A 55932-nucleotide genomic window follows, 5' to 3' on the forward strand; every position below is an offset into this window, starting at 1 on the left:
GATTTCGGCGCCAAGTTCGCTTCGGGCGGGGCGTCAGGTAGTCAAAGAGGAGAAAACATGTCTTAACTGCTCCACCCAGTCTCTCGCCGCGGTTTCCTCGCTGGCGCCGCAGCCACAGGGGCGCTGATCGTGCTTCATCCCTTCTCCGTCCGGGCACAGGCCAACCAGGCGCATCTTCGGATCATGGAGACCACCGACATCCATGTGAACGTGCTGCCTTATGATTACTACGCCGACAAAGCCAACGACACGATGGGCCTGTCGCGCACCGCGTCGCTGATCGACGCGGTGCGCAAGGAAGCCGTCAATTCGATGCTGATCGACAATGGCGACCTTTTGCAGGGCAATCCGATGGGCGACTACATCGCCTACGAGAAGGGCCTGAAGGACGGCGATCTGCATCCGATCATGAAAGGCATGAACCTGCTCGGCTACGAGTGCTCGACGCTCGGCAACCACGAGTTCAATTACGGCCTGTCCTTCCTGGACAAGGTGCTGGCCGGTGCCAATTTCCCGTTCGTTTGCGCCAATCTGATCCGCGGCACCGCGCTCGCCGCCAACCCGCGCGACGACAAGCTCTATCTCAAGCCCTACGTGATCCTCGACAGGAAGATCAAGGACGGTTCGGGCGCCGAGCAGCCGATCCGGATCGGCATCATCGGCTTCGTGCCGCCGCAGATCATGGTGTGGGACCTCAAGAATCTCGAAGGCAACGTCAAGACGCGCGACATCGTCGAGGCGGCCAAAGCCTGGGTGCCGCAGATGAAGGAAGAGGGCGCCGACATCGTCATCGCGCTCTCCCATTCCGGCATCGATGTGAAGCAGGGCGACATGATGGAGAACGCCTCGTTCTTCGTCGCCGGCGTCGATGGCATCGATGCCGTGTTCACCGGCCACCAGCATCTGGTGTTCCCCGGCAAGAAGGATTTCCAGTCCCTCGACGGCGTCGACACGCAAAAAGGCACGCTGCAAGGCAAGCCCGCCGTGATGGGCGGTTTCTGGGGCTCGCATATGGGGCTGATCGACCTGATGCTGGAGCGTGACGGATCGAAATGGAAGGTCGTTTCCGCGACCTCCGAGGCGCGGCCGATCTTCGAGCGTGTCGACAACAAGAACAAACCGACTGTCCCCGACGACAAGCGTATCATCGCCGCCCTCGAGCAGGACCATCAGGCGACCCTGGCCTATGTGCGCCGTCCCGTCGGCAAGACCTCCGCGCCGCTCTATTCCTATTTCTCGCTGGTCGCCGACGATCCGTCGGTGCAAGTCGTCAGCCAGGCGCAGACCTGGTATTTGAAGGACATCCTCAAGAGCACGCAGTGGAAGGATGTGCCGCTGCTGTCGGCCGCCGCTCCCTTCAAGGCCGGCGGGCGCAACGGCGCCGATTACTATACCGACGTGCCCGCCGGCGACATCGCCATCAAGAACGTCGCCGACCTCTATCTCTATCCCAACACCGTGCGCGCCGTCGAAATCACCGGAGCGCAGGTGAAGGAATGGCTGGAGATGTCGGCCGGCATCTTCAACAGGATCGAGGCGGGGAAGGCCGACCAGGCGCTCATCAACACCGATTTCCCGTCCTACAATTTCGACGTCATCGACGGCGTCTCCTACAAGATCGATCTGTCGCAGCCGCCGAAATACGATGCTAAGGGTGGTGTTGCGAACGCCGGGTCAAGCCGTATCGTCGACCTGACGTTCGACGGCAAACCGATTGATCCCAATCAGAAATTCGTCGTCGCGACCAACAACTACCGGGCCGGCGGCGGCGGCAATTTCCCCGACATCAATGCCTCGAAGATCATCTACGAGGCGCCGGACACCAACCGCGACGTCATCGTTCGCTACATTGTGAGCCAGGGCACGATCAACCCGTCGGCCGACGGCAACTGGTCGTTCGCACCGCTGCCGGGAACCAGCGTCGTGTTCGAGACGGGCGTCAAGGCAAAGGATTTCATCGCCGACGTGAAGTCGCTGAAGATCGAACCGGCGGGCGAGGGCGAAGCCGGTTTTGCGAAGTATCGCATCACTCTTTGAAGATTGGTGCGCGATCCGCGGGAGGCGAGCTCACGCCAGTCAGGCGTGAGTTCATCCTTGCGTTACGCAGCTTCAATTGGTTGCAGGCACCGGCGTCAGCGGCAAGGCTGTCGCAGGCGCTTGCGGGCTGACTGGTTGTGTCGGCTCAAGCGACGTGCCAGTCGGGTCGCTGGGTACGGTCAACGGCGACATCCCGGCCGGGGCATGGACTTCGTGGATGGTCGAGGTTGGTGTGTTGTCGATGAGATCGCTCGCACCAGGCGTCAAGGTTGGGCTGATGCTGAGACCCAGCGGATCGTTCATGACGGCGGGTGGAACGACGCGCCGTGCGTCGGCCGCGGATATGGCGGCAAGCAGGATGGCAATGGTGGCAACAGTTCGCTTCATGGAAGCCTCCTATGGTCAGAGGCGCTCGGCGTAAGGGTATTGGGCGCGGGCGTCGGATGCGGCAGAACGCTCGCCAGGCGATCGCGGTTTCATCACGTCGCATCAAGACGTCGCGATCCGCGCTGGCGTAACCCCGCAATCTCAACGCTGCGGGGACATGCTCACCAAAAGGCGGCCACTGGCGATGATATCGATGAGTGCGCCGGCTTACGCCTTGTAGACCACCTGGCGCACATCGATGTAGCTGGCGCGGAAGCCGGCTTCGCAATAATGCAGGTAGAACTCCCAGAGCTTCTTGAAGCGATCGTCGAAGCCGAGCGGCACGATCTTCTCCCACGACGCCCAGAAGCGAAGCCGCCATTCGGCAAGCGTGCGCGCATAGTCGTCGGGAAACACCCGCTCACGCAGATGCGCAAGGCCGTGGTCCTTGCCGAGCGTCTTCAGGATCGACGGTGTCGGCAGCATGCCGCCCGGAAAGACGTAGCGCTGGATGAAATCCGGCCTGGCGCGGTAGGTGTCGTAGGCGGCCTCGTTGATGGTGATGATCTGCAGGCCCGCGGTGCCGCCGGGTTTCAGGCAGGCCTTCATCTTCGAGAAGAACACCGGCCAGTATTTCTCGCCGACCGCCTCGAACATCTCGATCGAGGCGATGCGATCGTAAGTCCCTGTTTCGTCGCGGTAGTCCTGCAGCTTGATGTCGACCTTGTCGGCAAGCCCAGCCTTGGCGATGCGTGCCTTGGCGAAATCGTGCTGTTCGCGGCTGATCGTCAGTCCGGTAACGCGGCAGCCGATTTCGCGCGCCGCGAATTCGGCAAAGCCACCCCAGCCGCAGCCGATCTCCAGCACATGATCCTTTTTGCCGATACCCGTATCCCTGGCCAGCGCCCGGTATTTGGCGGCCTGGGCGCTCTCCAGGTCATTGGCACCATTGGCGTAAAGCGCCGAGGAATAGGTCATGCTCGGGTCGAGCCACTCCTTGTAGAAGGCGTTGCCGAGATCGTAATGCGCCGAGATATTGCGCCTCGAACCGGTGCGTGTGTTCTCGTTGAACCAGTGGCGGATGCGTTGGACGGTGTTGATGAGCCAGCTGGCGCCGCCGGCGACGCGTTCGCCGATCGCCGAATTGACCACGAACAATTCCAGGAAACTGGTGACATCAGGGCTTTCCCAATCGCCATCCATATAGGATTCGGCAACACCGATCGTGCCGCCGGAAAAGGCGCGGCCGGGCAGGCGCCAGTTCTTGAGCACCAGTTCGGCGTCCGGGCCAGGTCCCTTGCCGCCAACGAGAACGGCGCGACCATCCGGCATCCTGACCTTGAGCGAGCCGCGCGGCAGGTTCATTGCCGCCGACAGTACCATGCGCGCCTTGGCTGGCAGGCCCTTGACGATCTCGGCGAAATTGAACTCATCGAGCCTGACCGCTTCGCCCGGCGCTACGTTATGATGTTCCCCGTGTGCCATTTCGTGCCCCTGGATTTCCGTGGTGCCGGCGCAAATTGCCGGGCCACGGTTCTCTTGGATCATTCGCCGGGTTCGAACGCCTCGCCTGGTCCCGGTAGCTCACGGGTTCGGCGACAGGCGGACTCGAACGAAGGCGCGCGCCCCGTTAGCCGGAGCTTCCGCACTTCCCAGCGAATGCCTGCCACAATCTTCCACGTCATGGGGGGGAACTTCAAGTGGCAGGTCTCCAGCTGGGCTGTGCCACCTGCGTTTGGCATCTGGCCTCGCCGCATCGAGTTGCTGCTGCGCAAATCAAAAACGTCTATGGCCGCCGCAGCGCTTGTGCGATAGCTTTAGCCATGCGTTATGTAATCGTCATTGCGGCAATCGCGTTCTTCCTGATCTGGGACGGTCTCTACAATCAGGGCCGGTATCTCGACATCTCGGTCAGGGAACTCTCCCATGTCGTGCGTTACGTCACCGGCAAGGCCTGAATTTCCCTTCCTAAAAGAGCAGCCCGGCGCGCCATTCGAGGTGTTTTATCGCCGCGAGATGAGGTCCGGCACCGTGCGGGGCGCGTCGCAAGGACGCGTGACGCCATGAACGGTTGACGCGAGGCGACCGCCGTTACTAAAGACCCCGTCATTCAGATCGAGGAGGCGGGATTGATCCGGCATATCGTTTTCTTCAGCGCGCGGCGCAAGGAGGATGTCGAGTCCGTGCGCACCGGGCTTTTGGCGCTCGGCAACATTCCTCATTCCAGTCTCTTCGAGGTCACCTTGAACACCAAGGTCGACCCGCTGTCGGACGAAGTCGATGTCGTCGTCTACGCCGAGTTCGCCGACGACGCGGCGCTGGCCGCCTACAAGGCACATCCGCTCTATGCGCAGACCACGGCCAAGGTCAAACCATTGCGCGAACTGCGCTATTCCGCCGACGTCGTGGCCGGCAGCTGATCCCGGGCGCGGTTCTGGATCTCGACAAGTCCCGGCGGTCGCCGATCGGAAACGGCCTTGAACCGCGCTCCGGAATGATGCAAACCGCGCCCGATGACCGACAGACCAACCACCGGCACGCATCCGCTTGACCATCTCGTTCTGCCGACCGGGAGCCTCGAGGTCGCGCGAGCCCGGCTCACTTCGCTGGGCTTCGTCGTTGCGCCGACCGGTATCCATCCCTTTGGTACGGAAAACTGCTGCGTGTTCCTCGCCGACGGCACCTATCTGGAGCCGCTCGCGATTGGCCGCGAGCAGGCGGCGATCGAGGCCGCCGCCGCAGGCAACGTCTTTGTTGCGCGCGACCGTGCCTATCGCGAAAGCCGCGGCGATGAGGGGTTTTCCGCGGTGGTTCTGGGGACCGGCAACGCCGATGCCGACCATGCACGCTATGTCGAAACCGGCCTGTCGGCGGGAAACACGCTGAGCTTTTCACGCGCTTTCACCGATACATCGGGCAAAAGCGACGTGGCATCATTCAAACAGGCCTTTGCCGCGGCCAGTGGCGCAACCGACGCGTTCCTGTTTGCCTGCCAGCGGATCAATGCACCAAAGGTGGACCGTGCGGCCCTGCAGGCCCACGCCAACGGCGCCAGCGGGATCCTTGAGGTGGTGGCGGTCAGCGACCAGCCTGCCGAACAGACCAGCCTCATCTCCGTTGCGGTGAACGATCCTGCCGCCGACGGCGAGGGCGGTGCGTTTCTCCTGCCGAACGCAACCTTGAGCGTGCTCGACCCCAAATCTTTCACCGCTCGCTTTGGCATTCCGGCAGGTTCATCCACAAAGCTCCGCTTTGCCGCGATCGTCTTTGCCGTCCGAAGCACTGATGTTACGTCGCGGCTGCTTGCAGCCAATTCCATCCAGCACGATATAGCCGGCAGTGATATTGTCGTGCAGCCGGCAACCGGACAGGGCGCGGCTTTCATCTTCCGGGAGATCCAATGAGCAAGCCCCAAGCGTCCAATTCGATGACGCCCAATTCGTCGGTGACCGTCGGCAACGTCGTCTTCGACAACAACGCGCCTTTGGCACTGATCGCCGGCCCGTGCCAGTTCGAATCGCGCCAGCATGCCTTCGACATGGCCGGCGCGCTGAAGGAACTGACAGCTAAGCTCGGCATCGGCCTCGTCTACAAGACGAGCTACGACAAGGCCAACCGCACGTCGCTGTCGGCAACGCGCGGCGCCGGCATGGACGCCGCACTTCCGGTCTTCGACGAACTGCGCAAGCAATTTTCGCTTCCCGTGCTGACCGATGTCCACACCGAGGAACAGTGCGCGATCGTCGCGCCGCATGTCGATGTCCTGCAGATTCCAGCCTTCCTGTCGCGCCAGACCGACATGCTGGTTGCCGCCGCGAAAACGGGCAAGGTGATCAACGTGAAGAAGGGGCAGTTCCTCGCGCCTTGGGATATGAAGAACGTGGTCGCCAAGATCACCGGTTCCGGCAACGCCAACGTCTTGACCACCGAGCGCGGCGCGTCCTTCGGCTACAACACGCTGGTGTCGGATATGCGCGCACTGCCTGTCATGGCCGAGATCGGCGCTCCAGTGATCTTCGACGCCACGCATTCGGTCCAGCAGCCCGGCGGGCAGGGCGGCTCGTCTGGCGGCGAGCGCCGCTTTGTCGAAACGCTGGCTCGCGCGGCCGTCGCCGTCGGCGTCGCCGGCGTCTTCATCGAGACCCACCAGGATCCCGACAATTCGACCTCCTCCGACGGCCCGAACATGCTGCCGCTGAAGGACATGCCGGCGCTTCTCGAAAGGCTGATGGCCTTCGACCGGATAGCGAAGGGCCGCTGAGCCGACGCTTCCTGCCGGTGCTTGTGGTCAGGAGGGGCCGGTTGTACGCTTGGCCGGCAAATGAGCGTCCTGGCAGGAGGAAAGCCATGTCCGTCGCCCGCGTCACCGAAATCACCTCATCGTCGAAGAAGAGTTTTCAAGACGCCATCGAGAAGGGAATCGCCCGCGCATCGAAAACCCTGAAGAACGTCGAAGGCGCCTGGATCCAGGATCAGAAGATCGTCGTCGAGGACGGCAAGATCGCTGCCTATCGCGTCAACATGAAGGTGACTTTCATCCTCGCGGAGTGATCGGCCGCCGCCGAAAAAGTCGGGAACTTTCGCCCGCGCCCCTCATTGTCAAAGCAGAGTTCAACGACAACGAGGAGCAGATCATGACAACCCAGACAGGTCACACCGAAGCCATTGCCGCTTCGCGCGTCATCGGCACGTCGGTCTACAACACCGAAGGCAAGAGCATCGGCAGCATCGAGGACATCATGCTCGACAAGACGTCGAATGGCATCATGTTCGCGGTGATCGGCTTTGGCGGCTTTCTCGGCATTGGCGAGAAGTACCACGCCGTTCCCTGGGCCAGCCTCGACTATGATGAGGACAAGGGCGGCTATGTCGTGCCCTTCTCCAAGGATCAGTTGAAGGCGGCGCCCGCCTATTCGATCAACGAACTGGCCGGCGCGGATGGCGAGACGGCGCGCGACGCGTCCTATGAGTATTACAAGGTCACGCCCTACTGGCATTGACGCAACCGCAATCAAAAAGGGCCTCGTTGCGACGGGGCCCTTTTTGATTCAACGCCAACGCTTACTCGCTGATGCTCAACGCCGGCAAAGGCGCGAAAGCCTTCGGTGGCGATTGCTTGGTGTCGCACGACGTCAGAAATGCCGCCGCGATCAGGAACAAACTCACGATACCGCTCCACTCGGACATGGCGAAACTCCTCCTGTTTCGCCCCGCGCGACAACAGCCATAACCCGGAATTGATGTCCGGGCGCATGACTTATGATGACAGAAATTTGCGCTTCGTGAATCCGGCGGGCGGCACTATTCGGCCATGGCCGGATTGCCTTTTGCGTCGCTTTGGCTAAGACGGGCGCGACCTTTCGTCAGATCAATCGGGGACATCGCAATGACCGCCATCATCGACATTGTCGGACGTGAAATCCTGGACAGCCGTGGAAACCCGACCGTCGAGGTCGATGTCGTACTCGAAGACGGCTCGATGGGCCGCGCCGCGGTGCCCTCGGGCGCCTCGACCGGCGCCCACGAAGCCGTCGAGCTTCGCGATGGCGGCGCCCGCTATCTCGGCAAGGGTGTGCTGAAGGCCGTCGAGGCGGTCAATGGCGAGCTGTTCGAGGCGATCGGCGGCATGGAAGCCGAAAATCAGATCCATATCGACCAGACCATGATCGAGCTCGACGCCACGCCCAACAAGAGCCGGCTCGGCGCCAATGCCATTCTCGGCGTTTCGCTGGCGGTGGCCAAGGCCGCTGCCGACGCTGCCGGCCTGCCGCTCTATCGCTATGTCGGCGGCACCAAGGCGCACATCCTGCCGGTGCCGATGATGAACATCATCAATGGCGGCGCCCATGCCGACAATCCGATCGACTTCCAGGAATTCATGATCCTGCCGGTCGGCGCGCCGACGCTGCGCGAAGCCGTGCGCTGGGGTTCGGAAATCTTCCACACGCTGCGCAAGAAGCTGAAGGATGCCGGCCACAACACCAATGTCGGCGACGAAGGCGGCTTCGCCCCGAACTTGAAGAGCGCGCCGGTGGCGCTCGATTTCATCATGGAATCGATCGAGAAGGCCGGCTTCAAGCCGGGCGAGGAGATCGCGCTCGGCCTCGATTGCGCCGCGACCGAGTTCTTCAAGGACGGCAATTACGTTTATGAGGGCGAGAAGAAGACGCGCGATCCCAAGGCCCAGGCCAAGTATCTCGCCAAGCTCGCCGCCGATTATCCGATCATCTCGATCGAGGACGGCCTGGCCGAGGACGACTGGGAAGGCTGGAAGTACCTGACCGACCTGATCGGCAAGAAGACGCAGCTGGTCGGCGACGATCTGTTCGTCACCAACACGGCGCGCCTGCGCGACGGCATCCGCATGGGCGTTGCCAATTCGATCCTGGTCAAGGTCAACCAGATCGGCTCGCTGACGGAAACGCTCGACGCCGTCGAGACCGCGCACAAGGCCGGCTACACCGCCGTCATGTCGCACCGCTCGGGCGAAACCGAGGATTCGACCATCGCCGATCTCGCGGTCGCCACCAATTGCGGACAGATCAAGACCGGTTCGCTGTCGCGCTCCGACCGCATGGCCAAGTACAATCAGCTGATCCGCATCGAGGAAGAGCTCGGCAAGCAGGCGCGTTACGCCGGCAAGTCGGTGATCAAGGGCTGATGGGGAAACACTGAACTTGGATACCGTGAAGGGCGGGATCATTCCCGCCCTTTTTCATTTCGCTGATCGCCGGGCCGATCTCCGTAACCGTCCGTTAAGCACAATCAGGCGAAAAAGGTTCCGGGTCGTTTGAGTTTGCGGCCATGGGGAATCGGTTATGTGGACGCGTCAGCACAAGCAGAGAAACACCGGCCGGCTGATCATCCCTTCGCTTTGCGTGGTGTTTCTGGCCTATTTCGGCTTCCACGCCTATCACGGCGAGTTCGGCATCAATTCGAAATATCAGCTGGAAGCTCAGACGGTTGCGCTGCAAGGTCAGCTCGATGCGATCAAGGCGCGCCGGATGGAGCTCGAACGCCGCGTTCGGCTCATGCATGACGGCACGCTGGAGAAGGACATGCTCGACGAGCAGGCGCGCCGTGCGCTCAATCTGTCCCAGGCTGACGAAATCACCATCATGTTGCCGGCTTCGTCGAAATAACTGAATTCCAGTTAATCGACAATATTTTCAATGATTTTAATCGCTTAGGCGCATGCCAGCTATGCAAATTCGTCATGGCGCAACGCCCTGACGCGTGTTAGCCTTGCATAAATCGGTGGGGAGAGCTGATCTTCCCAGGGTAGGTTTCATCCTGCCTAATGTCCGCAAAGAGACGCCAACAGGGAGTGATGCATGGCCACCGCAGCCAGAAAAGCGCCTGCCAAATCGAAATCCGACGGCAAATCAGGGCTTTCCGCGCCCAAGCCTGCTGAATTCACCAAGGACGAAGAGCTTGCCGCCTACCGGCACATGCTGCTCATCCGCCGCTTCGAGGAAAAGGCCGGCCAGCTCTACGGCATGGGTTTCATCGGCGGCTTCTGCCATCTCTATATCGGCCAGGAAGCTGTCGTCACCGGCATGAAGATGGCGCTGATCGACGGCGACCAGATGATCACAGCCTATCGCGACCACGGTCACATGCTGGCGATGGAGCTTTCGCCGCGTGGCGTCATGGCCGAGTTGACCGGGCGCCGCGGCGGCCTGTCCCGGGGCAAGGGCGGCTCCATGCATATGTTCTCCAAGGAGAAACATTTTTACGGCGGCCACGGCATTGTCGGCGCGCAGGTGTCGCTCGGCACGGGTTTGGCCTTCGCCAACCGCTATCGCGACAACAACAACGTCTCGCTGACCTATTTCGGCGATGGCGCCGCCAACCAGGGCCAGGTCTATGAAAGCTTCAACATGGCCTCGCTGTGGAAGCTGCCGGTGATCTACATCATCGAGAACAACCGCTACGCCATGGGCACCTCGGTCTCGCGCTCTTCCGCCGAGACCGACTTCTCGCACCGCGGCGCTTCCTTCAAGATTCCCGGCATCCAGGTCGATGGCATGGACGTGCGCGCCGTCAAGGCGGCAGGCGATCTCGCCACCGAATGGTGCCGCGCCGGCAATGGCCCGCTGATCCTCGAAATGCAGACCTATCGCTACCGCGGCCACTCGATGTCCGACCCGGCGAAATACCGCTCGAAGGAGGAAGTGCAGAAGATGCGCTCGGAACATGATCCGATCGAGCAGGTCAAGGCGCGGCTGATCGAGAAGAAGTGGGCGACCGAGGACGAGCTGAAGACCGTCGACAAGGAGGTTCGCGACATCGTCGCCGACGCCGCCGAATTTGCCCAGAACGATGCAGAGCCGGATCCGTCCGAGCTCTGGACCGATATCGTATTGTAAGGGGAGGGCCAGGACATGCCGATCGAAATTCTCATGCCCGCTCTCTCGCCGACCATGGAAGAGGGCAATCTTTCCAAGTGGTTGAAGAACGAGGGCGACAAGGTCGTCGCCGGCGACGTCATCGCCGAGATCGAAACCGACAAGGCGACGATGGAAGTCGAGGCCGTCGACGAAGGCACGCTTGCCAAGATCGTGGTTCCCGCCGGCACCGAAGGCGTCAAGGTCAACGCGGTGATCGCCGTGCTTGCGGTTGAAGGCGAAGACACCGACAAGGCCGGCGAAGGCATCGGCGAAGAGCCTGCCAAGGCTGATGCGGCTGCACCGGCACCGGTTGCGGCCAAGAGCGAGGCCGCGGCACCGGTCGCGGCGGCACCGAAGACCGAGATCGCCGCCGATCCGGATATCCCTGCCGGCACCGAGATGGTCTCGACCACGGTGCGCGAAGCGCTGCGCGATGCCATGGCCGAGGAAATGCGCCGCGACGGCGATGTCTTCGTCATGGGTGAGGAGGTCGCCGAATACCAGGGCGCCTACAAGATCACCCAAGGCCTGTTGCAGGAATTCGGACCGCGTCGCGTCGTCGACACCCCGATCACCGAGCATGGCTTTGCCGGCGTCGGCGTCGGTGCGGCCATGGCCGGACTGAAGCCGATCGTCGAATTCATGACCTTCAACTTCGCCATGCAGGCTATCGACCAGATCATCAACTCGGCCGCCAAGACGCTTTATATGTCCGGCGGCCAGATGGGCGCGCCGATCGTGTTCCGCGGGCCGAACGGTGCCGCGGCCCGTGTCGCCGCCCAGCATTCGCAATGCTACGCCGCCTGGTACAGCCACATTCCTGGCCTGAAGGTGGTGATGCCGTATACGGCCGCCGACGCCAAGGGCTTGCTGAAGGCCGCCATCCGTGATCCGAACCCGATCATCTTCCTCGAGAACGAAATCCTCTACGGCCAGTCCTTCGACGTGCCGAAGCTGGATGATTTCGTGCTGCCGATCGGCAAGGCGCGCATCCACAAGCAAGGCAAGGACGTCACCATCGTCTCGTTCGGCATCGGCATGACCTATGCGGTCAAGGCGGAAGCGGAACTGCGCGGCCTGGGCATCGATGCCGAGATCATCGATTTGCGCACCATCCGCCCGCTCGATCTCGACACCATCATTGCCTCGGTCAAGAAGACCAACCGGCTGGTCGTGGTCGAAGAAGGCTTCCCGCAGAGTTCGGTCGGCGACCATATCGCCAACCAGGTCTCGCAGCGCGCTTTCGATTTCCTCGACGCGCCGGTCATCACCATTGCCGGCAAGGACGTGCCGATGCCTTATGCGGCAAACCTCGAAAAGCTGGCATTGCCGAATGTCGGCGAGGTCATCGAGGCGGTTAAGGCAGTCACATATCGCTAACAGGCTTTTTGTGGGGGAGCAGAAATGGCCACGATGGCAGATGTCAGAGGAATCGCTTGGTCGCTGTATTGGCGGAGCTTTCTGTCCAGCATCGCGTGTGGGTTTTTGGCTGGGGCGGTTTTTGGGTTCGCCGTTGGATTGACTGGCGCGATTTTCGGAGTTCGCCTCGAAGTGATTCGATCAATGAGCACCGTTGGTGGAGCGTGCCTCGGTCTCGCGGCCTCATTCCTCTGTCTGAATTTTTTCTTGGCAAGGTCGATTGGCAAGGAATTCGGAGGCAAACGTCTGGAACTTGCCGTGGTTAGGCCGGCTGGCCTGTAGGGAGAGTAACTATGCCAATCAACATCACCATGCCGGCGCTCTCGCCCACGATGGAAGAGGGCAATCTTTCCAAGTGGCTCGTGAAAGAGGGCGACAAGGTTTCGCCGGGCGATGTCATTGCCGAGATCGAGACCGACAAGGCGACGATGGAAGTCGAAGCCGTCGATGAGGGAACGGTCGCAAAGCTCGTCGTCCCGGCCGGCACCGAAGGCGTCAAGGTCAATGCGCTGATTGCCGTGCTTGCCGCTGAAGGCGAGGACGCAGGCGCCGCCGCGAAAAGCGGTGGTGCTGCTGCACCAGCGAAAGCCGAGGCGCCAAAGGCGGATGCCAAGGCGGAAGCACCAAAGGCCGAGGCGCCAAAGGCCGAACCTGCCGCCCCCGCGCCCAAGGCTGACGCGGCTCCGGTCGCCAATGGTCATGCGGCTGGCGAGCGCACCTTCGCCTCGCCGCTCGCGCGCCGCATCGCCAAGGAGGCCGGCGTCGATGTGTCGGCCGTGACCGGCACCGGCCCGCATGGCCGTGTGGTGAAAGCCGATGTCGATGCGGCGATTGCCGGTGGCGGTGCCAAGGCGGCGCCCGCGGCCAAGGCTCCAGCCGGCGCTCCGGCTGCTGCTTCTGCCGCTCCGGCAGTGAAAGCGATGTCGGATGATCAGGTGCTGAAGCTGTTCGAGCAGGGCTCATACGAGCTCGTCCCGCACGACAATATGCGCAAGACCATTGCGCGGCGCCTGGTCGAAGCAAAATCCACCATCCCGCATTTCTACCTGACGCTCGACTGCGAGCTCGACGCCCTGCTGGCGCTGCGCACGCAGATCAATGCGGCCGCGCCGATGAAGAAGACCGATAAGGGCGAGGCTCCCGCCTACAAGTTGTCGGTCAACGACATGGTGATCAAGGCGATGGCGATGGCGCTGAAGGCGGTGCCGGATGCCAATGCCTCATGGACCGAAAGCGCCATGGTCAAGCACAAGCATGCCGATGTCGGCGTTGCCGTGTCGATCCCGGGTGGCCTGATCACGCCGATTATCCGTAAGGCGGATGAAAAGACGCTGTCGACCATCTCCAACGAGATGAAGGATCTGGCGAGCCGTGCCCGCAGTCGCAAGCTGAAGCCGGAAGAGTATCAGGGCGGCACCACGGCCGTCTCCAATCTCGGCATGTTCGGCATCAAGGATTTTGCCGCTGTCATCAACCCGCCGCATGCGACGATCCTGGCGGTCGGCGCGGGTGAAGAGCGGGCGGTGGTCAAGAATGGCGAGATCAAGATCGCCACCGTGATGTCGGTGACGCTGTCGACCGACCATCGCGCTGTCGACGGCGCGCTCGGCGCCGAGCTGCTGGTCGCCTTCAAGCGGCTGATCGAAAACCCGATGGGCATGCTGGTCTAGGAAAGGAAAAGGCGGTGCGGAAATTCTTCACCAGCCTTTTTGCCTTCATCCTTTCCGGTTTTGTCGGCGGCCTGGTCGCGCAGCAACTGGCCGTCGCTACCGGTGCCGAGGAAGAATACATCATCGTCTTCATGTTCTCGGTGCTGGTGACGTGTGTCGTCACCTTCGTCTTCTTCGTGGCGCAGTTGATGAATGATCCGGTCGCGGCCGTGGCCAGGACGGGCAAGTGGACGCTGATTGTGTTTGTGGTGTTGCTCGTCCTGTTGATCGCGCTGATCCTCTACAGCGATAGCAGCGCCGCGGTGGTGAAGAACGACATTCCAATGGTAACCGGCCTTGGTCTGCCGGGCCTGGTGACCATCATTTTGCAATGGTTGTTCGTGCGCTGGCGCGTGAGACGCGGTTTGATCAAGGCACAAATGGGTGTGGGTGCATGAAGACAGTTCTTTGCTACGGCGACTCGCTGACCTGGGGCCACAACCCGGAGACTTTGGGTCGACATGACTATGAAGACCAGTGGCCAACCGCGCTGGCGACAGCGCTCGGACCGGGCTTCCGCGTCATTGCCGAGGGACTGGGTGGTCGCACCACGGCCTATGACGACTTCCTGTCGGCCGCGGACCGAAACGGCGCGCGGGTATTGCCGACGATCCTGAGCACGCATTCGCCGATCGATCTGATCGTCATCATGCTTGGCTCGAACGACATGAAGCCGTCGATTCACGGCAGCGCGGTGATTGCGTCCTATGGCATGCGGCGCCTCGTCGAGATCGTGCGGGGGCACGCCTATCCGTTCGGCGGCGCCACCCCCGGGATTATTCTGGTTGCGCCGCCGCATATCGTGGAGACCCGCAAGGCGGACTACGCAGAAATGTTGGGGACCGGCGCAATCGAGTCGCCCAAGCTCGCCGGCTTCTATCAAACCGCCGCCGACGAGATGGGCTGCGGCTTTTTTGATGCCGCGAGCGCCGCCAAATGTACACCGCTCGACGGCGTTCATCTCGACGCCGAAAATACGCGCAACATCGGCAAGGCCTTGGCGCCTGTCGTGCGCGGCATGCTGGAACAGTGAATAAGGAGAAAATCCGTGGCTGAGAACTACGACGTCATCATCATCGGCTCCGGCCCCGGCGGCTACGTCACGGCGGTGCGTTCCGCCCAGCTCGGCTTCAAGACGGCGATCGTCGAGCGCGAGCATCTCGGCGGCATCTGCCTCAACTGGGGCTGCATCCCGACCAAGGCGCTGCTGCGTTCGGCCGAGATCATGCACTATTCCGATCACTTGGAGGATTACGGGCTGAAGCTCGAAGGTGGCAAGATCAGTGCCGACACATCGGCCGTGGTCGACCGTTCGCGAAAAGTCTCGCTGCGGCTCAATGGGGGCGTCGCCTTCCTGATGAAGAAGAACAAGGTCGACGTCATCTGGGGTGAAGCCAAGCTGTCGAAGCCCGGTGAAATCGTCGTCTCCAAGACGGCCAAGAAGCCGATGGAACCGCAGCCGCCGGTGCCGAAGGGCGTCAAGGGCGAGGGCACCTACACCGCCAAGCACATCATCCTGGCGACCGGCGCCCGGCCGCGCGCGCTGCCCGGCATCGAACCGGACGGCAAGCTCATCTGGACCTATTTCGAAGCCATGGTGCCGAAGGAGATGCCGAAGTCGCTGTTGGTGATGGGCTCGGGCGCCATCGGCATCGAATTCGCCTCCTTCTACCGCACCATGGGCGCCGACGTGACGGTGGTCGAACTGCTGCCGGCGGTGATGCCGGTCGAGGATGCCGAAGTCTCGAAATTCGCGCAGAAGCAATTCGAGAAGCAAGGCATGAAGATCATCCTCGAAGCCAAGGTGACCAAGGTCGAGAAGGGTGTCAACTCGGTCACCGCGCATGTCGAGATGAAGGACGGCAAGGTCGAGAAGATCACCGCCGACCGCATGATCTCGGCTGTCGGCGTGCAGGGCAATATCGAGGGCCTCGGGCTTGAAGCGCTCGGCGTGAAGACGGACCGCGGTTGCGTCGTCGTCGACGGTCACGGCAAGACGAACGTACCGGGCATCTACGCCATCGGCGATGTCGCCGGCCCGCCCATGCTTGCTCACAAGGCCGAGCACGAGGGCGTGGTGTGCATCGAGAAAATCGCCAACTTCCCCGGCGTGCACGCCATCGACAAGCTCAAGATACCCGGCTGCACCTACTGCAATCCGCAGGTCGCTTCCGTCGGCCTGACGGAAGCCAAAGCCAAGGCCGAAGGCAAGGATATCCGTGTCGGCCGCTTCCAGTTCGCCGCCAACGGCAAGGCGATCGCGCTTGGCGAGGACCAGGGTTTCATCAAGACCATCTTCGACAAGAAGACCGGTCAGCTGTTGGGCGCCCATATGGTTGGTGCCGAGGTGACCGAACTGATCCAGGGCTTTGTCGTGGCGATGAACCTCGAGACGACCGAGGAAGAGCTGATGCACACCATCTTCCCGCATCCGACGCTGTCGGAGATGATGAAGGAAAGCGTGCTCGACGCCTATGGCCGCGCCTTGAACGCATGATAGATTCGCCGCGAGAGACTCAGCCGCGAAAGCCGCAGGAGTTCGACGGCAAGGCAGTTCGTTTCCGGATGCATTTTTACGCGCGTAAGGAGAAGGCATATGCACTTGAACGGCGTGGGCTGGATCGCAGCCATCATCATCGGCGGCCTGGCAGGCTGGCTCGCCGAAATGGTCATGAAGAGCAACACCGGAATTTTCATGAACATTATCATGGGTATCGTTGGTGCGGTCGTGTTGAACGCCCTCCTGCAGGCGCTCAATTTCGGTCCGTTCGGCGTCGGCTGGACCGCCTATCTGATCACCGGCTTCATCGGTGCCTGCCTGCTGATCTGGGTCGGTCGTCTGGTGCGCCGCTAGTCGATATTGTTCCCTTCTATGCGAAAACGGTTGTAGCGGCATGCGCTGCTGCAGCCTTTTTCTTTGTGCTGAAAAGTCCTAGATGACGTAAACGTGACGATCGCCGACGGGCGGTCGCAAGAAAAGCCAGGGTTCAGATGGTCACTGTCCTCGACACGATCGCCAACGCGCCGCGGCTGCGGCACCCCGAGAAGGCGCACAAGCCCGACCAGGAGGTGCTGCGCAAGCCCGACTGGATCCGCGTCAAGGCGCCGGTCTCGAAGGGTTACGCCGAGACACGCGAGATCGTGAAATCGCACAAGCTGGTGACGGTCTGCGAAGAGGCCGGCTGCCCAAACATTGGCGAATGCTGGGAAAAGAAGCACGCCACCTTCATGATCATGGGCGAGATCTGCACGCGCGCCTGCGCCTTTTGCAATGTCGCCACCGGCATTCCGACCGCGCTCGATGCCGATGAGCCAGCGCGCGTCGCGCATGCCGTCAAGCAGATGGGCCTTAGCCACGTCGTCATCACCTCGGTCGACCGCGACGATCTCGCCGATGGCGGCGCACAGCATTTCGCCGAAGTCATTCGCGCCATCAGGGCGGCGACGCCCTCAACGACGATCGAAATCCTGACGCCCGATTTCCTGCGCAAGGATGGTGCGCTCGAAGTCGTCGTGGCGGCCAAGCCCGACGTCTTCAACCACAATCTCGAAACCGTGCCGTCGAACTATCTGACGGTCCGCCCGGGCGCCCGCTACTTCCACTCGATCCGGCTGTTGCAGCGGGTCAAGGAACTCGATCCGTCGATCTTCACCAAGTCCGGCATCATGGTCGGCCTGGGCGAGGAGCGGAATGAAATCCTGCAGCTGATGGACGATTTGCGTTCGGCCAATGTCGACTTCATGACCATCGGCCAATATCTGCAGCCGTCGAAGAAGCACCATCCGGTGATCCGCTTCGTCACTCCCGAGGAGTTCAAGTCCTTCGAGACCATCGGCCGGACAAAGGGTTTCCTGCTGGTGGCATCGAGCCCGCTGACGCGCTCATCGCACCATGCCGGCGACGATTTCGCCCGGCTGCGCGCGGCGCGGGAAGCACAGCTCAGAAAAACCAGCTGACAACCCGTCTTCATGCCGAAATTCGAAGCCACCCGTCGCGTCGCCCATACGCCGGAAGAAATGTTCAGGCTGGTCGCCGATGTCGAGGCTTACCCGCAATTCCTGCCGCTGTGCGAGGCGCTGGCCGTGCGCTCTCGCAAAGAGCGCGACGGCCGCACCATTCTCCTCGCCGACATGAGCATCGGCTACAAAGCGATCCGCGAGACCTTCACTACGCAGGTGCTACTGAAGCCCGACGAGAAGACCATCGACGTCAAATATATCGACGGCCCGTTCAAATACCTCAGCAACATCTGGCGCTTCGACCCGGCCGATAGCGGTTGCGAGGTCCACTTCTTCATCGACTATGAGTTCAAGAGCCGCATTCTCGGCGTGCTGATGGGAACGATGTTCGACCGCGGCTTCCGCATGTTTTCCGAGGCCTTCGAGAAGCGTGCCGACATCATCTACGGGGTTAAGCCGGCCTGACGCCATCGCGGTGAATCCGTGCCTTATCCAAACGCGCGCAGGCCGAGCTGCAGCGCGTGTCTCACCGTCTCGTGGCGGATGAATTCGCGGCCCTTGTGGCCAAACAGCTGGCGCTCGGCGACAACCGGCTGGCCGGCCAGGGCAAGGCCGAACCAGACGAGACCGACCGGCTTGTCAGCTGAACCGCCGCTTGGACCGGCAATGCCGGTAACGGCAAGAGAAAGGCTCGCGCGCGAATGCGTCAGCGCGCCGGCCGCCATCTCCAGCACTGTTTCGCGCGACACAGCTCCATGCGCGTCGAGCGTTTCGGCGGAAACGCCGAGCATCTCCATCTTGGCTTCGTTGGAATAGGTGATGAAGCCGCGGTCGACCACGGCGGAGGAGCCGGCAATGTCGGTGAGCGCGGCGATGATCAGGCCGCCGGTGCAGCTTTCGGCTGTCGCCAGCATGATGCCACGTTGCTGGCAGGCCAGCAGCAGGGCGTTTGCGAGTTCGGCGTTGCTCATTCCGGCACCTCGCCGGGGAACACCACGCTGGCGGTGGCGATCGCCGCGATGCCTTCCTCGCGGCCGACGAAGCCGAGCTTCTCATTGGTTGTCGCCTTGATCGAGATGCGATCGGCGGAAATCCCCAGCATCTGCGACAGGGCTGCCGTCATCGCCTCGCGGTGCGGCCCGACGCGCGGCGCCTCGCAGATCAGTGTGATGTCGGCATTGGCGATGCGTCCGCCGCGTTCGCGCACCACTTTGGCCGCATGCTCGACGAAGATCCGCGACGCAGCACCCTTCCACTGCGGATCCGACGGCGGAAAATGCGTGCCGATGTCGCCGGCGCCGCAGGTCGCCAGCAGCGCGTCGGTCAAAGCGTGCAGGCCGACATCGGCATCGGAATGGCCGGACAGTTTTTTGCCGTGCGGAATGGCGACGCCGCACAGGGTGACATGGTCGCCGGGCTCGAAGGCGTGGACGTCGTAGCCGTTGCCGGTACGGATGTCGGGGAAGTGTGTACGTTCGCTGGAAAGCCGCTGGTGCGCCATGGCGATGTCCCGTGCCCAGGTGAGTTTGACATTGTCCGGCGAGCCGGGAACGAGCTTGACTGGAATATGCGCCCATTCGGCGATGGCCGCGTCGTCGGTGAAGTCCAGCCGGCCCAGCTGATGGGCCTTGTCGTGTGCGGCAAGGATTGGCCCATAGGGAAAACCTTGTGGCGTTTGCGCCGCATGCAGCCCGCTGCGGGAAACGGTTTCCGCGACGACGCCGGCAGCCGACTCGCGCTTCAGCGTGTCGGCGACGGGCAGGGCGGGCAACGCCCCCTCGTTCTCGCCAATGGCGGCGATGGTGCGGTCGATCAACTCCGCGTCGACGAACGGTCGGACGGCATCGTGAATCAGAACCTGATCCGGCGCGTGGTCTTTGAGCGCAAGCAGCCCCAGCCGGACGGACTCCTGCCTGGTCGGTCCGCCAATGACGGCGGTGACACGCTCAGCCTGGGTGCCCGCCGCTTGCCGGAACAGTTCGTGGTCGTCGGCGTGGATGGCGACGACAATCCGGCCGGTTCGCGGATGGGCCAGAAACATCTCCAGCGTATGTGCAATGACGGCGCGGCCACCGATGTTCTGGTACTGCTTGGGCCCGTTGGCCTGTCCGGCACGAGCGCCGCGGCCGGCGGCGACGATCACCACCGCAACCCCACCTGTCGCGCTCGCGTTTTCACTTCCGTCAGTCATGGCGATTGGCTTAGCGCACGATCCCCAAAAGTGTAATTGGTTTTCCAAAAAGATCGTGCGTCAAATTTGAACTCCAAAGCGTCTTGAAGGACGCGCGGCGCCCTGGTTGCGGCAAAAATCGAAGGCCGGGATTTTCCCAATTGCGCCTTAATGTGGCGTCATTCCGCGTTGCACATTGCGGCCGATATGGCTAGAGAATGTGCAACGAATGGACATGCTTGGTTTTTGTGCATGGTTAACCTGACCAAATTGGCCGCGCCTCTCGGCGTCGGCGGCGTGGAAATCCGCAATCGCGTATTCCTCGCACCGATGTCGGGCATCACCGACGAGCCTTTCCGGCGACGCGCCCATGCGCATGGCGCGGGCCTGGTCGTGTCCGAAATGGTGGCAAGCGGCGAACTCGCCAAGGGCAGGGCCGGCTTCGACCTGCGCATACGTCATTCCGGCCTGCCCGTCCATATGGTGCAGCTGGCTGGCCGCGAAGCGGCACACATGGCCGAAGGCGCGCGCATCGCCGCCGGCGAGGGCGCCGACATCATCGACATCAATATGGGCTGTCCGGCCAAGAAGGTCACCGGCGGTTATGCCGGTTCGGCATTGATGCTGGATCTCGACCATGCGCTGTCGCTGATCGAGGCCGTGGTTGGCGCGGTCAAAGTGCCGGTGACGGTCAAGATGCGGCTCGGCTGGGACGAGGGCGCGCTCAATGCGCCCGTCCTGGCGCGCCGTGCCGAGCAGGCGGGCGTCAAGATGGTGACGGTGCACGGCCGCACGCGCTGCCAGTTCTATCAGGGCAAGGCCGACTGGCGTGCCATCGCCCGCGTCAAGGAAGCGGTGTCGATTCCCGTCGTTGCCAATGGCGATGTCTGCTCCCCGGCCGACGCAGCCGCCATTCTCGACCAATCCGGCGCCGATGCCGTGATGGTCGGCCGTGCCCATTATGGCGCGCCTTGGATCGCCGGTGGCATCGCAGCCGTAGCCGCAGGCAAAACGGTGACCGACCTGCCTCAGACTCCCGCGGCTCTGGCCGACTATATCGTCGCCCACTACGAGGACATGCTGGCGCTTTATGGCGTCGAGAGCGGCCTACGCCAGGCGCGCAAGCATCTGGGCTGGTATCTCGATCGCCATGCCGTCGGCGTCGCCGATGACGACCGAAAAGCGATCATGACCACGTTCGAGCCGGCCCGTGTCATTGCCTTGCTGCGAAATGTGTTCTCGCGTGATCCGCAATCCTTGAACCTGCGGAGCGCCGCATGAACGCCACCGCTGGCCAAGGCATCGAGACGCCGAATGCCGCCCAGATCGTCCTCAACACGATCCGGCGCCCGGTGATCATGATCAGCGAGGAAGGGTTCATCACCTTCGCCAATGCCGATGCCGAGGACTTCTTTCGCTCCAGCGCAACCATGCTGGCGCGCAACACTCTGTCCAAGCTGATCCCCTTCGGCAGCCCGCTGCTGACGCTGGTCGATCAGGTGCGCGAGCGCCGGGCTCCGGTCAACGAGTACCGCGTCGATGTGTCGTCGCCACGCCTCGGCATCGAGAAGGTCGTCGATCTCTATGTCGCGCCGGTACCGGAATTCCCGGGCTCCGTCGTGGTCATGTTCCAGGAGCGGTCGATGGCCGACAAGATCGACCGCCAGATGACGCATCGCGGTGCGGCGCGCTCGGTGACCGGCCTGGCGGCGATGCTCGCCCATGAAATCAAGAACCCGCTCTCCGGCATTCGCGGCGCCGCGCAACTGCTCGAACTATCCGCCTCCGACGAAGACCGTGCGCTGACCCGACTGATCACCGACGAGACGGACCGAATCGTCTCGCTGGTTGATCGCATGGAGGTGTTTTCCGACGAGCGGCCGATCGATCGCTATCCCGTCAACATCCATGTCGTGCTCGACCATGTGAAGGCGATCGCAAAGAACGGTTTTGCCAAGAGAATCAAGATGTTGGAGGACTATGATCCATCATTGCCTCCGGTATTCGCCAATCGTGACCAGCTGATCCAGGTGTTCCTGAACCTGGTCAAGAACGCCGCCGAGGCAATCGGCAGCGACCCACAGGGCGAGATCGTGCTGTCGACCGCCTTCCGGCCGGGCATTCGCGTTTCGGTTCCAGGCACACAGGACCGCGTCTCGTTGCCGCTGGAGTTCTGCGTGCGCGACAATGGCTCCGGCGTCTCGGAGGATATTCTGCCGATCCTGTTCGATCCCTTCATCACCACCAAGCCGAACGGCTCGGGGCTGGGGTTGGCGTTGGTCGCCAAGATCGTCGGCGAGCATGGCGGCATCATCGAATGCGATTCGACCCCACGCGGAACCACCTTCCGCATCCTGATGCCGGCCTGGAAGGAAACGCCGTTCGGCGCTGAAGAAGACGGTGAAGGAGACCGCAAATGACGGTTCGCGGCAATATTCTCGTCGCCGATGACGATGCGGCGATCCGCACGGTTCTAAATCAGGCGCTGTCGCGTGTTGGCCATGAGGTGCGCGTGACCTCCAACGCCTCGACGCTATGGCGCTGGGTGGCGGCCGGCGAGGGCGATCTGGTCATCACCGATGTGGTGATGCCGGACGAGAACGCCTTCGACATGCTGCCGCGCATCAAGAAGGCACGGCCGGAGCTGCCGGTCATCGTCATGAGCGCCCAGAATACGTTCATGACGGCGATCCGTGCGTCCGAGACCGGCGCCTACGAATATCTGCCAAAACCGTTCGACCTGACCGAACTGCTCAACATCGTCAACCGGGCGCTGTCGGAGCCAAGGCGGCCGAAGATCGATGCGCGGCCGGACGAGCAGCCTGAAACGATGCCGTTGGTCGGCCGTTCGGCGGCCATGCAGGACATCTACCGCATGCTGGCGCGCATGATGCAGACTGACCTGACGGTGATGATCTCGGGCGAATCCGGTACCGGCAAGGAACTGGTGGCCCGCGCCCTGCACGAATATGGCCGTCGTCGCGGCGGGCCGTTCGTTGCCATCAACATGGCGGCAATCCCACGCGATCTCATCGAATCGGAACTGTTCGGCCACGAGAAGGGCGCTTTTACCGGTGCCCAGAACCGCTCCACCGGCCGTTTCGAGCAGGCCGAGGGCGGCACGCTGTTCCTCGACGAGATCGGCGACATGCCGATGGAGGCGCAGACGCGCCTGCTGCGTGTCCTGCAGCAGGGCGAATACACCACGGTCGGCGGCCGCACGCCGATCAAGACCGATGTGCGCATTGTCGCCGCCACCAACAAGGATCTGCGCACGCTGATCAACCAGGGACTGTTCCGCGAGGATCTGTTCTATCGTCTCAATGTCGTGCCGCTCAGGCTGCCGGCATTGCGCGAGCGTTCCGAGGACGTGCCCGATCTCGTGCGCCACTTCTTCAAGCTTGGCGAGATGGAAGGGCTGCAGACCAAGCGCATCTCTTCCGGCGGCATCGAACTGATGAAGCGCTACCCCTGGCCGGGCAATGTGCGTGAACTGGAAAACCTCGTTCGCCGGCTGGCCGCGCTCTATTCGCAGGACGAAATATCAGCCGAGATCATCGAGGCGGAACTGAAGACCGGCGAGCGCCCCGTGGTACCCGGCGGCGGCAACCTCATTCCCGACGACCTCTCCATCGGCCAGGCGGTCGAGCATTTCCTGCAGCGCTATTTCGCTTCGTTTGCCGGCGAATTGCCGCCCGCCGGGCTCTACCAGCGCATTCTGTCCGAAGTCGAATATCCGCTGGTCCTGGCCTCGATGACCGCAACCCGCGGCAACCAGATCAAGGCTGCGGAACTGCTGGGGCTGAACCGCAACACGCTGCGCAAGAAGATTCGCGAACTGGGCGTCAACGTTTATAAATCGTCGCGGCCGGGCTGAGCTCTGATCTGACGCACTCTTTTCAGGGGACTGAGCGGCGAAACATTTCCGCCATTGTCACACTTGTTGCATAATCGCCACAATGCGTTGCATAGATCGGACGCAATCATTGGCTCCCAGACGGCGACATGGCTCCGCAGGCACCTGTACTCAACCAACCGCTTTTCAGCGAACCCGGCGCGCGCGACGGACGCCGCCTGCTGGCGCTGCCCGGCGTCGTGGCGGTCGTCGGCGCGCTGGTCATGGCGGCCATTTCGTTCACCATCCTGGTCGGCGCGACGCCGATCGCGCCTGACGCCAGGACGACCTGGGCGCTGATCGCGCTCAACGCCGCCTTCGTACTTTTCCTCAGCGCGCTGGTCGGACGCGAAGTGCATCGCATCGTCATGGCGCGCCGGCATGGCAAGGCGGCCTCGCGGCTGCATGTGCGCATCGTCGCCATGTTCGCGCTGGTTGCCGCCATTCCCGCCATCATGGTTGCGATCATCGCCTCGATCACGCTCGATATCGGCCTCGACCGCTGGTTCGAGATCCGCACCAAGACGATCGTCAATTCCTCGCTGTCGATCGCCGATGCCTATGTTCAGGAAAATGCCCGCAATTTGCAGGGCACGACGTTGTCGATGGCCTATGACCTCGATGCGTCGCGCACGCTCTACGGCCTTGATCGCACAGGCTTTCTCGACCTCCTGAACAAGGAGGCGGTGGGCCGGTCGCTGGCCCATGCGGCGCTGATCAAGCCCGACGGCTCGTTCGTCATGAGCGCCAAGACGGATGCCGACTTCGCCATGCCGGAACCGCCGGAAGGCTCAGTCAGCAGCGCCACCGAAGGAAAACCGGTGCTGATCGAGCCGCGCACCCGCAACATCATGGGCGCCATCGTCAAGCTGCGCGAGATCGAGGGCCTCTACCTCTACACCATCCGCCTTGTCGATCCCGAGGTGATCAAGGCGCGGCAGATCGTCAGGTCCAACACCGACGAATACCGCAATCTCGAAGACAACAGGCGCACCTCGCAAGTGGCCTTCGCGCTGCCCTACCTATCGCTGACCCTGATCATCATCCTGTCAGCAATCTGGACCGGCATTGCCGTCGCCGACCGTCTCGTGCGGCCCATTCGCCAGCTTATCGGTGCTGCCGATGAGGTGGCGACCGGCAATCTCGACGTCGCGGTTCCCGTCAGGCCTTCGGACGGCGATGTCGCTTCGCTCGGCGATACCTTCAACAAGATGTTGCTGGAGCTCAAATCGCAACGCAACGAGATCCTGTCGGCAAAAGACCTGATCGACGAGCGGCGGCGCTTTTCGGAGGCCGTGCTCGCGGGCGTCACCGCCGGCGTCATCGGCGTCGATCCCTACGGCATCGTCACCATCGTCAACCGTTCGGCCGAATCGATGCTGGCCATCTCCGCCAGCGCCGCGCTCGGGCAGAACCTTTCCGCCATTCTGCCGCATGTCGGCCGCGTCTTCGAGATCGGCCGCCAGTCGGGCAAACCCGTCTACCGCGAGCAGGTGACATTCTTCCGCGCCGGCACCGAGCGCACCTTCAACGTGCAGATCACCATCGAGGCGGGCGACGACGGTTCGGAGGAAAAATCCTACGTCGTGACGGTCGACGACATCACCGATCTGGTTCAGGCGCAGCGTTCTTCTGCCTGGGCGGATGTGGCGCGCCGCATCGCCCACGAGATCAAGAACCCGCTGACGCCGATCCAGCTTTCGGCCGAGCGCATCAAGCGCCGCTATGGCAAGGTCATCACTGAGGACCGCGAGGTTTTCGACCAGTGCACCGACACCATCATCCGGCAGGTGGAGGACATCGGCCGCATGGTCGACGAATTCTCCGCCTTCGCGCGCATGCCCAAGCCCGAGATGAAGGCCATCGATCTGCGCGAATCGCTACGCGAGGCGTCGTTCCTGGTCGAAGTCAGCCGCGCCGACATCACCTTCGAGCGGGTGTTCGGCAACGAACCGCTGAAGGGCACCTTCGACAGCCGCCTTTTGGCGCAGGCGTTCGGCAATGTGATCAAGAATGCCGCCGAGGCCATCGACGGGCTGGAACAGAAGGACGGTTCGCACGGCATAATCCGGATTCAAGCCGGCCGTCACAATGGCGCGATTCGAATCGACGTCATCGACAATGGCAAAGGCTTGCCGCGCGAGAATCGCCAACGGCTGCTCGAGCCCTATATGACCACACGCGAGAAGGGCACCGGACTTGGTCTCGCTATCGTCAAGAAGATCGTGGAGGACCATGGTGGCAGGCTGGAACTTCATGATGCACCTGCGGATTTCCATGGTGGGCGCGGTGCGATGATCAGCATCATCCTGCCGCTCGCGGCTGCCATGCCGTTGCGCGGTGAAGCCAAGACGGAACACGAAAGAGAAACTGAAAAGGTCGGTAATGGCGTCTGATATTCTCATCGTCGATGACGAGGAAGACATCCGCGAGCTCGTCGCAGGCATCCTGAGCGACGAAGGTCACGAAACCCGTACGGCATTCGATGCCGACAGCGCGCTGGCAGCAATAGCTGATCGTGCGCCGAGGTTGATTTTCCTCGACATCTGGCTGCAGGGCTCGCGTCTGGACGGCCTGGCGCTGCTCGACGAGATCAAGACCATGCATCCTACGCTGCCGGTGGTGATGATCTCCGGCCACGGCAACATCGAGACGGCGGTCTCGGCCATCCGCCGCGGTGCCTATGATTTCATCGAGAAGCCGTTCAAGGCCGACAGGCTGATCCTCATTGCCGAGCGCGCGCTGGAAACCTCGAAGTTGCGGCGCGAGGTTTCCGACCTCAAGCAGCGCAGCGGCGAGACCTTCGACCTGATCGGCATGTCGTCGGCGATGAGCCAGTTGCGCCAGACCATCGAGCGCGTCGCGCCGACCAACAGCCGCGTGATGATCATTGGCCCTTCGGGCTCGGGCAAGGAACTGGCGGCGCGCGCCATCCACACGCTGTCGGCGCGCAAGGGCGCGCCGTTCGTGACGCTGAGCGCCGCCAACATCACGCCCGAGCGCATGGAGATCGAGCTGTTCGGCACCGAATCGAATGGCGTCGAGCGCAAGGTCGGCGCGCTGGAAGAGGCCCACCGCGGCATTCTCTACATCGACGAAGTGGCCGACATGCCGCGCGAAACGCAGAACAAGATCCTGCGCGTGCTGGTCGAGCAGCAGTTCGAGCGGGTGGGGGGCACAAAGCGGGTCAAGGTCGACGTCCGCATCATCTCCTCGACCTCGCAGAACCTGGAAGCCATGATCGCCGACGGACGTTTCCGCGAGGATCTCTACCACCGCCTGGCGGTGGTTCCGGTCATGGTGCCGGGGTTGGCCGAGCGACGCGAGGATATTCCCTATCTCGTCGACAATTTCATGAAACAGATCGCCCGCCAGGCCGGCATCAAGCCGCGCCGCATCGGCGACGACGCGCTGGCCGTGCTGCAGGCACACAACTGGCCGGGCAACGTCCGCCAGCTGCGCAACAATGTCGAGCGGCTGATGATCCTGGCGCGCGGCGACGACGTCGATGCGCCGATCACCGCGGACCTTCTGCCGTCCGAGATCGGCGATGTCATGCCGCGCACGCCGAATCAATCCGACCAGCACATCATGGCGCTGCCGTTGCGCGAAGCGCGTGAACAGTTCGAGAAGGACTATCTGATCGCCCAGATCAACCGCTTTGGCGGCAACATCTCGAAGACAGCCGAGTTCATCGGCATGGAACGTTCCGCCCTGCACCGCAAACTGAAGTCGCTGGGCGTCTGACGCGCGCGATGTCCATTCAGTCGCGTGTGGGCCAACCATTTGCCGGTTACGGCAGCGGCGGAATCGCATAAGACAGCCCGAGAATTTCCCAGGGGTCGCCAATGCCGCGCATTGCCTATGTCAACGGGCGCTACGTCGCTCACGCCGACGCTTCCGTGCATATCGAGGACCGCGGCTATCAGTTCGCCGACGGTGTCTATGAGGTCTGCGAGGTCGCGAGGGGCTTCATCGTCGACATGCCGCGCCATCTGGCCCGGCTGAACCGCTCGCTGACCGAACTGTCGATCGCCTGGCCGGTCGCGCGCAACGTGCTGCCGCTCATCCTGCGCGAAGTGGTCAACCGCAACCATGTCGTCAATGGCCTAGTCTATGTCCAGGTGACGCGCGGTGTCGCCAGCCGCGACTTTGTCTTCCCTTCGGCGGACACCAAGCCGGCTTTGGTGGTGACCGCCAGGAAGGCCGACCCCGCCGCCGCTACAAAGCGAGCCGAAACAGGTATCGCGGTCATCACCGTCCCCGAGAACCGCTGGGACCGGGTCGACATCAAGACGGTTGGACTGCTGCCCAATGTATTGGCCAAGCAGAAAGCCAAGGAAGCCGGCGCCCAGGAGGCGTGGTTCGTCGATACCGATGGCAACGTCAAGGAAGGCGGTTCGTCGAACGCCTGGATCGTCACCCGGGACGGCGTCCTGGTCACCAGGCCGGCCGAGCACGGCATCCTGCGCGGCATCACCCGCACGACCATGTTCGAAGTGGCGGCAAAGCTCGGCCTGAAGATCGAAGAGCGCGGTTTTTCCGTTGCCGAGGCCAAGGCGGCGCGCGAGGCTTTCATCAGTTCGGCGACGACAATTGCCATGCCTGTCGTGGCCATCGACGGCGATCCGGTGGCCAACGGGCACCCCGGCTCTGTGACACTTTCGTTGCGGCAGGCCTTTTTTGACATTGCGGAAAAAAGTCCAGCCTGATAACCGCACAGGTGGAATGAACATCAATATATCTCGTTCTGCTTGTCGTTACTGACGACAAGACGGTGTTTGCGCGCTTGACATGTGCCCGACAATTTGGCGCATTGGCTTGCAAACCGAAGGGGATCGGCGAAAGACAAGAACAATGGCGGAACGATCGCAAAACCTTCAGGACCTGTTCCTGAATTCAGTTCGCAAGAGCAAGAACCCGCTCACCATCTTCCTCATCAACGGCGTGAAGCTGACCGGCGTGGTCACTTCGTTCGACAATTTCTGTGTGCTGCTGCGCCGCGACGGTCACTCCCAGCTCGTCTACAAGCACGCCATTTCCACGATCATGCCGAGCCAGCCGGTTCAGATGTTCGATGGCGAGGAAAGCCAGGGCGCCTGATTGGCACGTGAGAAGGACGCGGACGCGACTGTTCGCGGAAAACCAGCGCATCATCCCGGGACGCAAGCCAAGGGGCCGACCCGGGCTGTCGTCATTGTGCCTGTGCTTACCCGCCAGCCGCGTGGCGACGACGAGACGAACCGCCCAAGACTGACGCGTTCGGCCGAGGCTCGCCATGACGAGGCGGTCGGCCTTGCCCGCGCCATCAATCTTGACCCGGTCCATACGGCCGTCGTGACCGTCAACGATCCGCGCCCGGCGACCTTGCTTGGCAGCGGCAAGGTCGAAGAGTTTGCCGAGATCGTCAAGGAGAAGGACGCGGAACTGGTCATCGTCGACCATCCGCTGACCCCGGTGCAGCAGCGCAATCTCGAGAAAGAACTGCATGCCAAGGTTCTGGACCGCACCGGGCTAATCCTCGAGATATTCGGCGAGCGTGCCCGCACCAAGGAAGGCACGCTGCAGGTCGAACTCGCCCATCTCAACTACCAGAAGGGCCGCCTGGTCCGCAGCTGGACCCACCTCGAGCGCCAGCGCGGCGGCGCCGGCTTCCTCGGCGGTCCCGGCGAAACCCAGATCGAATCCGACCGGCGGCAGTTGCAGGAAAAGATCATCAAGCTGAAGCACGAGCTGGAAACGGTGCGTCGCACCCGCGACCTGCATCGCGCCAAGCGCAAGAAGGTGCCGTTCCCGGTGGTGGCGATCGTCGGCTACACCAATGCCGGCAAGTCGACCCTGTTCAACAGGCTGACCGGGGCAGACGTGCTGGCGCAGGACATGCTGTTTGCCACGCTCGACCCAACGCTGCGCCGCGTGCGCCTGCCGCATGGCACGCCGATCATCCTGTCGGATACGGTCGGCTTCATTTCGGACCTGCCGACGCATCTGATCGCAGCATTTCGCGCGACGCTGGAAGAGGTGGTCGAAGCCGATCTCGTCATCCATCTGCGCGACATCTCCGATCCCGACACGGCAGCTCAGGCCGAGGATGTCGAGCGCATCCTGGCCGACCTCGGTGTCGACGCCGGCGATACCAAGCGCGTCATCGAAGTCTGGAACAAGATCGATCTGCTCGACGAAGGCAACAGGAACCGCCTGCTTGCCGACGCCGCCGACGGCAGCAAGGGGCCGCCGATCGCCATATCGGCGGTGACCGGCGAGGGCATCGATGCGCTGAAGGCAATCATCGAGACGCGCATGGCGGGTGAGCTCGAAGATTTGACGGTGACGATCGAGCCGGCGCAGTTTGGTCTTGTCGACTGGCTTTATCGCAATGGCGATATTGTTTCGCGCACCGACAATGACGACGGCAGCGCCACCATCTCGCTCAAGGCCACGCAAAGCGCCCGCGAAGAGATCGAAAGCCGATTGCGCAGGAAAAACAACGGGTAGCCCAAGGCAATTCCAGCAAAAGTGGATAGCGGTTTTCCATCCGGAATTGCCGAACTTATTTCGCAGTTTTCGCTTCCTGCCACAGCGCTTCCATTTCAGCCAAGGCGGCCTTGTCCAGCGTGCTGCCGGACTTTTCCAGGGCCTGCTCGACATAGTGGAAGCGTGAGCGGAATTTTTCGTTGGTGCCGCTCAGGGCGGCTTCCGAATCGAGCTTGAGGTGACGGCCGAGGTTGACGACAGCGAACAGCATGTCGCCGAATTCGTCCTTGATTGACGCCGTCTCGCCCTTGGTCAGTGCCTCGCGCAATTCGCCGATTTCTTCCTCGATCTTGTCGAGGATCGGCGCCGCCTCGCTCCAGTCGAAGCCGACACGGGCAGCCTTCTCCTGAAGTTTTAGCGCCCGTGTCAGCGCGGGCAGGGCGACTGGAACACTGTCCAGAAACCCCTTGCCATTGTCCTCGGGGTCGAGGCCGCGGGCGAGACGGGCTTGCCGCTTCTCCGTCTTCTCCTCGGCCTTGATCTTTTCCCACATGCCCTTCGCCATGCCGGCACTTCGGGCCTCTTCGTCGCCGAAGACATGCGGGTGGCGGCGGATCATCTTGGTGGTGATGGCCTGGACCACATCCGGGAAGGCAAATTCACCGGCTTCTTCGGCCATTTGCGCGTGATAGACGACCTGCAGCAGGAGATCGCCGAGTTCGTCGCGCAGATCGTCGAGGTCGCCACGTGCGATAGCATCAGCCACCTCATAGGCTTCTTCGATGGTATAGGGCGCGATGGTCGAGAAATCCTGCTCGATGTCCCACGGGCAGCCGGTCTTCGGCGCGCGCAACGCCGCCATGATCTCGATCAGGCGCGAAATGTCTTTGGATGGCGTCATGCGGCGGATGCTAGCCGGCCTCCTGCCGCGCGGCCAACGCTGTCAGCCGGCGAGGGCGGCTTGTCCACAGGTGAGCCGCTTCAGTCGAGTACGGAGACGATCGCCTTGGCGAGGTCGTCCATCCCATCCTCGGGCAGTCCGGCGACATTGATGCGGCTGTCGCCGACCATGTAGACGCCGTGCTCGGCGCGCAGCCGTTCGACCTGCGCCTCCGTGAGGCCGAGCCGCGAGAACATGCCGCGATGGCTGGCGACAAAGTCGAAACGGTCGGAGTTGGACTGCCGGCGCAACGCCTCGGCGAACTGGACACGCAGCCGAAGCATGCGCAGGCGCATCTCTTCCAGCTCGGCTTCCCAGTCAGCATGCAAGGCGGCGTCTTCCAGCACGATGCGCACCGCGGCAGCACCATGGTCCGGCGGCATCGAATACATGGCGCGTGCCGCTGACAGCATCTGACTCATTGCCACATCAGCCTGCGCGCCGTCCTTGGCCAGGACCATCGCCGCACCGACACGGTCGCGATAGACGGCGAAATTCTTCGAGCAGCTCGACGCAACGACCATCTCCGGCACTTTCGCAGCCAGCAGCCGCAGGCCGAGGGCGTCGGCCTCAAGCCCGTCGCCAAAGCCCTGATAGGCGATGTCGACGAATGGCAGCAGGCCGCGCTCGACGATGAGATCGGTGACCGCCTGCCATTGGGCCGCATCGAGGTTGGCGCCGGTCGGGTTGTGGCAGCAGCCATGCAGCAGCACCACGTCGCCACTCCTGGCCGTCCGCAACGCCGCCAGCATGTCGTCGAAACGAACAGCACCGGAGGACGCATCGAAATAGGGGTATTCGCGGATCTGCAGGCCGGCGGCACGCATCACCGGCATATGGTTCGGCCAGGTCGGATCAGATAGCCAGACGGTGGCGTCCGAACGCGTCCGCTTCAGCAACTCCGCCACCAGGCGCAGCGCACCGGAGCCGCCAGGCGCCTGTGCCGCGCGGATGCGCGTCATGTCCGCGCCCGGGCCGAAGGCGAGCTTGGCCATCACCGCGTTGAAGCCGGTATCGCCGGCGAGCCCAAGATAGGTCTTGGTGTCCTGGCTGTTCAGCAACCGCTTTTCAGCCTCGCGCACGGCGCGCATCACCGGCGTCTTGCCGTCGCGATCCTTGTAGACGCCGACGCCGAGGTCGACCTTGTTGGGGCGCGGATCGGCGCGATAAAGGCCGATCAGGGCCAGGATCTTGTCGGCGGGAGCTGGCTGCAGGTCTTCGAACATCGTTATGGTTCCGTTGGCGCGGCGGAGTGATACGCAAATCGAAGGCGCTTCGCCAGCGGTTTTGGTTGCCCCAATGCAAAAGACGGCACCCACGGTCGCCGCCTTTCGATCGAAACGATAGCCGCTATTCTAATCCCAGCGTATGCGTCGCTAGGAAAGCAGTTCAAGGAATGACAGCTTCATGCTCGTACGGCTGACGATGATCTGCAACGGCGCCACGGCCGCGACCCGGAAGGGGGCGTTCCCGTTGGATGAGCCCCTGGAGCCACGATCGCTGACGCTGGCAAAGGCGATGCGCGGGACGTTGCGCCGCGCCGACCGCGCGTGGACAGCGCCCGCGCTTCGCGCCCGCCAGACCGCAGAGGCGCTGGCGCTGGACGCATCGGTTGAGCCGCTTCTGGTGGACCAGGATCATGGAAGCTGGGCTGGCATGCGTTTTGAGGACGTGCAGGCGGAACAGCCCGAGGACATCGCCGCCTGGCTCACAGATCCCCATGCAGCGCCGCATGGCGGCGAGTCGTTGGCCGATGCTGCCCACCGGGCTTCCGAATTGATGGATCGGTTGATCGCCCAGCCTGGCCATACGATTGCGATAACCCATGCCAGCGTCATTCGCATCGCGATCCTGCATGTTCTCGGCGCACCGCTTGCCGCGTGTTGGAAGATCGACATCGAGCCGCTCAGCATCACCGATTTTCGCAGCGACGGCCACAGGTGGGTGCTGCGCGCCTGCGGTGTACCCGCTCCGAAACCGGTAAAGCCACTTCGCACCTGAGAGTGAGGCAGGGCGAGGGGACTGCGAACGCGATCGTCCGGCGGAGCCCGGCAAGAAAAATGGCACAGTCGGGATTAAAATCTCCACATGCTCCGTAAACAGGGCATGAAACGGTCGATGCCACGCTTTGACATCATAGGACAGCTCGGGTCTCTGCGGCGCTACGCACTGTCGCTGACGCGCGACAGTGCGGATGCCGAGGATCTCGTGCATGACGCGCTGGTGCGCGCCTATGAGCGGCGCGGCACCTTCCGCTCGGGTGGAAACCTGCGGGCCTGGCTGCTGTCGATCGTCCACAACGCGTTTGTCGACCGCGTCCGCTCGCGCCGTTCGGAAGCGGCGCGCATCGAACAGGTCGGATACCTCGCCGATGCCGCCACGCCGGCGCCGCAGGAGCATTCGGTGCGCCTGGCGCAGGTGCGGGAGGCCTTTTTCAACCTGCCGGAAGAGCAGCGTTCGGCGTTGCATCTGGTCGCCATCGAAGGGCTTTCCTACGGCCAAGCCGCCAATGCCACCGGCGTGCCGCTGGGCACACTGATGTCGCGCATCGGCAGGGCGCGCGCCGCCTTGCGCCAGATGGAAGAAGCCGCCCCGGCACGCGGTAAAAACCATCTCAGGATCGTGGGAGGTGAGCAATGACCGCTCTTGTCGACCCCGTTACGGACACCGACCTCGACGCCTATGTCGACGACCAGCTGGATGTCACTCGCCGCATCGAGGTCGAGGCGTTCCTGTCGATCCGGCCGGAGGCCGCGGCACGCGTGATGTCGGATCTGCGGACCCGCGACGAACTGCGCGTGGCGCTTGCCGGCTCCAAGGGCATGGCGCGGCCGGCGACGGCCGATGCGGCGCGGCGGCTGGAGAGGGGACTTGTCCGTGGCCGCATCTTCGGCGTGCTGCAGCGCGCTGCGGCGGTTGCCGCCTTCGTCGCCGCCGGCTGGCTGGCGAACGGCATCATCGGGCCGATGTCGGTGACCAAGGTCGTCGCGTCGCCGCAGCCGCCCGCCTATGTCGACGAGGCTGTTCGCGCGCACAGGACGACGCTGGTGCGCGAAACCATGCCCTCGCAGCCGGAAGCGCCGAACTACAATGTCGGCGAGATCCGAGCGGCGACCGCCATCGTCATGCCGTCGCTGCCCAAGGACTGGAAGGTGCGCGACGTGCAGATCTATCCGTCGCGCTTCGGCCCGAGCGTCGAGATGGCCGTCGACACCAAGGATATGGGCCTGGTGTCGCTGTTTGCGATCCGGCCGGGAACCTTCGACGTGGTCAAGCCGACCGTCGCGCCCTCGGGCGACATTTCCTCGGCCTATTTCCAGATCGGCGAGGTCGCCTATGCGGTGGTCGCGAAAAGCGGGGTTCATGACCTCGACCGCGCCGCCGAGGCGCTCGCCAAAACGCTTTACTGACCGATTTTACAAAGGAGACTGCAAATGAACACGCCCAATCTGGGATATCGCGTTGGTACCGGCGCCCAGGCCGGAGCCGTCTTCGACGAGGGCCTGCGCCAGCACATGCTGCGCGTCTACAACTATATGGGCCTTGGCCTCGTGGTCACCGGCCTGGTCGCCTTCCTGGTGTCGTCGACGCCGGCGCTCTATGTCCCGATCTTCTCCAGCCCGCTGAAGTATGTGGTGATGCTGGCGCCGCTCGCCTTCGTCCTGCTGTTTTCGTTCAAGATGCAGACCATGTCGGCGGCCAGCGCCCAGGCAATGTTCTGGGCCTTCTGCGCGGTGATGGGCCTGTCGCTCGCCTCCGTGTTCCTGGTCTTCACCGGAACCAGCATCGCGCGCACCTTCTTCATCGCCGCCACCATGTTTGGTGCCACCAGCCTCTACGGCTACACGACCAGACGCGACCTGACGCAGTTCTCGTCCTTCCTGATCATGGGCCTGATCGGCGTGGTGATCGCCAGCATCGTCAACATCTTCCTCGGCTCGACCGCGCTGCAGTTCGCAATCTCGGTGATCGGCATCGCCGTCTTCATCGGCCTGACCGCCTGGGACACGCAGACGATCAAGGAACAGTATGCCGAGAATTTCGACGCGGAATCGCGCCAGAAGCTGGCCGTCTTCGGCGCCTTCTCGCTCTATCTGAACTTCATCAACATCTTCCAGCTGCTGCTGAATTTCACCGGCGAGCGGGAGTAACGACTGTCCGCTGTGGGCAAGGGCGGGGGTTCTCGCCCTTGATGCGGAGAGGTGGCCGGAGGAGAGATCCTCCGGCCACAATTCGTTCCGGTAAGATCCGACTACGCCTTGAGTCCCCAAGAGCTTTTGCTAGTCTGCCGCGCAGCAGCCTTCAACACCGCGCGAGGACATGTGGCACAGGACAGCCAAACGCTTCAGGGCGACGGCATTTCGGCTGTTATAGTCGGACAGGGCGCCGAACTGGTTTCGCTTCAGGATGCGAACGGATTTGAGTTCCTGTGGCAGGCCGGGCCAGAGTGGCGGCGCCATTCGCCGGTGCTGTTCCCGATCGTCGGCCGGCTGAAGGGCGACCAACTGCGCCATCGCGGCCGGACCTATCCGATGACGCAGCACGGCTTCGCCCGCGACAAGCCGTTCACCTGGGCGGAGAGGGGATCCCGCTCCTGCACGCTGGTCCTCACCGACGACGCCGACACCCGCGCGCACTACCCCTTCGCCTTCCGCCTTGCCGTCACCTATACGCTCGACGGCCAGCAGCTTGGTGTGACCTTGGAGGTCGCCAACACTGGCGACGAGCCATCGCCGGCCTCGGTTGGGGCACATCCTGCGTTCAACTGGCCGTTGCTGCCGGAATTGCCCAAGGAAGCCTATCGGCTGACCTTTGCCGAGGCCGAGCCGGCACCGATCCGTCGCCTCAAGGACGGCCTGCTGTTGCCTGCGAGGCAGCCCACGCCGATCGAAGGCAAGACGCTTGCGCTGTCGGAACGGCTGTTCGATGACGATGCCGTTATCCTGGATCGGCCCGCCAGCACCAGCGTGCGATACGCCGCCGACCACGGTCCGGCGCTCAAAATGTCATGGCAGGGAGCGGAGCAACTCGGCATCTGGTCCAAGCCGGGCGGCGCACCGTTCCTGTGCCTCGAGCCCTGGCATGGTGTTGCAAGTCCGGTCGATTTTGACGGTGAGTTCAGCGACAAGCCTGGCGTAATGCTGATCGAACCAGGAGCGAAGCGTTCGCTGAGCTATCGGATCAGCCTGGAGCAGGGGCGGCAGTGATCTGCGGACGGCCAGCCGAAAAAATCAACGCCGTGGGGTACCATGCATCGTTGCGGCGTCTGGCCAACGTAACAGGCAAGCGTTGCGATGATGGTCCCGCATGCGAATGCTCGGAGACCTGACTGTTCGAAAGAGAAGCCGGGTTTCAAACCTGCCTGGCGATGGTGCCGATCACATTGACGAGAAGGCGCGCGGCGGTCACCGCCGACAGGCCGTCAATGTCGGCGGGCGGATAGAGTTCGACAAGGTCGAATCCCACGATCCTAGCCCGCTTGCCGAGGCCCGCGATCAGGTCGATCGCCTGCGTGTAGGTGAGGCCGCCTGGCGTACGCGCCGCCACGCCCGGCATGATGCCAGGATCGAGGCTGTCGCAGTCGAAGGTGACGACGACCCGGGCACCTTCCGGAATATGCCGGAGCGCCGCTTCCACGCCTTGCACATGAACCTCGCGCGCGGTCACGAAACGGCTGCCATAGTGCTGCGCCGCTTCGATCTCAGCGAGGCGCGCGCTGCCGACGCTGCGCAGGCCAACTTGCACCATGCCGGCAACATGCGGCATCTCGCTCGCCCGCCGCATCGGGCTCGAATAGCCGTAGCGTTCGCCATGCACCTCGTCGCGCCAGTCGATATGGGCATCGATCTGCAGGATCCAGATCGGTCCGTGATCGGCAAAGCCGGCAAGGAACGGAATGACGACGGAATCGTCACCGCCAAGCAGGATCGGCACGGCCGGTAGAGATAGAATCTCACGCGTCTTCGCCTCGATCCGGGCCCGGTTTTCGGCATTGTCATGCAGGATGGTCGAGATGTCGCCGGCGTCGACGCAGCAGGCCGGCTTGTCGTCGAACAACGGGCCGCCGAGATCGAAGTCCCAGTGCTCGACGAGTGGGGCATCACCCTGGCTGGCTGCACGGATGGCGTCTGCGGCCAAGGCATAGCCGCTGCTGTCCTTGCCGGGATAGGTGCTGCCGTGACCGGCTCCGAAGATCACTGCGCGGGGCGGGCGGCCGTCGGCGAGGCGGTCGGGAAGGCCGAGAAAGGAAGGTAAGGCGGTCATTTCTCTGATGGTCCTGAATATGAGTTCCAGCGCGACAGCAGGCTAGTTGCTTCATCGGTTCGATGCCATCATCGAAATCACAGCGGGCCGGTGCGAGTTGCCGAGTTCGAACGGGCAGGGAGCGATCTCATCGCGGACCTTGTTGCAAAGGCCGCATTCTGCAAATCTGAAAGCAAAGTTGGAATCTGCGATGAAGAGCCTTCTGCTGTTGGCGGGTTGTGGCTTGCTGCTTGCCGCCTTGGCGCCCGCTATGGCCAAGGATCAAGCACGTGCCTCGGACAAGGCGGCACTTGCCGAATGCCTAAAATATGTCAGCGATTTTCCTGGCGACGTTCCCGGTGTGAATGAAGCGCCAAAGCCGGCATCCCATATCGACAACGCAATCAAGCTCGCCGGCCACGAACCTGCCTCGTGCATAGACTATGTAACCGAGCTGTGCTCTTTCGAGAGCGACGATGGCCAGTCACAGTTGGGCTTGATCGATTGCGCCGACCGCGAGGTCAGTGTGTGGGAGGATCGCCTCAACACGACGTACGACGCGCTCATGGCCAAGGCCGGCACACCCAAATTACGGGAAGGCTATCGCAAGATGCAGCGCGCATGGATCGCTTACCGCGATGCGCGCTGTGCGGCAGAAGGGTCCGCCGAAACCGTCAACACCGATCGCCAGAGCAATATCATCGTCAGCTGCATGCTTGATGCGACGGCCCGGCAGGCACTGATCCTTGATGATGAGCTGTCGGATCTGAAGTGATCCAGCGGCGAGAGATGGCGAAGGCAAACCACAGAAAGACCTGGCAATGAAGCAGAGGATTATCGTCTGTCCGCTGATCGAGAACGATGGCGCATATCTGCTTTGCAAAATGCCAAGCGACCGAGGCGTGTTTCCAGGCCAATGGGCTTTGTCCGGTGGCGGGATGGAAGCCGGAGAGAACATCGAAGAGGCACTTCGCCGGGAGATCCGGGAAGAGCTTGGTGACAAGCTCGAGATCGTGCAGGCGACCCCTTGGACATTTCGCGATGATGTTCGGGTCAAGACGTATGCGGACGGGTCGACCGAGCAAATCTACATGATTTACCTCATCTTCAATTGCCGCGCCGCCAACCGGACGGTGGAACTCAACGATGAGTTTGAGGATCACGCGTGGGTCAAGGCGGGCGAATTCGATTCCTATGACCTGAACGCAGCCACACGGATAACATTGGCGGCGAAGGGGCTGCTGCAAGGCTGACCTCTGGGGTAGTGAAAGGATCGCCACGTCCGGCATCCAGCGACATCCTCAAGTCGCATAAGATAGATTATGGAACTAAAGCATTGGCCAGTGGCTGGGAATTGCTGGTGATTTTCATAGGCTTGGCACGATCGATGCGTGTTGCCTTGAGCTGATGGCCAACGCTACGCTGTGTGAATGACGACAGCAAAGCGTGAGATCGAAGCGGCGATTGAAGTGTTCGTGCATGGCTACAGCATGGGCAGAAGCCGCACCTTTCCTTACGAGGCCAGCCGCGTCGGGCCATTGTGGCTGATGCGCGATGCCGAGCGCAAGAATCCTCGCGACTACCGCAGCGAAGAATGGGTTGTCCATGACGTCGGTGCCGAGGAAGCTGATGCGATCGTGCGGCAGCATGCACGGCCGGGTTTTGCTGTTTCCGTCGTCATCGCGAACGACGAACCGGACGGACCGACGCGGATCGCCTACAAAGCTCTCGGCTACCGGCTGCTGCGGACGGAAGGCTTTTTCGTCCAGCCATTGCGCCGGATACCGAGCCCGCCAGCCGTCGTCTCAATCGAACGTGTGCGCACGGCCGAACGGGCCGCGCAGTTGGGAAAGATCATGCGCAGGCGGCCGATCGCGACCGATCTGTTCGGCGACGGCGCGCCGTTCCGCCAGTATGTGGCGGTCGACGGCGACGATATCGTTGGACGCGTGCGCAGCGTGGATGCCGCCGGCGCCACCTGGTGCGAGGCCATGTTTGTCGAGCCTTCTCATCGGTGCCGCGGCATCGGCCAGGCGCTTATGGCTAAAATGCTGCACGATGACCGGGCCCGTGGGTCGCGATGCTCGGTGCTGATGGCGACGCACGCCGGAGCGCTGCTTTATCCCCGCATGGGCTATGAGCGAATTGGAACGCTCCTGATATTCGGCCCAAAGGGCCGAATACCCTCATGAGGGGTCGTTTATATCACGCTGATTCATAGGGAATTTCAATCACCATGCCGTCATAGGCCGGGGTGACGTTGGCCGGCACCTCGCCCTTAACCGTGGCATAGCGAAACTTGCAAACTTCGGGTTTCAGGCCCGGAAACTCGCGACAGAAGAGTATGGCTATCCATTGTTCCTGGCGCCCTCACGAATGAATATCTGGCGCATTTCGGGATCAGTCACGATCATGCGGCGCATGCCCGGTACAGAATCGATGTCTCGCCGGACGGGAACCTTGGCAGTAAGCAACTTCGCTCGAATGTCTTCGAGATCGGCGACGTCAACGCCGAACATCGTGCCTGGTGAAACGGCATCGTCGCCGGGGTAGATTTCGAGAACCATTCCTTTGTTGACGGCAGCCAAGTGCCGCGGTCCGGAGCCATGCTGTTCCTGGACGAACTCGAACCCAAGCAAGCGGTAGACGTCGGCTGTACATTCGATATCTCGGGCAAAGAGCGTCACGAAGCTGATCATCCGTCCCGGTCCTCGATTGGATGGCGACCGCGACCGCCACCAATTTGCTTCAAATGTTGAGAATTTACCCCATCATTCTGATTCTACGGGGATTTCAATCACCATGCCGTCATAGGCCGGCACCACCTTGTCAGGCGTCTCTGCCATTACGGTCGCATAGTCGAGCGGCACATGCATGTGGGTCAGCACGGCATTCCTCGGCGCCAGCGCCTCGATCCATTCCAGCGCCTGGCCGAGCGAGAGATGGCTGGGATGGGTGTTGTACTGCAGCGCGTCGATGACCAGCATTTCCAGGCCGCGCAGCCGCGCGGCGGTGGCGTCGGGAAAGCCGCTGATATCAGGGCAATAGGCCAGGCCGCCGATCCGGAAGCCGAGCGAGATGATGTCGCCATGGAACTGCGGCAGCGGCTCGAGGGCGAGGGCACCCCCCTCGCCTTCGATCATGACAGGCTTTGCGTGGTCGATGATATGGGCCCGCACGATCGGCGGATAGGAACTGCCCGGCGGCGTCTCGAAGCAATAGCCGAACGCCTGCCGCAGGCGCAGCATAGTCGGCTGGTCGGCATGGATGTCAATCAGGTGGCGCTGCTCCTGCACATAGCCGCGCAGATCGTCGATGCCGTGGATATGGTCGGCATGCGGGTGCGTGTAGACGACCGCATCGATGCGTTTGACGGAAGCGAGCAGCATCTGCTCGCGGAAATCCGGCCCGGTGTCGAGGACCACGGTGGTGCGGCCGCCATTGGCCGCAATCCGCTCGACCAGCGCCGCCGTGCGCATGCGCCGGTTCCTCGGATTGGTCGGGTCGCAATTGCCCCAGTCGCCGGTGATGCGCGGCGTACCTGGCGACGAGCCGCAGCCGAGAATGGTGAGGCGCAGCCGGTCGGTCATCGTTCAGGCGCTCTGCTCGGCGGGTCGCGGCATCTTGCCGAACAGCCGGAAGAAATTGTTCGTCGTCAGATCAGCGACTTTGGCCTCGCTGACGCCAATCGTTTCCGCCAGCACCTTGGCTGTGTGCGCGACATAGGCCGGCTCGTTGCGCTTGCCGCGAAACGGTATCGGCGCCAGATAGGGGGCGTCGGTTTCGACGAGCAGCCGGTCATGCGGCACGTCGGCGGCGATGGCGCGCAGTTCGGCCGAATTCTTGAAGGTCAGGATGCCCGAGAACGACACATAGCCGCCGAGCGCGACGCCCACCTCGGCCAGCCGGCGTCCGGAGGAGAAACAATGCAGGATGAAGGGGAAGGCGCCCTTCCCTGTTTCGTCCTCGAGAATGGCTGCCATGTCGTCATCGGCATCGCGTGAATGGATGACCAGAGGCAGGCCGGTCTCGCGAGCGGCAGCGATGTGATTGCGAAAACCCTGCGCCTGCGCGTCGCGCGGCGCCTTATCGTAGAAATAATCGAGCCCCGCCTCGCCGATCGCCACCACCTTCGGATGAGCCGACAAACGGACAAGCTCCGTAGCGGTGACGTCGAGCTCCTCGGCGGCATTGTGCGGATGGGTGCCGACCGAACAAAAGACCTCGTCGAAAGTCTCAGCGATTTCAAGTATTTGCTGAAAGCGCTTCACGCGGGTCGAGATCGTTACCATGCGGCCGATGCCGGCCGCTTTGGCGCGGGCGACAATGGCCGCCCGCTCCTCGGCGAAATCTGGAAAGTCCAGATGGCAGTGGCTGTCGACGAGCATCAGGCGTTCGCACCCTGCTGTTCGACATAACGCGGAAACACGCCTTCCGGCGCTGGCAACGCAGTGCCGGAAACCAGCGCATAGTCGGCATGGACATGCACGAAGTCGCGTTTGTCCGCCGGTACCGCCAGCAGGTCGAGCAGCTTGGCGGCCGACCCCGGAATGTAAGGCTGGCTCAGAAGAGCGACGCGACGGACGATTTCGGCGGTCGTCCACAGCACCGTTTCCATTCGCACCGGGTCAGTCTTCTTCAGCGCCCAGGGCTCCTGAGACGTGAAATAGCGATCGGCCTCGGCGGCCACGCCGAAGATCGCCGCCAGCGCCAGATGGATGCCCTGCTCCGCCATCCCCTTGCGCGCCGTGCCAAGCGCTTCCACCGCCTGGTCGAGGATCGCACTGTCGGCTTCGGTCAGCTCGCCACGTTGCGGCACCACGCCACCGCAATTCGCGGCGATCATCTTCAGCGAGCGCTGCGTCAGATTGCCGAGACCGTTGGCGAGGTCGGCATTGGTGCGGTTGACGATCGCTTCATGGCTGTAGCTGCCGTCCTGGCCGAACGGCACCTCGCGCAGGAAGAAATAGCGCACCTGGTCGACTCCGTAATGGTCGACCATGGTGAACGGGTCGATGACGTTGCCGACCGATTTCGACATCTTCTCGCCGCGGTTGAACAGGAAGCCGTGACCGAAGACGCGCTTCGGCAGCGGGATACCTGCCGACATCAGGAAGGCCGGCCAGTAGACTGCATGGAAACGCACAATGTCCTTGCCGATAATATGCGCGTCGGCCGGCCAGAAACGCCATTTCTCATCATTTTCATCGGGATAGCCGACGCCGGTGATGTAATTGGTCAACGCGTCGACCCAGACATACATGACGTGCTTCTCATCGCCCGGCACCGGCACGCCCCAGTCGAAAGTGGTGCGCGAGATCGACAAATCCCTGAGCCCGGATTTGACGAAGCTCATCACCTCATTGCGGCGCTCGGCCGGGCCGATGAAGTCGGGCTGGTTTTCGTAGAGCGCGATGAGCTTGTCCTGATAGGCCGACAGCCGGAAGAAATAGCTTTCTTCCTCGACCCATTCGACCGGCGTTCCCTGCGGCCCGTAGCGGATATTGTCGGGACGGACCTCCGTCTCCTCCTCGCCGTAATAGGCTTCGTCGCGCACCGAGTACCAGCCGGCATAGCCGCCCTTGTAGATGTCGCCATTGGCGTCCATCGCCTTCCAGATCGCCTGCGAGGACGCGTAGTGCCGCTCTTCGGTGGTGCGGATGAAATCGTCGTTGGAGGCGTTGAGCGCGATCGCCATGCGCTTGAAATCGGCCGAGTTGCGGTCGGCCAGTTCGCGCGCCGAAATGCCTTCGCGCTTCGCCGTCTGCAGCATCTTGATGCCGTGCTCATCCGTACCGGTAAGGAAGAACACGTCCTTGCCGTCGAGCCGCTGGAAGCGCGCAAGCGCGTCGGTGGCGATCAGCTCGTAGGCATGGCCGATATGCGGCTTGCCGTTCGGATAGGAAATCGCGGTCGTGATGTAGAATGTGTCGCGTGACATGAATAACCATCATGAATGTCTGAATGGAAGCCGTGGCGGTGGATATCGCATCGGAATGGCGATTGCCATCCCGGTGGGGACCGTCACATTCGCATCGCAGAATTCAGGCGGTCGATCATGGTCAAGGCGTGCTGCTTCTTGTCAAGATTCTAGGTGTCGGTCTCAGATATAGCGTCCGGCGCCTCATGCCAAGTCCCGCACTGCGTCTAGGCCTCGATCATGGCGACGGGTCCGGAGCCCGCTCGTGGGCCGTTGCAAAGGCAGGTCGCGATCCGTAGTTTTGCGGCAGTGCAAAAGGCAGACCGGCATGGCCACGACCACGCAATATGATCCGCGGCAGACTCTCGATGTGCGCTTGCGTCAGGCCGGCGCCAGCAAAACCGTTTACGCCCTTGTCACGCCCGAGATCGAAAGCGTGAAGGCAGAACTGCTCGGCAACAGTGGGGGAAACGGCCCCGATCCGGTCCGCGCCGCCTATCTCGATCAGTTTCGCCACGCCTGGACCGGAAAGCAGAACGCATTGCACAAGCGGTTCTTCGACACTTGGCTCGGTTGGGCCAAGCCGATGGCGCCCCTGGACGCGGCTGACTTTCCATTCAGCTACCCGACATCGGGCGCCAGCGAGCCGCTTTTTCATTTGATTGCCGACTACGGCAACCGCGCACGCATCGAAAGGTTTTCCCCTCGGCTCGTGATCTTTCGCGGCGAATATGAGGGCTACAAGGCGTATGCGGAAGCCTGCGGCATTGCGGTGGCGGAATATGAACGCCACGCCTGGCGCGATGTCGCTGACACCGTCAATCCCGAGGATCTGATCTGTCTGAGTCAACCCTCTGCCATCGACGGCATGGTGTGGCCGCAGGCCAATGCCTTTCTGCGCCGGCTGAGCCAACGCGCCAACCCAGCCCAGCTCGTCCTCGATTTGACCTATGTGGGGGCGACCGCCGAACCTCCAGCAGAGACGATCCTCGCCGACGCGCCTTGCGTCAGCGCCGTGGTGATCAGCCTGTCCAAGCCGTTCGGCGCCTATTACGACCGCATCGGCGGGGTGTTCTGCCGATCGGAGAATCTCGGCCTGTTTGGCAATCAGTGGTTCAAGAACCTGACGTCGCTGCAATTGGGAATAAGGCTGATGGAGCGGTTCGACGTCTTCGCCATGGCGCGCCGTTACGCCGGCATTCAAGGCAGCGTCGCCGAACATGCCGGCCAGGCGCTCGGCCTTGCCTTGACGCCGGCGGACGTCTTCATCCTTGCCCAGGCGGCGGCCGGCGCTGAGAACGATCCCGATCTGGCTGCGTATCTGACCCGCGCCCCCGGCGCGGTCGATGCCCGGCCACGCTTGTGCCTGACGCCAGGCATGGCGGAACGGATCGGCATGGCCAGCCCGAATTCCGGGACGCTGTCATGAAGAATTTGATCCCGCTCGTAACCAGCGATGACATCCATGCCCACTGCCTGGCACACTGGAAGACGGAAGCATTCCGGTCCTCGCATCGCGAGGGCGGATATATTCACGGCATCGTCGATCAGTATGCCCGCCTGCCCCGCTTCAGCTGCGAGACCACCAACGACCGCCTGGAGCGTGCGCACTTCTGCACCTGGTGGGGGCTGACCATGCGCCGGGATGACTATGCCGCCCCGGCCATCGAAGACCTCTACCTCCTGCACGAAATCTGGCATGCCGCGCATATGCCTTTCATCCCGGGCATCGGGTTCGAGGCTTTCCACGGCAAGATGGAGCGCAACGAACTCGAAGCCAGCGTGGCCTCCGAACTGCTGGTCTATTTCAAGATCGATGGGCTGAGGGAAAGCGCCTTTCCCCATCCCATTTACGCGGACCGGTTTCTCAACGATCCGGCGATGCGGCTGTTGTGGCGCGAGAACGAAGTCGTGGCCACCAACACATTGCTCGAGGCGCGCCGCAACGTCATGTATTCCAAGCCCGAAGGCGACATGGACCTGAGCGAGCGATGGATTCGCAAATTCACCATGCAGAACCGTCAATGGTCGATCGTCTGGGCCGACCGCTACCTCGATATCGAGGATCATATGCACCGGTTCCAGCAGATGGCTCTCGGCGGCGACAGGAAAGCAGCCGCGGATTTCCATGCCGAATGGATCGAAGCCGAGGCCGCTTTCGATACGGTGGACCACGTTCCCTTCCGCGACAAGGCGCTGCTGTTTGCCACCATCTACTGGGCCAACCGCGCGAAGTATGATTCCGCGCTCGCGGTGCAGCGAGCAAACCAATCCTAGAACAGGGGTCCTGAAAGCAGACCGCGTACGGACGTAGAGCTTCCCCCAAATGGCGATTGCCATCCCGAAAGGCTCTTCACATCGCCGACTTCAGCCGGTCGATCATGGTCAGGGCATGCTGCTTCTTGTCGAGATTGTAGGTCTCTGTCTCGGAAATCGCGTCCAGCGCCTCATGCCAGCTGTCTGATAGCGTTTTGGCGCGTACGAGGTTGCCGGCGAGCGCCGCCTGGCTCGCGGCATCCGACAACAAGTCGAGCGCGCGGCGGTTGAAGATGTCGAACTGGATCGCCTGGTCTTTGCCGGCAACGGCTTCCGCCAGCCGATAGGCTCCGCCGATATCGCTCTTGCCCTTCGCCACCAGCGCATCGAGCGTTTCGGCGATCTCCAGCCCGCCATATTGCGTCAAAAGAATCGCGTTGCGGGCGCTGCCCCCTGCCCGCTCGACCAGTGCCGCCCGCGCGGCCGGATCGTCCGGTGGCGGCGGTTCGGCGGTCTGCAGCACCGTCAGCAAATCGTCGGCGTCGAGCGGCGTCAGGCGTATCACCTGGCAGCGCGAGCGGATCGTCGGCAGCAGGCTGCCCGGCGCATGGACGATGAGAATGAACAGCGTCCGCGCCGGCGGCTCCTCAAGGTTCTTCAGCAATGCATTGGCGGCATTGGCATTCATGTCGTCGGCGGGATCGACGATGACGACCCGGTAGCTGCCATCATGCGAGGTCATCGACAGGAAGCGGCTGACCCTGCGGATCTCGTCGACGGTGACGACTGTCTTGAAGCTCTTGGTCTTGTCGTTCATCGGCCGGGTCAGATGCAGCACGCCCGGATGCGCCCCGGTCGCGATCTGGCGAAACAGCGGCGAGGCAGGATCGGGACTGGCCAGGCTTTCCGGCGCCTGCGCGAAGGCTGGGTGCTTCAAGAGGTGATGCGCCAGATGGAAGGCCAGCGTCGCCTTGCCGATGCCGACCGGTCCGGCAAAGATCAGCGCATGCGGCAGCTTTCCCTGGCGATAGGCGGCGGCGAGCATCTCGGCCGCCGGCCTGTGCCCGACCAGACGAGGCGTTTCGGATGGTTCGGGCACGCCGTCCAGCGTATCATGCTGTTCCGGCGCGATGCGTTCGAAGATCATACGGGTGCGGCCTGCCTGTTGCGTGCGGGCGCCCTCGCCTCCAGCGCCGCGAACACCGCGGCGGTGACGACGTGCTCCACCGTATCGGGATCGGCGGATGCGTCGACGACGATGCAGCGTTCCGGCTCCGCCGCGGCGATCGCCAGAAAGGCATCGCGCCGGGCCTGATGGATGGCCAGCGTCTCCTTTTCGAAACGGTCGGCGCCGGCATCGCTGCCGCGCCGCAGCGTCGCGCGCTTGAGGCCTTCGGCCGGATCGATATCGAAGATCAGCGTCATGTCGGGCATCATGCCGTTGATGGCGACCTGTTCGAGCGCAGTCATGAACGCCGGGTCGATCCCGCCGGTGACGCCCTGGTAGACGCGCGAGGAATCCAGGAAACGGTCGCAAAGCACGATGGAGCCGCGCTCGACGGCCGGCCGGATGACCTGCTCGACATGGTCGGAACGCGCGGCGGCGAAGAGCAGCGCTTCCATCTTCGGTCCGAACGGCTCCGCGGCACCCGAAAGCAGCACATGCCTGACCGCTTCGGCGCCCGGCGAACCGCCCGGTTCGCGCGTCAGCAGGACATCATATTTCTTGGCGCGCATCTTCCTCGCCAGCCGCTCGATCTGCGTCGACTTGCCTGCGCCCTCGCCGCCTTCGAAGGTGATGAAAAATCCGCGCGCCAATCGAAAGGGCCTTTGTCCAGGTTGGAGTGGATTGTTGCGCTCTAGATAGTCCGCGTTCGGGAAAACGTCCATGCCGTCGGTGTTATCGCAGCCAGCCGATCGCCAGTTCCTTGACGGCATCGAGCGCGCGCTGCGGCAAGGTGCCGACACCGATCGATTCAGCGGCGAAAAGCGGCGTCTCCTGGCTCAGCGTGTCGCCGATCCAGACGCGCAGCGCGCCCACCGGCTGGCCTTCCTCCACGGGTGCCGCAACCGGGCCGGTGTAGACGATCCTCGCCGTCAGCTTGTCGCGGTTGGTGATCGGCAGGAAGATGTCGATCGGCCCTTTTGCCTTCAGCGTCACGCCGGATTTCGCCCCGCCAAAAACCTGGGCTTCACCGACCACCTCGTCCTTGGCGAAGATCTCGGTCTTCTCGAAGGAGCGCGCGCCCCAATCGAGCAGCTTTCGCGCCTCCTCGGCGCGTTCCTTGTCATTGGCCAGCCCGTTCATCGCCATGATCACCCGCGTGCCGTTGTGGTTGACCGAAGCGACGATGCCGAAGCCGGACGTCTCGCTCGCACCGACAGCCAGGCCATCGGCGCCGATGTCCATCGCCAGCAACGGGTTGCGGTTTTTCTGCGAGATCTTGTTCCAGGTGAAATCCTTCAGGCCGTAGTAGCGATAGAAATCCGGGTAATCGCGCCATAGATGCAGGGCCAATAGCGCCAGTTCGCGCACCGTCGTCTGCTGGCCGTCGGCCGGCAGGCCGGTCGAATTGACGAAGGTCGATGTTTTCAGACCGATCTGGCGGGCCCGTTCGGTCATTTGCGCGGCAAAATTGTCCTCGGATCCGGCCATGCCTTCGGCGATGACGATGCAACCGTCATTGGCCGCCTGCACGGTCACGCCCTGGATCAGGTCCTCGAGCCGGATCGCCGATTTGAGCTTCGCAAACATCGTCGATGTTCCCGACGGCGCGCCGCCCTTGCGCCAGGCGTTTTCGCTGACCACGAACGTGTCGTCGAGCTTGAGGCGCCCGGATTTTATGGCGTTGAAAACCACTTCCATGGTCATCAGCTTGGCCATCGAGGCTGGCGGGATCGGCTTGTCGGCATCTTTCGCGAACAGCACCGTGCCGGTGTCGGCATCGATCATGAAGGCCTGTGTGGCCTTGGTCTCGAAAAGCTGCGCATGGGCTGGAGCGAGGCAAAGCATCAGCAAAGCCAGCCCCAGGAAGCCGGCAAATGGCGGAAACGCGCGCAACTGCATGAAATCTCGACCCGATTGCCGGTTTTGGCATAGCCAAGCTATCAGGGTTTTTTCCGCCGGATCAACCGCGCGGGCAAAATAGATCAGTTGCGCACAGCCAGAGCGTCCGGCGCGCCGTGCGACCATGCCGCCTGCAGCAGCTCGTCCAGGCCGCCATGGCCATTCGGATAGAGATTGACCGCATACCAGTCATTGCCGTCGAGATCGGAACGCTGGATTTCCGTTCTGCCGAAGGGTTGAAGTGCCGTGGCCACGCGTTTGGCTTCGGCGGCGTCGTCGAACGTGCCGGCGGCGACATAGTCGGCATTGGACGGTGACGCTTGCGGATTGGACTTCTTCCACGACCGCAGGATGTCGGCCGGCGACATGCCACTATCGTCCAGCGCGGCAAAGACGTCGGCACGCTGCACGCGTTCATCCGCATAGGACAGCGAGGCCACCGCGAACGGCGACTGCGGCGGCAAGCCTATCTCCGGACGCTCAGGCACGATCGGTCCGAAATCGGGCAGCACCAGGTCGCCGAAAGCCGGCGCCTGCGCCGACAGGGACGGCTGCGCGGCGAACGCCTCGCCGGAATTCGTCAGCTGACCGGGGAACGGCACGGCGGCTGCGCCCACCGGCAGGCTGGGCGACGGCCCGTTCATCGCCACCATGACACCGGTCGGCAAGCCATCCGACGGATCCGGAATCCGATTGCCTGGATGGTAGGATGCCATCAGATACTGATCGTCATTGCCGTCGAGTGGTGCGCGGCCGACATATTCGACCTTGACCTTCGCTGTGCCGACCTTGTCGTAGTCGAGCATCTGCGCCGCGCGCTCCGAGACGTCGATGATGCGGCCCTCATGATACGGACCCCGGTCGTTGACGCGCACGATGACCGAACTGCCGGTTTCGAGGTTGGTGACGCGGGCGTAACTCGGCAGCGGCATGGTCGGATGCGCGGCCGTCAGTTGCGCCGTGTCATACACTTCGCCATTGGCGGTCAGCCGGCCATGGAAGGCGTCGCCATACCAGGAGGCCAGGCCGACCTTGGCGTAGTGCCTATCTTCCTTGGGATAGTACCACTTGCCACGAACCTGATAGGGTTTGCCGAGCTGGTCGCGACCGCCGCCACGCCGCATGAAGTTGACCCGCGGGCTCGCCTTCACGCCATATTCGGTCTCGGCGAAATATTCCTTGGAACGATGCTTGGGATTCACCATCGCCTTTGGCTCAGGCTGCGACGCGCAAGCCGCCAGCAAGGCAGCCGACGCAGCAAGCAGCGTAAGCGTGGAAGCGCGACGAAGACGCTGATGCGTCGTAGCCTGCATTTTTCCCGAAATCCCCTACAGTCTCAATCAAGACGCCGTCGTTTTAACAGCAGAGGAGCCAAAGCACTCACTCGACGATATCAACGACGCCCTGAACCCCGATCCTTTGTGCGCAGGAATTGTTTATCACGGTATTAATCGACTATGTTCGGAACCCGGCAAGATTGTGGCGCGAATGTGCATGCAGGATCGAGGTGACGGGACAGATAACGCCCCTAGCGTCCCTTTTAGACTCGCCGAGATAACCCCAACGAAATCTCAGCGAGCCAGCCGCCCCGGTACAAGGGACAATAGAGCGACCAACTCCTCTACGAGTCCGTTACCCACAAAGTTGCCGGAAATCGTCAAACACGCCCTTGCGGGGCGAAGCTTGCGCGCAAAGCTGCATCATGAGGGCAGCGGTCTATCTCTTAGTTGTCGCGGCAATATCTATCCGCACTGCAACAGCCGAAACGCGTGATCGCCTCGACCCGCACCTTGTCGCCGATCTCCTTGGCCATATCGAGCGCCTTCTGCTTGTCCTTGGTAGTCGGCACGGTCCGCCAGTGCGGCTGTCGAAGACGCTGACGATGTAGGTTGTGGCCGGCTCGTCGTTCATCGCCAGGGCTTTTGCTTTTTCCTTCATTCACACGCTGCGATCATATTAGCATTAGTACATATATTCGCCAGCCGGCGCGCTGTTGCTCACAAAACCGCCTGTCGGTTAGGCCCGGCGTCCTATTCACATCCCAATCTATAGGTGCCGGGCCGCATTGCTTGTGAAAGCATTGGCTAAAACCGCGCGGCCATTGCGGTGGAACCTCGGGCGCCTGCTTCGCTGAAGGTCAGGGTCCGGCTAGGGCTCGATGGCGTGACCCGAATCTTAAGCGAAATGACGCGGCCTTATCTCTGCCGAACAGCTTCCGATCTTAACCATAAGACAGGCAAGACTAAGGTCTTGCGCCCTGCCAGCGAAGGTCTGATGTTACCGCTTTAGTTCCGCGAATGTCCGTTGGACGTTCCATTACTTTAGCTAAACGTGATATTGGTCATTTGGTACCGTTCACACCTTGGCGCTATCCGGCGGTAGGGGAATGGCTAGCGGACTTGTATCGCCCCGCCCCTCCACAAGGCGGGCCGTTCGCGTTATGAGTAACCTGATTGGGATTGGGGCTTATGTCGCGAGATACTGTAATCTCACTATTCCCGACAGTAGCGATGGGCGTTGCTACTGTCGTGTGCATATTCTTGCAAAAGTGGTACGCGATCTCGCGGGGGCGTCTCGTCCGCATATTTTTGTTGGTGACGCTGGCGACGGCTTTTCTTGAGATGCAGATAGTGACGGCTGTTACGGGGAGAGAGGATCACCACCCTATCTCGACCCACCCCCAAACCAGCGGATGAACTCCACTTCTTTCCCGGTGGCATCGGCGGTCGCCAGGCAGCTTTCCTGTGGCGAACACCTGTTGCACAAAAAGTCCCATCCTATGAAACCATCGGCTCCTCCGTTCGTTCTGAGCACCGGTTTGCGAGTGGAAGAGAAGCAGTGCCATGCCCTTGTCCGACGAATTGCGCGATGTACCGGTCGAGTTTCATTGTCCTGTCTGTTCCTATCCGACGGTGAGAAAGGGCTCCTGGCTGAAGACGATCGGCAGCTTCAAATGCGATGGCTGCGAGACGAAGGTGCGGATTGGCTACGAAGAGAAGCTCACGATTTTCGAACGTCACCTGAGAAAACGTTAGCCGAACAGCCCAGCCATCCTGATGCATCGAACCCGTGATTATGCCCGAGCCGGTCGATCAGCGCCTGAATATCGAGCTTGGTCGACGGTCCGCGCGCGCTAATGCCTTGCATTTTAGCCTAATTGAATATGAGGTGGTCATGAAATTCCGAGCGGGGGCTCATGACCACAGACCTATTTCTGACCGCTGTCGCGGCATTCTCGATTCTCGTCCCGCTGTACTTCATCCTTAAGTGAGGCATTAGGCCCGCCCTCGGCCTCGCCAGCGCGTGTTTCCCGCCGGCCGCGACCTACGCGGCCGACGCTTCCCGCGCGTCCTGGCGCCCGCCTGTGGCCAGCCGCAGTGTCTGGTTGCCCTGCAATCTGCTTGAACGCAGAAACCTCGCCGCTCCATTTGCGAAGCGGCGAGGTCCGCCCCACGGCCCCAACAGCCGGCATTGCTGACAGTGCAATTGTTGGGCCAGCGGCAATTGATCCATTATGGGACAGAAGCACCGGTCGCCGCATGTTTACGCGGCCGCATCGTCCGGACCTCAGTTGCCGCCGCAGTGGTTGACGCGGCCCTCAATGCCGCATTACAGGAATGAACAGCGAACCGGTCGGGAACGCCTTCGGTGCCAATCCGGTGCCAACCGCTCAAAAACGGCCGATAGCGAAAGTCCTAAGTGATTGAATAATCACAACGGAGGGATGGCCGAGCGGTTTAAGGCACCGGTCTTGAAAACCGGCGTGGGCGCAAGTTCACCGTGGGTTCGAATCCCACTCCCTCCGCCAGATGTAATTGATTTTGTTTGATAATTCTTGTTTATTAAATTGTACCCACCAAAATGCCCATCAATCGAAATGGCATTGATTCGGACGGCGCACGACGGGATGAGACAAAGGCAAAGGCCTCCGATGATGTTTCACGCTGTCGCAATACGATGCAAAGCCCGCCATCAGGAGCCAAGCGGCCATCCCGATCATCTCGCCCTGCGCGCGCTGGCTTTCAACCTGCGTTGGCTTTTGGTTGAATCATCTGCTCAAAACTTGGGGGAGCTTTTCCGGTGCTGGCGCCATGGCCGGTGCAGATTTCTTGTTGTCCGGAACGTATAATGGATGGTTGGTAGTCATATTCCACTCGGGACTATTCAAATAGGTCTGCAGAGGCTTCAACGATTCCGTGGCGATGAATTTGATAGTTTTCTGGTCGACGGTGTACCCAGCTTTCTGCTGGGCATCCTGGATAGTCGAAGCCAGCACCGCTGTGTCGGGTGCTTTTTCCTCGACCTGCGCCAGGTCGGTTTGCGCGTTCGACAGATTGGTCTGAAGTTCCGAAATCTTCTGCTCCTGTTTCTTGATCACAAGTTTGGCGCCGGCAACCTCGAGGGCGACCTCGCTCCATTTGAACATGCTCATAAAGATAATTCCGGCGAAAAGAAGCGCGACGGCAAAGGTCCTACCTGTGTCTGTTTGTGATATTTCCAGGCCGGCAACGCCTTGGAGACGAGCCCCACTACGAAGGCTATCGAAGTCATTGTCAGAATTGCTCTTGGATCCATCATTTCCCCCCAGGTCAACGTGTGAAAGCGCATGCCGGCCATCAACAGGCGGCTGTCGTCCGGACTAATTAGTGTCTCGCGTTGCCGGTAGCGCCAGACCGCGGTGGCCCAGCAATACCGGAACCGCGTTTGCCAATCATGCGGCCCAGCTTTTTGAACTGCACCGGTTCGCCGGGACGGACGAAAGCGTAGCGAGGCGGAAAGGATTGGAGGATCGCACCTTGGCGAGCGCGCGGCACAGACCGTCGGCATCGGCCGGCGTCAGGATCAGGTGAACATGGTTCGGCATCAGGCACCATGCCCAGACGCCGACATCGGCGGCACGGCAATGCTCGACCAGCAGATTCTTGTAGAGTTCATGGTCCTTGGGCGTGAAGAAGACCTTGGCGCGACCATTGCCCCGCTGCGTCACATGATGCGGCAAACCGGGAACGACGATACGGGCAAGGCGAGCCATGTACTCAATCCAGGAGTGACGGACTTTCATAGCAAGCATGACAGGCAATTAGTGCACTGTCACCGTAATTCGGCGTCTATTCGTATTTTGTTCTCTGCTCTGATCTTAAGTAGGCTTACCCATTCGTTCGAATCATTCCTTAATATTTCAAAAATTGGCCAACTTGGAGCCGTTTCGATTATACCAACTAGGGTCCACGAGAGGCCAAAAAGATCATCTGATCCGAATAGTCCTACTAAATGGACTGCTTCCTCATCTGTTATTGGTTTTTGTATCGATTTTAACAATAGCTGTATCCGCTCAACAATATCTATTGTCGCTTTTCGCGAATCAGGAAAAGTGCCTATCTCCAATAGCTCAGTAATTTCTTGTCGCATCATCTGCCTTCACTTCCTCATAAGATCAGGGAAATTTTCCCTATAGTATGACGTTAGATCGTTTAATCCCTTATTGTATTTCGATCCAACAATGCTCCTTACATCTGCTATGTCCTTCGCGAGCACGTCTCTGAACGACAACGCCCGATCTCTGATCGCAGTTCCGATACCCTTACCTGCAAATGTGCGTGTCATTTCATGTTCCGCCTGGTTCACTACGAGTGTCCCACCTTCTGCTCGTGTTGTAAAACCCAGTGCGGCCTGCGGCATATGATGCAGTGCTAGGTCGTCTCCGATAACGGAGCGTGTTCTAAGGGTTGCAAATTCGCCTGCTTCCCCAGCCTTGACAGGGCCCATGGGAACGCCCCCGGTACCGAGGCCTTTTATGTTGAAGCCATCAACATTTTTGTCTGGCCCAACGATTAGGCTGCGCACATCCTTATTGAGCTCTTCCTCGGAAAAATGTTCTGGATCGCTATAATCCGGTACGCCACCCGGTACGTCATCAGCAGCCACGTTCGAGCTATCGGAGTCTTTTTTCTTGTCCTTGGTCCCTGCGTTCGCGAGGTCTTTTGCGGCTTGATCTCCAGCTGCCTGAAGATTCTTTGAATTTGCGCTGTTGTCCGCTGTTTTGGTGCCACCGCTCGCCTCGTTTGCCAGCGGATCATTGCCTTCATTTGGATCAATGGCATGTCCATTCGGATCGCTCTTATTGACGGGATCATTCTGAGCATAAGCATACCGATTGGTGCCAACCCCAGGCAATGTCGGGTCCCAATCATCAGGCGAGATGAACCTTCCCAGCACCGGATCCATGTACCGCGCATTGAGATACATCAGCCCGGTCTCTGGATCGAAGCGCTCGCCGATGTAGCTCTTCTGCGTCTGGAAGCCGGTGTTCAGCCGCTCGCCATAGCTGGCATAGTTGGTGGCTTCGGTGATGGCGCCTGAGCTGTCGGTGACCATGCGCACCGAGGCCAGATGATCGCGGTGCAGGAAGAATTTTGCCGTGCCGACCACCTTGATGTCGGGGTGCGGATAGCGGGTGTAGATCTCAGCGCCAGGCGTCGCCGGATCGATCTCGACCGAGGCGTCGGGATAGAGTGTGGTGGCGAAGGCTGAGGCTTTTCTCACTCGTGCGCCGTCTGGCCCATAGGTGAGGTTGACGGTGTTGGAGGCGAGCGTGACCGTCTTCAGCCGGTTGGCCTCGTCCCAGGTGAGTGTCCGGCTACCATCCGATGTGAGATTGCCATTGGCGTCATAGGCCATGGCATTGGCGCCGATTGATGTTGGTGCATGCGGGCGTGCTGCGCTCGCCGCCGGGTATGTGTAGGTGCCGGCCACACGGCTGCGTGAGGTCATGTTGTCGTTGGCGGCATAGACGAAGGTTTCGTCGAGCGTGTTGTCGCCCAGATTGTCGGACGAGGTCAGCCGGTCGGCATTGTCATAGCCATAGGTCCAGCTGTCGGATGCGGTCAGCCCCGTGGTGCCGGTGATGCGGCCGAGGTTGTCGCGGGCATATTGATCGTCGAGAAGAACCGTTGCGCCCTTCGACGTGGTGACCCGCGTCACCCAGCGCCGTGTCGGCGAATAGGTGAAGCTCGTCTTCACGCCATTGGCGTAGTTGATCTCCTTGGTCTGGCCATCGGCCTCATAAAGCGTCGAGGTGATGAA

The 55932-nt window shown here is 61.9% G+C and carries 57 protein-coding genes, 1 tRNA gene and 1 pseudogene (1 of these 59 running past the window's edge); 38 read left to right on the forward strand and 21 right to left on the reverse strand.

The window, feature by feature from the left end:
* Positions 1 to 66: 66 nt before the first annotated feature.
* A complete protein-coding gene (locus CKW40_RS29405; protein WP_244571329.1) occupies positions 67 to 2037 on the forward strand; it encodes a bifunctional 2',3'-cyclic-nucleotide 2'-phosphodiesterase/3'-nucleotidase in 1971 nt (656 codons plus the stop codon).
* Between the two features lie 72 nt (positions 2038 to 2109).
* Here CKW40_RS29405 and CKW40_RS29410 read toward each other — a convergent pair whose 3' ends face one another.
* Complete coding sequence (locus tag CKW40_RS29410; protein WP_095203318.1) at positions 2110 to 2424, reverse strand: hypothetical protein; 315 nt, start codon at positions 2422 to 2424, stop codon at positions 2110 to 2112.
* A gap of 207 nt (positions 2425 to 2631) precedes the next feature.
* On the reverse strand, positions 2632 to 3888 hold the full coding sequence (locus tag CKW40_RS29415; protein WP_095203319.1) for an SAM-dependent methyltransferase: 1257 nt from the start codon (positions 3886 to 3888) through the stop codon (positions 2632 to 2634).
* Positions 3889 to 4226: 338 nt separating this feature from the next.
* On the opposite strand from CKW40_RS29415, the gene CKW40_RS45405 reads away from it, so the two are divergent.
* The 6 genes from CKW40_RS45405 (at position 4227) to CKW40_RS29440 (ending at position 7403) form a co-directional block, all read left to right on the forward strand.
* Entirely contained in the window at positions 4227 to 4361 is a 135-nt protein-coding gene (locus CKW40_RS45405; RefSeq protein WP_274608581.1) for a hypothetical protein, read from the forward strand.
* A 171-nt stretch (positions 4362 to 4532) separates the two neighbouring features.
* The gene (locus tag CKW40_RS29420; protein WP_095203320.1) at positions 4533 to 4823 is read left to right on the forward strand and encodes a Dabb family protein; all 291 of its coding nucleotides are present in this window, start codon (positions 4533 to 4535) and stop codon (positions 4821 to 4823) included.
* 93 nt (positions 4824 to 4916) lie between these two features.
* A complete protein-coding gene (locus CKW40_RS29425; RefSeq protein ID WP_095203321.1) occupies positions 4917 to 5807 on the forward strand; it encodes a VOC family protein in 891 nt (296 codons plus the stop codon).
* The gene (gene kdsA, locus CKW40_RS29430) at positions 5804 to 6664 is read left to right on the forward strand and encodes a 3-deoxy-8-phosphooctulonate synthase (protein ID WP_095203322.1); all 861 of its coding nucleotides are present in this window, start codon (positions 5804 to 5806) and stop codon (positions 6662 to 6664) included. The genes CKW40_RS29425 and kdsA overlap by 4 nt, the downstream gene beginning before the upstream one ends.
* 86 nt (positions 6665 to 6750) lie before the next feature.
* Positions 6751 to 6954 (forward strand): dodecin family protein, encoded by a 204-nt coding sequence (locus CKW40_RS29435; protein ID WP_027045027.1) that lies wholly within the window; start codon positions 6751 to 6753, stop codon positions 6952 to 6954.
* A gap of 83 nt (positions 6955 to 7037) precedes the next feature.
* Positions 7038 to 7403: a PRC-barrel domain-containing protein gene (locus CKW40_RS29440; RefSeq protein WP_095203373.1), complete on the forward strand. Its 366-nt coding sequence runs from the start codon at positions 7038 to 7040 to the stop codon at positions 7401 to 7403.
* Positions 7404 to 7464: 61 nt separating this feature from the next.
* On the opposite strand, the gene CKW40_RS45410 is transcribed toward CKW40_RS29440, so the two are convergent.
* The gene (locus CKW40_RS45410) at positions 7465 to 7590 is read right to left on the reverse strand and encodes a hypothetical protein (protein ID WP_095203323.1); all 126 of its coding nucleotides are present in this window, start codon (positions 7588 to 7590) and stop codon (positions 7465 to 7467) included.
* 199 nt (positions 7591 to 7789) lie between these two features.
* Here CKW40_RS45410 and eno point away from each other — a divergent pair, with 199 nt between their 5' ends.
* The 11 genes from eno (at position 7790) to CKW40_RS29505 (ending at position 18349) form a co-directional block, all read left to right on the forward strand.
* On the forward strand, positions 7790 to 9064 hold the full coding sequence (eno, locus tag CKW40_RS29450; RefSeq protein ID WP_095203324.1) for a phosphopyruvate hydratase: 1275 nt from the start codon (positions 7790 to 7792) through the stop codon (positions 9062 to 9064).
* A gap of 157 nt (positions 9065 to 9221) precedes the next feature.
* The gene (locus CKW40_RS29455; RefSeq protein ID WP_095203325.1) at positions 9222 to 9545 is read left to right on the forward strand and encodes an FtsB family cell division protein; all 324 of its coding nucleotides are present in this window, start codon (positions 9222 to 9224) and stop codon (positions 9543 to 9545) included.
* 192 nt (positions 9546 to 9737) lie between these two features.
* A complete protein-coding gene (pdhA, locus tag CKW40_RS29460) occupies positions 9738 to 10775 on the forward strand; it encodes a pyruvate dehydrogenase (acetyl-transferring) E1 component subunit alpha (RefSeq protein ID WP_095203326.1) in 1038 nt (345 codons plus the stop codon).
* Between the two features lie 15 nt (positions 10776 to 10790).
* On the forward strand, positions 10791 to 12176 hold the full coding sequence (locus CKW40_RS29465) for a pyruvate dehydrogenase complex E1 component subunit beta (protein WP_095203327.1): 1386 nt from the start codon (positions 10791 to 10793) through the stop codon (positions 12174 to 12176).
* Between the two features lie 332 nt (positions 12177 to 12508).
* Entirely contained in the window at positions 12509 to 13885 is a 1377-nt protein-coding gene (locus CKW40_RS29475) for a pyruvate dehydrogenase complex dihydrolipoamide acetyltransferase (RefSeq protein WP_095203329.1), read from the forward strand.
* A 14-nt stretch (positions 13886 to 13899) separates the two neighbouring features.
* Positions 13900 to 14322 carry a hypothetical protein gene (locus CKW40_RS29480; protein ID WP_095203330.1) on the forward strand — a complete coding sequence of 141 codons (423 nt, stop codon included), beginning with the start codon at positions 13900 to 13902 and terminating at the stop codon, positions 14320 to 14322.
* On the forward strand, positions 14319 to 14957 hold the full coding sequence (locus CKW40_RS29485; protein ID WP_095203331.1) for an SGNH/GDSL hydrolase family protein: 639 nt from the start codon (positions 14319 to 14321) through the stop codon (positions 14955 to 14957). The genes CKW40_RS29480 and CKW40_RS29485 overlap by 4 nt, the downstream gene beginning before the upstream one ends.
* Positions 14958 to 14972: 15 nt before the next feature.
* On the forward strand, positions 14973 to 16421 hold the full coding sequence (lpdA, locus tag CKW40_RS29490) for a dihydrolipoyl dehydrogenase (RefSeq protein WP_095203332.1): 1449 nt from the start codon (positions 14973 to 14975) through the stop codon (positions 16419 to 16421).
* Between the two features lie 99 nt (positions 16422 to 16520).
* Complete coding sequence (locus tag CKW40_RS29495; protein WP_095203333.1) at positions 16521 to 16778, forward strand: GlsB/YeaQ/YmgE family stress response membrane protein; 258 nt, start codon at positions 16521 to 16523, stop codon at positions 16776 to 16778.
* Between the two features lie 137 nt (positions 16779 to 16915).
* Positions 16916 to 17881 (forward strand): lipoyl synthase, encoded by a 966-nt coding sequence (lipA, locus tag CKW40_RS29500; RefSeq protein WP_095203334.1) that lies wholly within the window; start codon positions 16916 to 16918, stop codon positions 17879 to 17881.
* Positions 17882 to 17893: 12 nt separating this feature from the next.
* Entirely contained in the window at positions 17894 to 18349 is a 456-nt protein-coding gene (locus tag CKW40_RS29505; protein ID WP_095203335.1) for a type II toxin-antitoxin system RatA family toxin, read from the forward strand.
* 23 nt (positions 18350 to 18372) lie between these two features.
* Here the strand turns inward: CKW40_RS29505 and CKW40_RS29510 are convergent, their stop codons facing one another.
* Together CKW40_RS29510 and CKW40_RS29515 are read right to left on the reverse strand one after the other, a co-directional pair.
* Complete coding sequence (locus CKW40_RS29510) at positions 18373 to 18855, reverse strand: CinA family protein (RefSeq protein WP_095203336.1); 483 nt, start codon at positions 18853 to 18855, stop codon at positions 18373 to 18375.
* Positions 18852 to 20075: a bifunctional 2-C-methyl-D-erythritol 4-phosphate cytidylyltransferase/2-C-methyl-D-erythritol 2,4-cyclodiphosphate synthase gene (locus CKW40_RS29515; protein ID WP_095203337.1), complete on the reverse strand. Its 1224-nt coding sequence runs from the start codon at positions 20073 to 20075 to the stop codon at positions 18852 to 18854. Before CKW40_RS29515 ends, CKW40_RS29510 begins: the two co-directional genes overlap by 4 nt.
* A 231-nt stretch (positions 20076 to 20306) precedes the next feature.
* Between CKW40_RS29515 and dusB the strand changes: the two genes are divergently transcribed.
* The 8 genes from dusB (at position 20307) to hflX (ending at position 30444) form a co-directional block, all read left to right on the forward strand.
* Positions 20307 to 21335 carry a tRNA dihydrouridine synthase DusB gene (gene dusB / locus CKW40_RS29520; protein WP_095203338.1) on the forward strand — a complete coding sequence of 343 codons (1029 nt, stop codon included), beginning with the start codon at positions 20307 to 20309 and terminating at the stop codon, positions 21333 to 21335.
* Positions 21332 to 22474 (forward strand): two-component system sensor histidine kinase NtrB, encoded by a 1143-nt coding sequence (locus CKW40_RS29525; RefSeq protein ID WP_095203339.1) that lies wholly within the window; start codon positions 21332 to 21334, stop codon positions 22472 to 22474. The genes dusB and CKW40_RS29525 overlap by 4 nt, the downstream gene beginning before the upstream one ends.
* Positions 22471 to 23931, forward strand: a complete 1461-nt coding sequence (ntrC, locus tag CKW40_RS29530; protein ID WP_019858034.1) for a nitrogen regulation protein NR(I) — start codon at positions 22471 to 22473, stop codon at positions 23929 to 23931. The genes CKW40_RS29525 and ntrC overlap by 4 nt, the downstream gene beginning before the upstream one ends.
* Before the next feature lie 128 nt (positions 23932 to 24059).
* Positions 24060 to 26345 carry a sensor histidine kinase NtrY-like gene (locus CKW40_RS29535; protein ID WP_095203340.1) on the forward strand — a complete coding sequence of 762 codons (2286 nt, stop codon included), beginning with the start codon at positions 24060 to 24062 and terminating at the stop codon, positions 26343 to 26345.
* Positions 26335 to 27696, forward strand: a complete 1362-nt coding sequence (gene ntrX / locus CKW40_RS29540; RefSeq protein ID WP_010909346.1) for a nitrogen assimilation response regulator NtrX — start codon at positions 26335 to 26337, stop codon at positions 27694 to 27696. The genes CKW40_RS29535 and ntrX overlap by 11 nt, the downstream gene beginning before the upstream one ends.
* Positions 27697 to 27797: 101 nt before the next feature.
* Positions 27798 to 28661, forward strand: a complete 864-nt coding sequence (locus CKW40_RS29545) for a D-amino-acid transaminase (RefSeq protein ID WP_095203341.1) — start codon at positions 27798 to 27800, stop codon at positions 28659 to 28661.
* Between the two features lie 145 nt (positions 28662 to 28806).
* Positions 28807 to 29052 carry an RNA chaperone Hfq gene (gene hfq, locus CKW40_RS29550; RefSeq protein ID WP_006202172.1) on the forward strand — a complete coding sequence of 82 codons (246 nt, stop codon included), beginning with the start codon at positions 28807 to 28809 and terminating at the stop codon, positions 29050 to 29052.
* Positions 29053 to 30444: a GTPase HflX gene (hflX, locus tag CKW40_RS29555; protein ID WP_095203342.1), complete on the forward strand. Its 1392-nt coding sequence runs from the start codon at positions 29053 to 29055 to the stop codon at positions 30442 to 30444.
* A 55-nt stretch (positions 30445 to 30499) separates the two neighbouring features.
* Here the strand turns inward: hflX and mazG are convergent, their stop codons facing one another.
* Together mazG and CKW40_RS29565 are read right to left on the reverse strand one after the other, a co-directional pair.
* A complete protein-coding gene (gene mazG / locus CKW40_RS29560; RefSeq protein ID WP_095203343.1) occupies positions 30500 to 31324 on the reverse strand; it encodes a nucleoside triphosphate pyrophosphohydrolase in 825 nt (274 codons plus the stop codon).
* A gap of 80 nt (positions 31325 to 31404) precedes the next feature.
* Positions 31405 to 32589 (reverse strand): amino acid aminotransferase, encoded by a 1185-nt coding sequence (locus tag CKW40_RS29565; protein WP_095203344.1) that lies wholly within the window; start codon positions 32587 to 32589, stop codon positions 31405 to 31407.
* Positions 32590 to 32770: 181 nt separating this feature from the next.
* On the opposite strand from CKW40_RS29565, the gene CKW40_RS29570 reads away from it, so the two are divergent.
* The 5 genes from CKW40_RS29570 to CKW40_RS29590 all read left to right on the forward strand — a co-directional run bounded on the left by CKW40_RS29570 (position 32771) and on the right by CKW40_RS29590 (position 36570).
* A complete protein-coding gene (locus CKW40_RS29570; RefSeq protein WP_095203345.1) occupies positions 32771 to 33364 on the forward strand; it encodes a histidine phosphatase family protein in 594 nt (197 codons plus the stop codon).
* Between the two features lie 87 nt (positions 33365 to 33451).
* Complete coding sequence (locus CKW40_RS29575; protein WP_095203346.1) at positions 33452 to 34003, forward strand: sigma-70 family RNA polymerase sigma factor; 552 nt, start codon at positions 33452 to 33454, stop codon at positions 34001 to 34003.
* Positions 34000 to 34773 carry an anti-sigma factor family protein gene (locus tag CKW40_RS29580; protein ID WP_095203347.1) on the forward strand — a complete coding sequence of 258 codons (774 nt, stop codon included), beginning with the start codon at positions 34000 to 34002 and terminating at the stop codon, positions 34771 to 34773. Before CKW40_RS29575 ends, CKW40_RS29580 begins: the two co-directional genes overlap by 4 nt.
* Before the next feature lie 24 nt (positions 34774 to 34797).
* The gene (locus CKW40_RS29585) at positions 34798 to 35514 is read left to right on the forward strand and encodes a Bax inhibitor-1/YccA family protein (protein ID WP_095203348.1); all 717 of its coding nucleotides are present in this window, start codon (positions 34798 to 34800) and stop codon (positions 35512 to 35514) included.
* Between the two features lie 171 nt (positions 35515 to 35685).
* Positions 35686 to 36570 (forward strand): aldose 1-epimerase family protein, encoded by an 885-nt coding sequence (locus CKW40_RS29590; RefSeq protein WP_095203349.1) that lies wholly within the window; start codon positions 35686 to 35688, stop codon positions 36568 to 36570.
* Positions 36571 to 36715: 145 nt separating this feature from the next.
* Here CKW40_RS29590 and CKW40_RS29595 read toward each other — a convergent pair whose 3' ends face one another.
* Complete coding sequence (locus CKW40_RS29595; protein WP_095203350.1) at positions 36716 to 37627, reverse strand: agmatinase; 912 nt, start codon at positions 37625 to 37627, stop codon at positions 36716 to 36718.
* Positions 37628 to 37817: 190 nt separating this feature from the next.
* On the opposite strand from CKW40_RS29595, the gene CKW40_RS29600 reads away from it, so the two are divergent.
* The 3 genes from CKW40_RS29600 to CKW40_RS29610 all read left to right on the forward strand — a co-directional run bounded on the left by CKW40_RS29600 (position 37818) and on the right by CKW40_RS29610 (position 39798).
* Positions 37818 to 38381: a lysozyme inhibitor LprI family protein gene (locus CKW40_RS29600; protein WP_095203351.1), complete on the forward strand. Its 564-nt coding sequence runs from the start codon at positions 37818 to 37820 to the stop codon at positions 38379 to 38381.
* A 46-nt stretch (positions 38382 to 38427) separates the two neighbouring features.
* Positions 38428 to 38859 (forward strand): nucleoside triphosphatase NudI, encoded by a 432-nt coding sequence (gene nudI, locus CKW40_RS29605; protein WP_095203352.1) that lies wholly within the window; start codon positions 38428 to 38430, stop codon positions 38857 to 38859.
* Between the two features lie 177 nt (positions 38860 to 39036).
* Entirely contained in the window at positions 39037 to 39798 is a 762-nt protein-coding gene (locus tag CKW40_RS29610; RefSeq protein ID WP_095203353.1) for a GNAT family N-acetyltransferase, read from the forward strand.
* A gap of 156 nt (positions 39799 to 39954) precedes the next feature.
* Here CKW40_RS29610 and CKW40_RS43955 read toward each other — a convergent pair whose 3' ends face one another.
* From CKW40_RS43955 to CKW40_RS45600, 5 genes and pseudogenes are all read right to left on the reverse strand, one after another.
* A complete protein-coding gene (locus tag CKW40_RS43955; RefSeq protein WP_179298157.1) occupies positions 39955 to 40305 on the reverse strand; it encodes a VOC family protein in 351 nt (116 codons plus the stop codon).
* A 72-nt stretch (positions 40306 to 40377) separates the two neighbouring features.
* Complete coding sequence (locus CKW40_RS29620; protein WP_095203354.1) at positions 40378 to 41196, reverse strand: MBL fold metallo-hydrolase; 819 nt, start codon at positions 41194 to 41196, stop codon at positions 40378 to 40380.
* 3 nt (positions 41197 to 41199) lie between these two features.
* Entirely contained in the window at positions 41200 to 41994 is a 795-nt protein-coding gene (locus CKW40_RS29625) for a TatD family hydrolase (RefSeq protein ID WP_095203355.1), read from the reverse strand.
* Positions 41994 to 43547 carry a methionine--tRNA ligase gene (metG, locus tag CKW40_RS29630; protein ID WP_095203356.1) on the reverse strand — a complete coding sequence of 518 codons (1554 nt, stop codon included), beginning with the start codon at positions 43545 to 43547 and terminating at the stop codon, positions 41994 to 41996. The genes CKW40_RS29625 and metG overlap by 1 nt, the downstream gene beginning before the upstream one ends.
* A gap of 83 nt (positions 43548 to 43630) precedes the next feature.
* A pseudogene (locus CKW40_RS45600) lies at positions 43631 to 43753 on the reverse strand (DNA polymerase III subunit delta'); the annotation flags it as partial.
* A gap of 101 nt (positions 43754 to 43854) precedes the next feature.
* Here CKW40_RS45600 and CKW40_RS29635 point away from each other — a divergent pair.
* Both CKW40_RS29635 and CKW40_RS29640 read left to right on the forward strand, forming a co-directional pair.
* Positions 43855 to 44955 carry an aminotransferase class I/II-fold pyridoxal phosphate-dependent enzyme gene (locus CKW40_RS29635; protein WP_095203357.1) on the forward strand — a complete coding sequence of 367 codons (1101 nt, stop codon included), beginning with the start codon at positions 43855 to 43857 and terminating at the stop codon, positions 44953 to 44955.
* Positions 44952 to 45803 carry a hypothetical protein gene (locus CKW40_RS29640; protein WP_095203358.1) on the forward strand — a complete coding sequence of 284 codons (852 nt, stop codon included), beginning with the start codon at positions 44952 to 44954 and terminating at the stop codon, positions 45801 to 45803. The genes CKW40_RS29635 and CKW40_RS29640 overlap by 4 nt, the downstream gene beginning before the upstream one ends.
* 76 nt (positions 45804 to 45879) lie before the next feature.
* Here the strand turns inward: CKW40_RS29640 and CKW40_RS29645 are convergent, their stop codons facing one another.
* From CKW40_RS29645 to CKW40_RS45415, 5 genes are all read right to left on the reverse strand, one after another.
* Complete coding sequence (locus CKW40_RS29645; protein WP_095203359.1) at positions 45880 to 46929, reverse strand: DNA polymerase III subunit delta'; 1050 nt, start codon at positions 46927 to 46929, stop codon at positions 45880 to 45882.
* Positions 46926 to 47600 carry a dTMP kinase gene (gene tmk / locus CKW40_RS29650; protein WP_095203360.1) on the reverse strand — a complete coding sequence of 225 codons (675 nt, stop codon included), beginning with the start codon at positions 47598 to 47600 and terminating at the stop codon, positions 46926 to 46928. The genes CKW40_RS29645 and tmk overlap by 4 nt, the downstream gene beginning before the upstream one ends.
* An 82-nt stretch (positions 47601 to 47682) precedes the next feature.
* Complete coding sequence (locus CKW40_RS29655; RefSeq protein WP_095203361.1) at positions 47683 to 48849, reverse strand: D-alanyl-D-alanine carboxypeptidase family protein; 1167 nt, start codon at positions 48847 to 48849, stop codon at positions 47683 to 47685.
* Between the two features lie 83 nt (positions 48850 to 48932).
* Positions 48933 to 50162 carry a septal ring lytic transglycosylase RlpA family protein gene (locus tag CKW40_RS29660; protein WP_095203362.1) on the reverse strand — a complete coding sequence of 410 codons (1230 nt, stop codon included), beginning with the start codon at positions 50160 to 50162 and terminating at the stop codon, positions 48933 to 48935.
* A gap of 410 nt (positions 50163 to 50572) precedes the next feature.
* Entirely contained in the window at positions 50573 to 50698 is a 126-nt protein-coding gene (locus CKW40_RS45415) for a hypothetical protein (RefSeq protein WP_280175410.1), read from the reverse strand.
* A gap of 994 nt (positions 50699 to 51692) precedes the next feature.
* Between CKW40_RS45415 and CKW40_RS29675 the strand changes: the two genes are divergently transcribed.
* Positions 51693 to 51884 (forward strand): hypothetical protein, encoded by a 192-nt coding sequence (locus CKW40_RS29675; RefSeq protein WP_095203364.1) that lies wholly within the window; start codon positions 51693 to 51695, stop codon positions 51882 to 51884.
* A 683-nt stretch (positions 51885 to 52567) separates the two neighbouring features.
* A tRNA-Ser gene (locus CKW40_RS29680) sits at positions 52568 to 52657 on the forward strand.
* 240 nt (positions 52658 to 52897) lie between these two features.
* Here the strand turns inward: CKW40_RS29680 and CKW40_RS29685 are convergent.
* From CKW40_RS29685 to CKW40_RS43960, 3 genes are all read right to left on the reverse strand, one after another.
* On the reverse strand, positions 52898 to 53281 hold the full coding sequence (locus CKW40_RS29685) for a hypothetical protein (protein WP_095203365.1): 384 nt from the start codon (positions 53279 to 53281) through the stop codon (positions 52898 to 52900).
* Positions 53282 to 53560: 279 nt separating this feature from the next.
* Positions 53561 to 53881 (reverse strand): transposase, encoded by a 321-nt coding sequence (locus CKW40_RS29690; RefSeq protein WP_244571327.1) that lies wholly within the window; start codon positions 53879 to 53881, stop codon positions 53561 to 53563.
* 386 nt (positions 53882 to 54267) lie between these two features.
* Positions 54268 to 55932: the final stretch of an RHS repeat domain-containing protein gene (locus CKW40_RS43960; RefSeq protein ID WP_179298158.1), read on the reverse strand. Its footprint extends 4473 nt past the window's final position; 1665 of the gene's 6138 nt are visible here — the last part of the coding sequence; its start codon lies off the right edge, out of view; it ends in the stop codon at positions 54268 to 54270.

Origin of the sequence: Mesorhizobium carmichaelinearum (assembly GCF_900199455.1) — a bacterium.
GTDB lineage: Bacteria > Pseudomonadota > Alphaproteobacteria > Rhizobiales > Rhizobiaceae > Mesorhizobium > Mesorhizobium carmichaelinearum.

Excerpts from the sequence above, each read along its gene's own strand:
- CKW40_RS29455 (WP_095203325.1), top strand. The coding sequence starts at position 9,222 with ATGTGGACGCGTCAGCACAAGCAGAGAAACACCGGCCGGCTGATCATC.
- CKW40_RS29415 (WP_095203319.1), bottom strand. The coding sequence starts at position 3,888 with ATGGCACACGGGGAACATCATAACGTAGCGCCGGGCGAAGCGGTCAGG.
- CKW40_RS29635 (WP_095203357.1), top strand. The coding sequence starts at position 43,855 with ATGGCCACGACCACGCAATATGATCCGCGGCAGACTCTCGATGTGCGC.
- CKW40_RS29515 (WP_095203337.1), bottom strand. The coding sequence starts at position 20,075 with ATGACTGACGGAAGTGAAAACGCGAGCGCGACAGGTGGGGTTGCGGTG.
- CKW40_RS29435 (WP_027045027.1), top strand. The coding sequence starts at position 6,751 with ATGTCCGTCGCCCGCGTCACCGAAATCACCTCATCGTCGAAGAAGAGT.
- pdhA (WP_095203326.1), top strand. The coding sequence starts at position 9,738 with ATGGCCACCGCAGCCAGAAAAGCGCCTGCCAAATCGAAATCCGACGGC.
- CKW40_RS29525 (WP_095203339.1), top strand. The coding sequence starts at position 21,332 with ATGAACGCCACCGCTGGCCAAGGCATCGAGACGCCGAATGCCGCCCAG.
- CKW40_RS29675 (WP_095203364.1), top strand. The coding sequence starts at position 51,693 with ATGCCCTTGTCCGACGAATTGCGCGATGTACCGGTCGAGTTTCATTGT.
- eno (WP_095203324.1), top strand. The coding sequence starts at position 7,790 with ATGACCGCCATCATCGACATTGTCGGACGTGAAATCCTGGACAGCCGT.
- CKW40_RS43955 (WP_179298157.1), bottom strand. The coding sequence starts at position 40,305 with ATGATCAGCTTCGTGACGCTCTTTGCCCGAGATATCGAATGTACAGCC.
- CKW40_RS29410 (WP_095203318.1), bottom strand. The coding sequence starts at position 2,424 with ATGAAGCGAACTGTTGCCACCATTGCCATCCTGCTTGCCGCCATATCC.
- CKW40_RS29645 (WP_095203359.1), bottom strand. The coding sequence starts at position 46,929 with ATGATCTTCGAACGCATCGCGCCGGAACAGCATGATACGCTGGACGGC.
- CKW40_RS29440 (WP_095203373.1), top strand. The coding sequence starts at position 7,038 with ATGACAACCCAGACAGGTCACACCGAAGCCATTGCCGCTTCGCGCGTC.
- nudI (WP_095203352.1), top strand. The coding sequence starts at position 38,428 with ATGAAGCAGAGGATTATCGTCTGTCCGCTGATCGAGAACGATGGCGCA.
- dusB (WP_095203338.1), top strand. The coding sequence starts at position 20,307 with ATGGTTAACCTGACCAAATTGGCCGCGCCTCTCGGCGTCGGCGGCGTG.
- mazG (WP_095203343.1), bottom strand. The coding sequence starts at position 31,324 with ATGACGCCATCCAAAGACATTTCGCGCCTGATCGAGATCATGGCGGCG.
- CKW40_RS29610 (WP_095203353.1), top strand. The coding sequence starts at position 39,037 with ATGACGACAGCAAAGCGTGAGATCGAAGCGGCGATTGAAGTGTTCGTG.
- CKW40_RS29510 (WP_095203336.1), bottom strand. The coding sequence starts at position 18,855 with ATGAGCAACGCCGAACTCGCAAACGCCCTGCTGCTGGCCTGCCAGCAA.
- CKW40_RS29640 (WP_095203358.1), top strand. The coding sequence starts at position 44,952 with ATGAAGAATTTGATCCCGCTCGTAACCAGCGATGACATCCATGCCCAC.
- CKW40_RS29425 (WP_095203321.1), top strand. The coding sequence starts at position 4,917 with ATGACCGACAGACCAACCACCGGCACGCATCCGCTTGACCATCTCGTT.
- CKW40_RS29690 (WP_244571327.1), bottom strand. The coding sequence starts at position 53,881 with ATGGCTCGCCTTGCCCGTATCGTCGTTCCCGGTTTGCCGCATCATGTG.
- CKW40_RS29485 (WP_095203331.1), top strand. The coding sequence starts at position 14,319 with ATGAAGACAGTTCTTTGCTACGGCGACTCGCTGACCTGGGGCCACAAC.
- CKW40_RS29475 (WP_095203329.1), top strand. The coding sequence starts at position 12,509 with ATGCCAATCAACATCACCATGCCGGCGCTCTCGCCCACGATGGAAGAG.
- CKW40_RS29595 (WP_095203350.1), bottom strand. The coding sequence starts at position 37,627 with ATGACCGCCTTACCTTCCTTTCTCGGCCTTCCCGACCGCCTCGCCGAC.
- CKW40_RS29685 (WP_095203365.1), bottom strand. The coding sequence starts at position 53,281 with ATGAGCATGTTCAAATGGAGCGAGGTCGCCCTCGAGGTTGCCGGCGCC.
- CKW40_RS29575 (WP_095203346.1), top strand. The coding sequence starts at position 33,452 with ATGCTCCGTAAACAGGGCATGAAACGGTCGATGCCACGCTTTGACATC.
- CKW40_RS29625 (WP_095203355.1), bottom strand. The coding sequence starts at position 41,994 with ATGCTCGTCGACAGCCACTGCCATCTGGACTTTCCAGATTTCGCCGAG.
- metG (WP_095203356.1), bottom strand. The coding sequence starts at position 43,547 with ATGTCACGCGACACATTCTACATCACGACCGCGATTTCCTATCCGAAC.
- CKW40_RS45410 (WP_095203323.1), bottom strand. The coding sequence starts at position 7,590 with ATGTCCGAGTGGAGCGGTATCGTGAGTTTGTTCCTGATCGCGGCGGCA.
- lipA (WP_095203334.1), top strand. The coding sequence starts at position 16,916 with ATGGTCACTGTCCTCGACACGATCGCCAACGCGCCGCGGCTGCGGCAC.
- ntrC (WP_019858034.1), top strand. The coding sequence starts at position 22,471 with ATGACGGTTCGCGGCAATATTCTCGTCGCCGATGACGATGCGGCGATC.
- CKW40_RS29545 (WP_095203341.1), top strand. The coding sequence starts at position 27,798 with ATGCCGCGCATTGCCTATGTCAACGGGCGCTACGTCGCTCACGCCGAC.
- CKW40_RS29495 (WP_095203333.1), top strand. The coding sequence starts at position 16,521 with ATGCACTTGAACGGCGTGGGCTGGATCGCAGCCATCATCATCGGCGGC.
- CKW40_RS29535 (WP_095203340.1), top strand. The coding sequence starts at position 24,060 with ATGGCTCCGCAGGCACCTGTACTCAACCAACCGCTTTTCAGCGAACCC.
- CKW40_RS29580 (WP_095203347.1), top strand. The coding sequence starts at position 34,000 with ATGACCGCTCTTGTCGACCCCGTTACGGACACCGACCTCGACGCCTAT.
- CKW40_RS29660 (WP_095203362.1), bottom strand. The coding sequence starts at position 50,162 with ATGCAGGCTACGACGCATCAGCGTCTTCGTCGCGCTTCCACGCTTACG.
- CKW40_RS29465 (WP_095203327.1), top strand. The coding sequence starts at position 10,791 with ATGCCGATCGAAATTCTCATGCCCGCTCTCTCGCCGACCATGGAAGAG.
- hfq (WP_006202172.1), top strand. The coding sequence starts at position 28,807 with ATGGCGGAACGATCGCAAAACCTTCAGGACCTGTTCCTGAATTCAGTT.
- kdsA (WP_095203322.1), top strand. The coding sequence starts at position 5,804 with ATGAGCAAGCCCCAAGCGTCCAATTCGATGACGCCCAATTCGTCGGTG.
- CKW40_RS29505 (WP_095203335.1), top strand. The coding sequence starts at position 17,894 with ATGCCGAAATTCGAAGCCACCCGTCGCGTCGCCCATACGCCGGAAGAA.
- CKW40_RS29585 (WP_095203348.1), top strand. The coding sequence starts at position 34,798 with ATGAACACGCCCAATCTGGGATATCGCGTTGGTACCGGCGCCCAGGCC.
- CKW40_RS29620 (WP_095203354.1), bottom strand. The coding sequence starts at position 41,196 with ATGACCGACCGGCTGCGCCTCACCATTCTCGGCTGCGGCTCGTCGCCA.
- CKW40_RS45405 (WP_274608581.1), top strand. The coding sequence starts at position 4,227 with ATGCGTTATGTAATCGTCATTGCGGCAATCGCGTTCTTCCTGATCTGG.
- CKW40_RS29570 (WP_095203345.1), top strand. The coding sequence starts at position 32,771 with ATGCTCGTACGGCTGACGATGATCTGCAACGGCGCCACGGCCGCGACC.
- CKW40_RS29600 (WP_095203351.1), top strand. The coding sequence starts at position 37,818 with ATGAAGAGCCTTCTGCTGTTGGCGGGTTGTGGCTTGCTGCTTGCCGCC.
- CKW40_RS29655 (WP_095203361.1), bottom strand. The coding sequence starts at position 48,849 with ATGCAGTTGCGCGCGTTTCCGCCATTTGCCGGCTTCCTGGGGCTGGCT.
- CKW40_RS29565 (WP_095203344.1), bottom strand. The coding sequence starts at position 32,589 with ATGTTCGAAGACCTGCAGCCAGCTCCCGCCGACAAGATCCTGGCCCTG.
- ntrX (WP_010909346.1), top strand. The coding sequence starts at position 26,335 with ATGGCGTCTGATATTCTCATCGTCGATGACGAGGAAGACATCCGCGAG.